The 43,381-nt window shown below is 52.9% G+C and carries 28 protein-coding genes and 2 pseudogenes; 18 read left to right on the top strand and 12 right to left on the bottom strand.

The window, feature by feature from the left end; translation table 11 throughout:
- A pseudogene (locus tag HK24_RS13525) lies at window positions 1-131 on the top strand (IS481 family transposase); the annotation flags it as partial.
- A gap of 140 nt (window positions 132-271) precedes the next feature.
- Here the strand turns inward: HK24_RS13525 and HK24_RS12885 are convergent.
- The 6 genes from HK24_RS12885 to HK24_RS12860 form a co-directional block, all read right to left on the bottom strand.
- Entirely contained in the window at window positions 272-1,285 is a 1,014-nt protein-coding gene (locus HK24_RS12885) for a LacI family DNA-binding transcriptional regulator (protein ID WP_086634799.1), read from the bottom strand.
- A 138-nt stretch (window positions 1,286-1,423) separates the two neighbouring features.
- Window positions 1,424-3,043, bottom strand: coding sequence for an ABC transporter ATP-binding protein (locus HK24_RS12880; protein WP_086634798.1), 1,620 nt, complete (start codon window positions 3,041-3,043; stop codon window positions 1,424-1,426).
- A 10-nt stretch (window positions 3,044-3,053) separates the two neighbouring features.
- Window positions 3,054-3,845, bottom strand: coding sequence for an ABC transporter permease (locus HK24_RS12875; protein ID WP_233126272.1), 792 nt, complete (start codon window positions 3,843-3,845; stop codon window positions 3,054-3,056).
- A gap of 44 nt (window positions 3,846-3,889) precedes the next feature.
- Window positions 3,890-4,840 (bottom strand): ABC transporter permease, encoded by a 951-nt coding sequence (locus HK24_RS12870; protein WP_233126271.1) that lies wholly within the window; start codon window positions 4,838-4,840, stop codon window positions 3,890-3,892.
- Between the two features lie 8 nt (window positions 4,841-4,848).
- Window positions 4,849-6,513: an ABC transporter substrate-binding protein gene (locus HK24_RS12865; protein WP_233126270.1), complete on the bottom strand. Its 1,665-nt coding sequence runs from the start codon at window positions 6,511-6,513 to the stop codon at window positions 4,849-4,851.
- Between the two features lie 43 nt (window positions 6,514-6,556).
- Window positions 6,557-8,815 carry a TonB-dependent receptor domain-containing protein gene (locus HK24_RS12860; protein ID WP_086634795.1) on the bottom strand — a complete coding sequence of 753 codons (2,259 nt, stop codon included), beginning with the start codon at window positions 8,813-8,815 and terminating at the stop codon, window positions 6,557-6,559.
- A 311-nt stretch (window positions 8,816-9,126) separates the two neighbouring features.
- On the opposite strand from HK24_RS12860, the gene HK24_RS12855 reads away from it, so the two are divergent.
- From HK24_RS12855 to HK24_RS12800, 12 genes are all read left to right on the top strand, one after another.
- Complete coding sequence (locus tag HK24_RS12855) at window positions 9,127-10,341, top strand: acyl-CoA dehydrogenase family protein (RefSeq protein WP_086634794.1); 1,215 nt, start codon at window positions 9,127-9,129, stop codon at window positions 10,339-10,341.
- Window positions 10,338-11,732, top strand: coding sequence for an NtaA/DmoA family FMN-dependent monooxygenase (locus HK24_RS12850; protein ID WP_233126269.1), 1,395 nt, complete (start codon window positions 10,338-10,340; stop codon window positions 11,730-11,732). Before HK24_RS12855 ends, HK24_RS12850 begins: the two co-directional genes overlap by 4 nt.
- Window positions 11,729-12,910: an FMNH2-dependent alkanesulfonate monooxygenase gene (gene ssuD / locus HK24_RS12845; RefSeq protein ID WP_086634793.1), complete on the top strand. Its 1,182-nt coding sequence runs from the start codon at window positions 11,729-11,731 to the stop codon at window positions 12,908-12,910. Before HK24_RS12850 ends, ssuD begins: the two co-directional genes overlap by 4 nt.
- Window positions 12,907-14,340, top strand: a complete 1,434-nt coding sequence (locus HK24_RS12840; RefSeq protein WP_086634792.1) for an FAD/NAD(P)-binding protein — start codon at window positions 12,907-12,909, stop codon at window positions 14,338-14,340. The genes ssuD and HK24_RS12840 overlap by 4 nt, the downstream gene beginning before the upstream one ends.
- Window positions 14,337-15,830: an MFS transporter gene (locus HK24_RS12835; RefSeq protein ID WP_086634791.1), complete on the top strand. Its 1,494-nt coding sequence runs from the start codon at window positions 14,337-14,339 to the stop codon at window positions 15,828-15,830. The genes HK24_RS12840 and HK24_RS12835 overlap by 4 nt, the downstream gene beginning before the upstream one ends.
- Before the next feature lie 86 nt (window positions 15,831-15,916).
- Window positions 15,917-17,227 (top strand): LLM class flavin-dependent oxidoreductase, encoded by a 1,311-nt coding sequence (locus HK24_RS12830; RefSeq protein ID WP_086634801.1) that lies wholly within the window; start codon window positions 15,917-15,919, stop codon window positions 17,225-17,227.
- On the top strand, window positions 17,224-18,165 hold the full coding sequence (locus HK24_RS12825; RefSeq protein ID WP_086634790.1) for an aliphatic sulfonate ABC transporter substrate-binding protein: 942 nt from the start codon (window positions 17,224-17,226) through the stop codon (window positions 18,163-18,165). The genes HK24_RS12830 and HK24_RS12825 overlap by 4 nt, the downstream gene beginning before the upstream one ends.
- Window positions 18,166-18,595: 430 nt before the next feature.
- Window positions 18,596-20,863 (top strand): TonB-dependent receptor domain-containing protein, encoded by a 2,268-nt coding sequence (locus tag HK24_RS12820; protein WP_233126267.1) that lies wholly within the window; start codon window positions 18,596-18,598, stop codon window positions 20,861-20,863.
- Between the two features lie 346 nt (window positions 20,864-21,209).
- The gene (locus tag HK24_RS12815; RefSeq protein WP_064275554.1) at window positions 21,210-21,476 is read left to right on the top strand and encodes a metal-sensing transcriptional repressor; all 267 of its coding nucleotides are present in this window, start codon (window positions 21,210-21,212) and stop codon (window positions 21,474-21,476) included.
- A gap of 12 nt (window positions 21,477-21,488) precedes the next feature.
- Window positions 21,489-22,760, top strand: a complete 1,272-nt coding sequence (locus HK24_RS12810) for a TolC family protein (RefSeq protein ID WP_233126266.1) — start codon at window positions 21,489-21,491, stop codon at window positions 22,758-22,760.
- The gene (locus HK24_RS12805) at window positions 22,757-23,914 is read left to right on the top strand and encodes an efflux RND transporter periplasmic adaptor subunit (RefSeq protein WP_233126265.1); all 1,158 of its coding nucleotides are present in this window, start codon (window positions 22,757-22,759) and stop codon (window positions 23,912-23,914) included. Before HK24_RS12810 ends, HK24_RS12805 begins: the two co-directional genes overlap by 4 nt.
- Window positions 23,915-23,917: 3 nt before the next feature.
- Window positions 23,918-27,010, top strand: coding sequence for an efflux RND transporter permease subunit (locus tag HK24_RS12800; protein WP_086634787.1), 3,093 nt, complete (start codon window positions 23,918-23,920; stop codon window positions 27,008-27,010).
- A gap of 177 nt (window positions 27,011-27,187) precedes the next feature.
- On the opposite strand, the gene HK24_RS12795 is transcribed toward HK24_RS12800, so the two are convergent.
- From HK24_RS12795 to HK24_RS12780, 4 genes are all read right to left on the bottom strand, one after another.
- Complete coding sequence (locus HK24_RS12795; protein ID WP_086634786.1) at window positions 27,188-28,528, bottom strand: MFS transporter; 1,341 nt, start codon at window positions 28,526-28,528, stop codon at window positions 27,188-27,190.
- 52 nt (window positions 28,529-28,580) lie between these two features.
- A complete protein-coding gene (locus tag HK24_RS14010) occupies window positions 28,581-30,248 on the bottom strand; it encodes an FAD-dependent oxidoreductase (protein WP_086634785.1) in 1,668 nt (555 codons plus the stop codon).
- Window positions 30,245-31,189: a sugar phosphate isomerase/epimerase gene (locus HK24_RS12785; RefSeq protein WP_086634784.1), complete on the bottom strand. Its 945-nt coding sequence runs from the start codon at window positions 31,187-31,189 to the stop codon at window positions 30,245-30,247. Before HK24_RS12785 ends, HK24_RS14010 begins: the two co-directional genes overlap by 4 nt.
- A gap of 312 nt (window positions 31,190-31,501) precedes the next feature.
- On the bottom strand, window positions 31,502-32,410 hold the full coding sequence (locus tag HK24_RS12780; RefSeq protein ID WP_086634783.1) for an ROK family protein: 909 nt from the start codon (window positions 32,408-32,410) through the stop codon (window positions 31,502-31,504).
- A gap of 216 nt (window positions 32,411-32,626) precedes the next feature.
- On the opposite strand from HK24_RS12780, the gene HK24_RS12775 reads away from it, so the two are divergent.
- The 4 genes from HK24_RS12775 to nagB all read left to right on the top strand — a co-directional run bounded on the left by HK24_RS12775 (window position 32,627) and on the right by nagB (window position 38,560).
- Window positions 32,627-33,766, top strand: a complete 1,140-nt coding sequence (locus HK24_RS12775; protein WP_086634782.1) for an ROK family transcriptional regulator — start codon at window positions 32,627-32,629, stop codon at window positions 33,764-33,766.
- A gap of 206 nt (window positions 33,767-33,972) precedes the next feature.
- Window positions 33,973-36,393 carry a TonB-dependent receptor gene (locus HK24_RS12770; protein ID WP_086634781.1) on the top strand — a complete coding sequence of 807 codons (2,421 nt, stop codon included), beginning with the start codon at window positions 33,973-33,975 and terminating at the stop codon, window positions 36,391-36,393.
- A 122-nt stretch (window positions 36,394-36,515) separates the two neighbouring features.
- Entirely contained in the window at window positions 36,516-37,766 is a 1,251-nt protein-coding gene (gene gluP, locus HK24_RS12765; RefSeq protein WP_086634780.1) for a glucose/galactose MFS transporter, read from the top strand.
- Entirely contained in the window at window positions 37,763-38,560 is a 798-nt protein-coding gene (gene nagB, locus HK24_RS12760; RefSeq protein WP_086634779.1) for a glucosamine-6-phosphate deaminase, read from the top strand. The genes gluP and nagB overlap by 4 nt, the downstream gene beginning before the upstream one ends.
- 125 nt (window positions 38,561-38,685) lie before the next feature.
- Here the strand turns inward: nagB and HK24_RS12755 are convergent, their stop codons facing one another.
- Complete coding sequence (locus tag HK24_RS12755; protein WP_086634778.1) at window positions 38,686-40,902, bottom strand: beta-N-acetylhexosaminidase; 2,217 nt, start codon at window positions 40,900-40,902, stop codon at window positions 38,686-38,688.
- 910 nt (window positions 40,903-41,812) lie between these two features.
- Between HK24_RS12755 and HK24_RS12750 the strand changes: the two genes are divergently transcribed.
- Complete coding sequence (locus HK24_RS12750; protein ID WP_046901819.1) at window positions 41,813-43,105, top strand: NAD(P)/FAD-dependent oxidoreductase; 1,293 nt, start codon at window positions 41,813-41,815, stop codon at window positions 43,103-43,105.
- Window positions 43,106-43,273: 168 nt separating this feature from the next.
- On the opposite strand, the pseudogene HK24_RS13520 reads toward HK24_RS12750, so the two are convergent.
- A pseudogene (locus HK24_RS13520) lies at window positions 43,274-43,381 on the bottom strand (IS481 family transposase); the annotation flags it as partial.

Here is a 43,381-nt window from a genome sequence, read left to right as displayed (position 1 = left end):
ATAACTTCGGGCGAAGACTCAAGACCCTGAACGGCCTCACGCCTTACGAATACATCTGCAAAATATGGACTTCAAAGCCAGAAAGATGCATCATCAATCCAACCCAGCAAACCACGGGACTAAACATCTAGGCGCTGTTAGTTGAAGAGTTCAAAAAGAGTGGGGCAACGGTTATTCCTACAGAAAAAAAATAAATAACCAGTGGCATCATCAGGACCAATCTTGATGATGCCAACTTTACATGATGCTACGGCTTAATACGGATATCTACTCAGGTAGACTGCCTCACCAGAAGAGATGGCGCTAACGCTGCAAGGGTGGGATTCAGTATTTTTTTGTTCCAAATGTCACTTAACATTCGAACAGCAACACACCCCATTTCATAAGATGGCTGTGATGATGTTGTGAGCGAAGGTGTTGTGAAGGCCGTATAATTAAGGCCGTCGTAGCCTGCAATTGCTACGTCTGCAGGCACCTTCAGCCCGGCATTCTGAACTTCATGCAGGAAGCCGAAAGCCAATGAGTCACTGCAGCAGATGACAGCCGTTGGCCGTGTCCTGAGTTTCAGAAATGCTTGTGCAGCGCGTTTCCCAGATTGTAGATCGAATGGACCGCCTTCCAGTCTGACGAGGTCCGCTAAAAGGCCTAATGTGTTCAGATGACTGGTAACCGCTTGAAATCGAATTTGCTCATGGGTTGTCTCACGTGGACCAGAGACAAAAGCAAAATGACGATGACCGCGAGCAGCCAAATGATCCACAATTTCTGAGAACGCCTGCTTTTCCTCTGCTACGACGCTAACAAGGCCATAGGATGTCAAATCGTTTAATACACTGATGACAGGGAGAAGATGTTCTGTCGGTCTGAAAGCATGAGGCGATGTCCATTTTTCTGCTGCGAGAAGTAATACCCCGTCTACCGTTCCAGCTCTTAAAAATTTTGTGGCATCGTCAGACGAGATCGCCTGACTTAGATTTTGTTGCAGCATTACGCTCAATCCATGAGCTTCCGCCTCTTCGCAAATCCCTCGAAGAACTTCGGTAAAAACTGGCGAAATCGGTTGTCCTGGAAAGGTCGGGATCAGCACCATGATGGTGTCCGTTTTTCCAAGGATTAGATTGCGAGCTGCGGCATTGCCGACGTACCCCAGTTGCGCGGCTACCTCTTGAACAAGGTGCCGTGTCTCCTCACTCACGCGCTCCGGATTTGAGAGCGCGCGACTGATTGTGGAAACGTTCAGGCCGGTTTTCTTTGAAATATCAGAAAGCTTAACGCGCCCGTTCAATGCCTTGCCTCATGCCTGCGTCTACCGCGGGGGTTCATACCTTGCATGAGCTCTTATAATAATCCCGTTTAGATTGAAATTATTATTGCTAGAATCACCTTAAGGGCCCTCCCAAAAAAAGCAGAGATCGCCTTTTTACTATACATAATCAGGCAGTTTTGAATTGAGTAAAAGCCGCGTGAAGTTATGCTGTGGCGCTTCAAAGACCTGTTGTGTCGGTCCGGCTTCAACTACGCGACCATTCTGCATTACAAGGACGTCGTCACTGATCTGACGAATGACGCCCAAATCATGAGAAATGAACAAATAAGAGATATTGAGGCGTTCTTGTAGCTCTGTGAGCAGTTCCAGCACCTGTGTCTGCACTGAGACGTCAAGCGCTGAAACAGGTTCATCACAGACGATCAACTTGGGATTTCCCGCGATGGCACGTGCAATTGCGATGCGCTGGCGCTGCCCGCCTGAGAGCTGAAGAGGAGACCGGCGGGATATATCTGGTGTTAACCGCACTAATGTCAAAAGAGCCACAATGCGATCATTATGCTCGGCGCGTGGGATGGCACTGGCTTTTAGAGCATCAGCAAGAATACGCTGAACAGTCCAGCGCGGATCGAAGGAACTGAGTGGATCCTGATAAACGATACCCATTTCATGTCGAAACGGTCGGCGCTCATGTTCTTCAACGCTTCGATTGGTCTTCGCTTGAACTCCGCTCCATAATCTCCCGTCAAACCATACATTCCCCCCATCAGGTTCCAGAAACCCGCCGATGATCCGTGCTGTTGTCGTCTTCCCTGAGCCAGATTCACCCAAAATGCCGAGTGTTTTGCCTCTTTGAAGGGTAAAACTGACATGATCTACTGCGAGCCTCGATGCTCCAGTCGTATTAGGATAACTTTTGACGAGATCATTCACGACGAGTAACGGGGTGTCGTCTTTCGCTTGCAGAGTTGAAGGGTCTAGGGACTTGCGGTTTTGCTTCGGAACCGAACTTAGTAGCAAGCGCGTATAATCCTGCGAAGGATGGCGCAAAATTTGCTCAGTCTTGCCCTGCTCTATCATTTCCCCGTTCTTGACGACGATGATCGAGTCAGCGACCTGAGACACCGCTTCGATGTCATGGCTGATCAACAATATTCCGTGACCTGCATTTTTCAGGTCACGAAACAGGCCGAGGACACGGGAGGCCGCACTGGCATCCAGCGCAGTCGTTGGCTCATCAGCAATTACTATCCCTGGGTTCAGAGCTATTGCAGAGGCGATGAGCGCTCTTTGCCGAAGTCCTCCAGAGAGTTCATCGGCCCGTTGCCGTGCACGCATTTCAGGTTCTGGCACGGATGTGCTTTTCAAAAGCTCCACCACCTGCTTTCGACGCGCTGCACGATTACGCAAGCCGCGCCACTTACCATCTGCCGTCAGGGATTCTTCTATTTCCTGCCCGACTGTTCGTAACGGATCGAGTGATGTCAGTGCATCCTGAAGGACAAACCCTATCTTCCGCCCACGAATCACGCCCCAGCTAGCCTCATCCAGTCTAAGGAGATCATCATCACCAAGGCGAAGGCTCCCTGCTGTAACCTGAGCCCGGTCGCCCGCTAATCCGACGAGACTGCGCGCGGTTACGCTTTTGCCCGATCCGGATTCACCCACCATGGCTAGAATTTTGCCAGGCGTTATTTGAAAAGAGAGGTCGTGTACGACCTGCTTTCCACCAAATGATATGGAAAGCTTTTCAACCGTCAGGTCCTGTCCGGTCATGGTGAGTACCTCATGAGGGTCTGCCTTCGAGGCGACGTTGTAAGAAGCGCCCGACTATTGTTGTGGACAGCACAGTCAGCACGATGAAAAGGCCGGGAAAGAGGGTGAGCCACCAGGCATCAGCGATGAAGTCGCGACCCATGGACATCATGGTTCCCCATTCCGGGGTGGGTGGCGGTGCTCCGAGCCCCAGAAAAGATAATCCTGACGCCCAGACAATTGTTTGGCCTACGCCCATGGTGGCGGTCACAATGAGCGGGCGAAGTGCGTTGGGAAGAATATGCCGCTGAACGATGGAGAACGGCGTGTGACCAAGGGCACGAGCGGCCTCAACGTATCCGGAGTATCGGACCGATAGAACCTGACTGAAAACCATCTTGCCATAGCCGGGCGTCGCAGCGATTCCGATGGCCAAGGCTAGCGGCCCTGCCCCTGTCCCAAGACTTGCAGAGAAGAGAAGCGCCAGTATCAGGGCGGGAAACGAAAACAGCACATCTATGATGGCACCAATACTTTTCTGGAGCCATCTAGGGCCAAGCCCACCTGCTAACCCTAGGATAATCCCACCGGAAAAACTGATTGCGACAGCCCCTGCCCCCACAAGCAGAGATTGGCGTGTACCGTGGATGACACGTGTCAGAATATCCCGGCCAGACTGGTCTGTTCCGAAAGGGTGGTTCCAGTCTGGGGATAAGAAAGCGTGTCGTGGTGCGATGGCATAGGGATCAGTTGCGCTGATCGCATTGGGAATGATGGCTGACACCAAAAGGAACACCAGAAAGCCTGATGCAGGAAGGATCACGATGGGAATCTCCTTCCATGCCATGAGCCTCTTTGCAGTTATGGTCATGGCGAGACTCTCCGCCCACGAGATGTTGCGAGGCGCGGATCAACCAGTTCATAGATGAGCTCGATACCCAGGCTGGCAAATATGTATGCGACCGTGACAAACAAAACGATGCCCGTTGTTAGAGGCATATCCTGCGCGGAAACGGCATAGACCAATGTGCGTCCAAGCCCCTTACGTGAAAATATGGCTTCGATGACCGCAGTCTCACCAAGAAGAGCGCCCAGAGCCCACGCTGAGAGCGCGATACCCGGAAGAAGCGCGTGACGCAGGGCATGACGACGCAAAACCTGCCCCAGACTAAGCCCTCGCATTCTTGCGCTGAGAATGAACGGCTGATCGAGGGCAATCTCCAAAGACTCACGCGTTACCTGTGCCAGAAATCCCCCCAAGGGAATGGCAAGAGAAAATGCCGGCATAATGAGAGAGGCGAACGATGAGCTTCCGGCAGGTGGTAGCAGGTGTAATCTGAATGCGAATATCCAGAGCAGCACAATTCCAAGCCAAAATGGCGGAAGCGCCGAAGCCGAGATGTCGAAAGAGGCTCCAATGGTCGAGAGTACTCTTCCGCGCCGCACTGTGCAGAACACTGACAGCAGTGCGAGCGTCCATGCGAGGAGCAGAGAAATGGATGCCAGTGCCAGCGTGGGTAGCATCTGCTGGCGTAAAACTTCCGCAACACGCAGATGCTGGCTAAAGGAGACGCCCAAATCCCCATGCAGAAGACGCCATATATAGAAACCATACTGCATGATGAGAGGGCGATCGAGGCCGTACTCCTTTGTTATCGCTGCGACTGCACCAGGTGTGGGGTTGGCCATGGCCCCACCGAGAATGATCGTTGCCGGATCACCTGGCATCATACGTACCGCGAGAAATGTCAGCGCGGCAGATGCGATCAGCATGCCGAGACTCAAACCAATCCGACCGATCAGCCGCTGAGAAGCCAAGTGTTTTATCATGGCGTCATCCAGGCATCATGGAAATTGATGACGCGTAATGACGGCTCGATGCGTACACCGTGGACATTGCTGAACACCCCTATGCGCGTGGTCTGCGAATACGTTGTGATCTGAAGCTGTGCCTTGGCGATGATCTCTTGCGCCTGTTGGTAAAACGCTTTTCGTTGCTGCTGGTCCTGCGTGGCCAATGCCTGTTCCACGACACTGTCGAAAAGCGGACTGCTATAGCCTGAAGCATTCTGATGAATACCGTGCCGGAAATGGTTGGTAAAAGCAGATCCGAAAACGATGCGAAGAACATCCGGAGTATTGGTGTTCCAATACCCGATCCGCACATCGTAATCCCAAGCGTCACTCCGCGCGATATTCGCAGTCTCACTTAAAGGCTCTAGGCGGACATCAAAGCCTGTCTGGCGTGCTGTGGCCTGTACCTGCTCCCAAAGAGTGCGATCTGCAGGTGCAAGAACCGTGGAGATCGGGATATGTACGATCAGTCTCTTGCCGTCCCGGATCCGGTATCCATCGGGATCGCGCTTTTTCCAGCCCGCGTCATCCAGAAGTGTATTGGCGCGTCTCGGATTGTAGTTCTTGGTATGCTCGAAATCCGGACTATAATCTGGCGTGGAAGGACTTAGAGGTCCACCAGCACGCTCATAATGATGGAAAAATATACTGCCTAACGCCCCATCAATATCTGCGGACCGAATGAACGCTTCACGGACACGGATGTCGTCAAATGGCGGCCGAAGGGTGTTCAAGGTTCCGTTAGTAGGATTTCCCGGTCGATCTGCCATCAGTAATGATATGTCCGGATTGGCTTTTGCCGGCGTTTCGCCCTCAGGAGGTACGCTATCAATCACACCAACCTCACCTGCCTGAAGCATGGCAAAACGGACTGACGGTTCGGAAACGAAGCGCCAGACAATACCTTCAAGCCACGCTGGTCCCTGATGGCGTGCGGTAGGAGGCGCCCATGCATAGGCTGGGTTTCTCTTGAGAACGACCTCGCTCTGATGATCCCAGTGGCTGATAATGAAGGGACCAGACCCCACAGGGCTTTGGCAGTTCACATCGCGAGGCCGTGCCAACGCTGTGGGGGACTCAATTCCAAGAAAACCCTGCGCCAGAACGTTCAGGAACGCTGAGTATGGCGAAGACAGGTGTACCGTTGCGGTATAAGGATCGAGAATATCGGTTCGGGTGTATTGGCGGATGTACCCCCCCGCAGTCCCCGATTGCGTCGTGGGGTCCACCATATGGTCCAGATTACGCTTTACGGCCGCCGCATCGAACCTGGTCCCATCAGTGAAGGTCACGTCATGACGGAGGTGAAAGATGTATGTAAGTCCGTCGTCCGTAATCTCCCATGATGTTGCCAGCCACGGATGAATAGCGCCCTGTTCGTCCATTGAAACGAGCCGGTCCAGATACTGTTCGGCAATATAAACCTGCGGCATGTCCCCATAGACATGGGGATCAAGGCACAAAGGCTCGCGTTCCGTCGCAAAGACAAGCGTCCCACCTTTTTGAGGCACTGAACTCTGCTGCCGGCTCATATGTCGCGGTCTACTGTCTGTATCATGCCGATACAACAGGACAGCTAAAGACACCACGATCGGAGCGAGTATCAGAGCCCGTGTGCGGTTATGACGTTTGCTCATGTGTCTGACCAATGCGTCGCGTCAGGAAAGGACCGGCGCATCATCAGAGGTGCTTCCCCAAGTCACTGAGGTGGACAGTCACGCCGCCAAACACACTGAACCCGTCACCCGGGTAAAACATTGCGGAATCCGTATGGTTCAGGTTGTAGGCGGTATAAGCGGCTGTGGCGTAATGCTTGTTTCCGAGATTACGGAAATCAAGAAAAGTGCTCCAGATTTTGCTTTTCGCCTCGTAACCGAGCTTCAGACCAAAGATCCCGTATCTCGGCGCCTTTAATGTGTTGGCGTAATCAACATAATAGCTTGAAGACGATCTGAAATCGAAGTTCGCATAGAACCCCAACGGATTATTATACTGAAGTTCAGCCTGATATTGCCATGTTGGGATAGACGGGAGTTTGTTCTGTCCGAGAAGTGGGTCATGTCTGTAATAGAAGTCATTGACCGTGAGAGCCTGCCGGAATGACAAAGCACCATATTGATGCAGATTAAAGAGCTTCGTTGACAGGCCCGCTTCAATGCCCTGATGAATAGTCGGACTGGCGTTAGACGTTGTAGTGATTTCTGCTGTTGTACTGGTTGCGCGCGTGACTACAACGGACAGCAGTTCATCTTTGACCCAGCTCCGATAAAGAGTCAGGTTTCCGTCGAAGATGCCGACATGGCCTCTGATGCCGATCTCAGCCGAATTAGCCCGTTGGGCTTTTAGTGGCCCTACAGTTCCTGTGTCATTGTAGGGACTGCCCCCTTTGACGTCATGGTAGTTCCACGTCACTGGCGGGTCGATCACACGACTGAAATTGGCGAACACATCAACGTCAGGATTAATTTCGTAACGCAAGCCTACGCGAGGCGTAATGAAGACATTATTATAGTGTTCACGACTCTGAAGAGCTGAGTTGGGTATTAGACGGTCAACAACGCGAATATTGCGGTCAATCCAGATGACTGAAAAACCGCTGGTCAGCCAAAGCCGGTTGAAAATGTTGAAATTATTCCCAGCAGCAAAAACTAGATCATGTGATCCGCCATATTTGACGCGCTGATGAAGGGTCCAGTCTTCACTATTAGACTGCGTAGAGCGGACGGACGATGTGTAATATCTGGAATCTCCAGAGACCATATGCACGTCGCTCAGAATGAAGTTGCTTTCGATCCTTCGTCCGAGAAGACGATCGCTCCGGTTATATTTAATCGAATTATTGATATCCGTGGAACGCCACAGATTAAACTGCTGCGTATTCGTCCCATTAAAGAGCGGATAATCATTCCAGGTAATGCCGTATTCCAGCCTGGAATCATCATCGAAAATATAATTGGTTTTAAATCCCAGCATTGTGCTTCTGGTCGGGCGCCCTCCCCAATCATTTGGGTTGATGCTCGGGCTTTTGCGAAGCTGAGCAAGCGTGAGCAAGCCACCGTAATGGCCGAACCCTTCATCCCACTTGAAAATAAGGCGAGCAGATAACTTGTCGGTAAAACGGTAGCCAAGATTTGCGACGACATCAGTGCGATGCATTGCCGTATAGCTCTGGAATCCTTGGCGATTGGTTCGCGCTGCGGTGACGTAGTAATCGCCTTTCTTGTTGCTGAATGTTCCGCCCTGACTGACTTGTTCTTTCAGAGTGCCGTAGCTGCCAGCTTCAAAGCGGGCCATAAACCCAGGGGCAGAGACGCCTGTATGCGTTACGAAATTGATGCCACCACCGAGAGCAGTAGCCGCGTAGTCAAATGCGTTGGCGCCATAAAGAACTTCAGTGCGCTGGTAGCCGGTATTATTGAGTCGATCTTCCTGAAATCCTCCCACACCGCTGACAGTCAATCCGTCAACGAGGTACTTCATTCCCAGACTGTAACCTCCGTAGAAAACGCCTGCGCCCGACCCTCTTATGGAAATCTTGTTTCCGGTGCTTCCACTGGTCGCCTGCGCAAAAATGCCTGGCTGGAATGCCAGAGTGTCCTCGAGTGTGGCTGATCGCCCCTTCTCGACCTCCTTGCTGCTGATAACAGTAAAGTTTCCCGGCACCTTTCTCAGGCGCTTTTCAGCGGTACGGACACCATTTGACCCGGTGACACTGATATCCTCGCTCTTTGACGGAGGCACAACGCTGTTTTTAGGGTGTGAAGATGCAACATGAGTATTTGTGGACCTGACATCAGGGCGGCCATGAGGGGCGCGCGGGCTCGGATTTTTGTTGCGTTCAATATCCTGAGCAAAAGCAGCCGGCATTAAGGTGCACGTTGAAAGAACGGTCATGCCAAGGAGGAGGATACGTGTGTGCTGCTCGTAAAAGGCTTTCATGACTCGTTTCTCAACATTTGGGTGACATCTCGGAACATAAAATCAGCCGTTGTGGGACACATTTTCCCCAAGCGATTCTTTTATTCACATATCCAAATGGATAAACGTTAATAACAACGTATTTTTAATGTTGTATTTTACAGGTGCAGTTTTCCCTTATTATACCTTGGAAAATAGCCATTCCAGGGGTTCACATTGAAATAATTAATGTGAGAGATGACGAATTAAAAATTACGCTCCTGACGGTTTGGTGCGCATCATGAACTACGAATTCTAGTTGATTTTGCCTTATATCCGTTAGGTGTCGTTGTATGTCCTCTTCCGACAATTTCGTCTCTGCCAGAGAACGCTTGCAGCCGATCATTGAAACGATAACGCGTGCATCGCAGGAATTCGAACGCGACCCCGCGCTTGTCCGAAATGTCGTTCAGGACTTGAAGACTGCCGGACTGGGTCGCGTACGTCTGCCCAATAGATTTGGCGGGTATGGAGCATCTCTCAAGCAGAGTTTCAGTCTGCTGCGAGATTTGGCAACAGCAGACTCAAACCTCCCGCAAATATTTCGTGCTCATTTTGCATTTATTGAAGGCAGGCTCCGCCACGCTCACAAATCTGCCGAATGGTTTGACCGTGTTCGTGAGGGTGCACTCTTTGGCGCTGCCATGGCGGAACGCTCGGACGAAACAGGCGTGTCTACACAGTTGAGTTCTGACGGAAATGAGTTTCGCCTGAATGGTACGAAATACTATTCGACCGGCACGCTCTATGCTGACTGGATCATTGTCTGGGCCGCAGAGGGAGAGCAACGGGCACACGTCCTGGTCCCTTCAGATGCCCCCGGTGTCACACGTATTGATGACTGGGATGGCTTTGGCCAGCGCCTCACGGGCAGCGGAACAACTGTTTTTGACAACGTCTTAATTGGCCCCACACAAGTTCTGGATCGCTCTCAGCCCGGGAATATTCCGGCTCATTCTTATCTCGCCGCTTACTATCAGCAATTTCATCTTGCAGCACTGGCAGGAATTTCAGCTGCCGTATTGCGCGATGCGGTTGAGTTTGTACGGCCTAGAACGCGAACTTTCGGGGTCCCCGGCAAAGTTGTTCAACGAGAAGATTCCGTTGTTCAGGGTGTTGTTGGGCGTTTGTCGGCCCTTGCATTCTCGACGTCTGCTTTGGTCGATCGCGTTTCGGATGCATTGACTGAGGCTGAGCCTGCCTGGCTGCGGGGTGATACCGAGAGCGTGACGTTTAGCGAAGCAGAAGAAGCTGCCTTTAAAGCGCAGCAAATCGTTATTGATCAAACGCTTGAAGCTGCAAATCTGCTTTTTGAAGTTGGCGGGGCGTCCGCTACCAGTCAGACCAGAAATTTGGATCGCCATTGGCGCAATGCTCGCGTTCTCTCCTCACACAACCCTGCGGCCCAGCGCCGTCGGGAACTCGGGGATCTGGCTTTGAACGATACCCCTCTTTGGACGCCATACCGTGAAGGTCTGAAAAAAAGTCTCTCCAAGGAGCCGGCATGAGTAAGGCATCGGCCCCCAAGCAATTAAAAGTCAATCTCTTCGAGATGGCCTGCGTGAGTCACATTGTTCACGGAATGTGGACGGCGCCTGACAACAATCGCCACCGTTTCGGAGAAATGGCATTCTGGCTGGAACAGGCGCGCCTCGCGGAAGACGCAGGTTTCGACGCAATTTTTCTTGCCGATGTCATCGGGGTTTATGACCGTTTTAATGGACTTGACCCCGCCCTTCGGCTTGGCGTGCAAATCCCGAACCTTGATCCGCTCTCCCTGATCCCGGCTATGGCCGCTGTGACAACGCGCTTGGGGTTCGCCGCGACATTCTCAACGACTTATGAGCCACCGTTTGCCTTTGCCCGACGTATGAGCACGCTGGATCTTCTGACCGAAGGGCGCGTTGGCTGGAACATTGTAACCTCCTACCTGCCAAACGCCGCCAGAAACTTCGGCCTCGCGGACGAAATCGAGCACGACGAGCGCTACGAGCGGGCGGAGGAATATCTTGAGGTTCTGTACAAGCTCTGGGAGCAGAGCTGGGACGAAGACGCCTTGGTCATTGATCGTGAGAGCGACGTTTTCACCCACCCGGATCGTGTTCATTACATCAACCACAAGGGTCGGCATCATCAGGTTGAGGGTCCACATCTTGTGCAGCCCACGCGTCAGCGCACGCCGGTCCTTTTTCAGGCAACTGGGTCCAAGCGTGGCCTGGAATTTGCAGCCCGTCATGCGGAGGCCGTTTTCATTGGTGGCCGTACGCGCGAGGAAATTCGCCATAACATCGCCCAGACACGCGAACAGGCGGCTCTAAACGGTCGAGACCCCAACGACCTGAAGTTTTATGTCATGGCCGGCCTTATCGCTGGGAATACGGAAGTCGAAGCTCACGAGAAGCTAAGCCGTTACCGGGCGCGCTATAGCGTCGAAGCTGCGCATGTCCATGCGCAAGCCGAGATTGATCTGCGGAATTTTGATCGCTCTCTGACTATTGGTGAGGCGCTTGAACAGTCGGGGCGTCCGTTTGGAAACATGGGACGTCGATTTGGCCCGGATCAAACAGTCGGTAGCGCGCTGGACCAGATTGCCAGTTTTGAACAGGGCCGCTTTTTCGTCGCTGGCACACCGTCCCAGATCGCGGATGCTGTTGAAGACTGGCTCGACGAAGATGGCATCGACGGGATTAACCTCCGCCAATACCACACGTTTGAGACGGCCAGAGATTTTGGAGAACTGATCGCTCCTGAGCTCCGCAAGCGTGGTCGCCTGCCAGAGCGCAATACCCCTCCAGAGACATTCCGTCATCGCCTGTTCGGTTTTGACCGCCTTCCAACAAGCCATCCCGCCCATCAAGCCTCCCCAACCGTTCACGCCCAGACAGCGAGTTTTTCATGAGCACAAATGCCGCCATCGGGGGTGTCCCCGAGAAAATCAACGTTCTTTGGTTCCTTCCAACTCATGGAGACAGCCGATATCTGGGAACGCAGGAAGGTGGCCGCAGCGTTGATCTGCCATACCTCCAACAGGTCGCACGTGCTGCGGACAGTTTGGGATATTATGGCGTCCTCCTCCCCACAGGTCGGAGTTGCGAAGACTCCTGGATCGTTGCGTCCTCCCTTATTACATCCACTGAACGGCTGAAATTTCTGGTGGCCGTGCGCCCTGGGTTACAATCTCCGACCTTTGCAGCACGCATGACGGCGACACTGGATCGTCTATCTGGCGGCCGTCTTCTGATTAATGTTGTAACGGGCGGAGATCCCAAGGAAAACGAAGGGGACGGTCTCTTTTTCGACCATGCCACCCGCTACGAAATTACTGACGAATTCCTGTCAATCTACTCTCGTCTTCTGAAGGGTGACACCGTCAATCACGAGGGTAAGCACTTTCATATTGCGGACGGCCAGATCCTTTATCCTCCTCATCAGGCTGGGGGGCCGCCTCTGTATTTCGGCGGATCTTCTGAGGCCGGAATTCAGGTCGCGGCCAGGCGGATCGACAAGTATCTGACGTGGGGAGAGCCACCGGAACTTGTTAAGGAGAAAATTTCCCGTGTTCGCGAGGCCGCTGCGCGTGAAGGACGCGAAGTCAGTTTCGGGATCAGGTTTCATGTCATCGCCCGTGAGACAACTGAAGAAGCCTGGGCCGCGGCAAACCGCCTGATTTCACGCCTTGATGACGCGACCGTCGCGCAGGCCCAGTCTGTATTCTCAAGGCTGGACTCAGTGGGACAGTCTCGCATGATCGCCCTCCACGGTGGACGACGGGACAAGCTGGAAGTCAGCCCTAACCTCTGGGCTGGCGTCGGGTTGGTCAGAGGCGGAGCTGGCACGGCTCTTGTCGGTGATCCAGCCACCATTGCCGAGCGGATTGATGAGTACAGACGCGCTGGATGCGACAGCTTTATTCTTTCCGGATACCCGCATCTGGAAGAAGCTTACAGCTTTGGCGAACTGGTCCTTCCGTTGCTTCCCACAGCTCATCCGACACGCGCAGCCGGCGGTCAGAACAATATGGGGCCGTTTGGTGAGACGATTGCCAACTCTTATCGCCCGGCCCAAGCCTCTTCATGAACGTGGAAGTCCAGATCAGCCGCCCTCCCGTTTCTGCCACCCTGGCAATTATTGGTGGCGGAGCGACAGGGACGATGATTGCGTATCATCTTCTTCGCAAGCGCCGAGATCTGGGTGTCGGTAGCGTTGTAATCTTCGAGCCTCGCACCCGGCTGGGTGCGGGCGTCGCGTATGGCAGCACAGATCCACAGCATCGCATCAATGTTCCAGCGTCAAGGATGAGCATTGATACGGATAAGCCTGATGACTTTGCGCAGTGGTTCAAATGGCACAGTCACGAAACCTGTGATCCGGAAGCCTTTTTGCCGTCTGGAGACGTTTACCCGACGAGGTCAGAGTTTGGCCGCTATCTCTTTGAGAGAATAACGCCATCTCTCGTCAACGAGACACTCAGGCATGTTCAGGATGCCGTAGTGGCCGTGCAGCATGATGGTCAGCACTGGCTGATCCATACCGCTCAAGGCACGGTATTTACCGTATCGGATGTCGTCATTGCGACATCTCATCCCGCTCCCGCCCTGCCGTATCCCCTCGAAGAAATCGCGCATGATCCACGTTTGATCTCCGACCCATGGGCGAAGAACGCCTTCAAAACCATAGATCCTCGGGCACGGATTGCCATTGTAGGCACCGGCCTCACAATGGCAGATGTTGTAGCAACGCTCACCGCACAGGGGCATTTGGGCCCTATCACTGCGGTTTCCCGACGTGGCCTGCGCTCCCGGGGGCATTCTCCTCAGCCTACCAGTCTCTTTGGGGATTTTTCCACCAACCCTGAACAGACGGCGTTAGGTCTGCTCACGCGCATTCGTAAGACACTTACTTTAGCCCCGGACCGCCCGTGGCAAGACGTTCTTGATGCTGTTCGGCGACAGGGCAAAGCTATCTGGACGGCACTTCCCCCGACGGAGCAGCGTCGGCTTGTCCGCCATCTTCGACCGTTCTGGGATGTCCATCGTTTTCGGATCGCGCCACAGGTCGAACGCGCTCTGAACCTGAGGTCAGAAACTGGCTCACTTACGGTTCTTGCAGCCCAGATCGAACGCGCGGAAGCCACTCCTTACGGCCTGACTCTGCATCTCCGGGAACGTGGGGGACGAACCCGCGCGATACGGACAGACATTCTGATCAATACCACTGGCCCGGACCATGCCGGAATTCTGACAAAGCCCGGTTTTCTCTCTCGTCTGTCTCAGGATGGTTTTGTGCAGAAAGATCCCGTTGGTCTCGGGCTCTGGACAGGTGAAGACCACGCGGCCCTTGTCGGCGGACGCCCGGTATTAGGCCTGTTTATTGCCGGACCACTCTCCCGTGGGACCTTTGGCGAGCTTATGGGCTTCCCGGAAGTGACAGCTAACGCTCAATCTGTCGCCGCCCGACTGGCCGATATTCTTCAGATCTCGACACATTCTGAACAGGTGCATTCATGACGTCTGCGCAAACTGCCACATCCGGCACGCCTCGCCCTGTCATCCGTCATGCTGATGATGTTTCCGCCATCGTCAATGCAGGGCCTCAAGGGGGCGGGCACGCAAACATCATCGTGGCTTTGGCTCTCGGTGGCGTCTTTCTTGACGCCTACGACCTCACAACGCTCTCCTACGGCATTGGTGACGTACAGAAGCACTTTGGTCTTTCCACATCCGCCACAGGGATGGTCGCAGCAGCGATGAGTGCAGGCACGATCGTCGGGAGTATCGCGGGGGGATGGTTGACCGACCGGATTGGTCGATACGCCGTTTTCATGGCGGACATGATCTGCTTCGTCATTGCAGCCCTCGTAGCAGGTATGGCGCCAACGGCCACCATCCTGATCCTTGCCCGTTTCGCAATGGGTTTTGGCGTCGGAATGGACCTGCCTGTGGCCATGGCATTCCTGTCAGAGTTTTCAAAGCTGAGTGGAAAAGGAAGCAAAGCGAGCCGGGCCGCGGCATGGTGCCCAACCTGGTATGCGGCTTCCTCGCTCTGCTTTTTCCTTGTCTTTGCCCTTGATGCGGTCGTTCCAGCCACTCATCCGGACTGGCTGTGGCGCGCGTCATTGGCATTCGGCGCGCTGCCGGCGCTTCTGATCATCCTTGTCCGTAACAGGTACATGAGTGAGTCCTCTATCTGGATCGCTCGGAACGGAGATCTGGAAAAAGCAGCGGAAATTTTAAGGGCGTCTCATGGCATTGACCCGGTTCTTCAGATCGAGGCGCCGCCTATCCGACCACAACCTCACGGGATTGCCCCCCTCTTCCGTCAGCCCCTGCTGAAGCGTGGAATTCTTGTCAGTATCATTTCCATCGTCAGTGCCTACTCTTACGCCGCAATCGCGTTCGGGGCGCCAAGTTTGCTTGCAGGAATGCTGCACCTCGACCGTAAGCAGGTTCTGATTACATCAATCATTCTGAACCTCGTCTTCGCATTTACGGGTGGTTTGATTGGGGTTCGTCTGGCGCGATACGTGTCGTCCCGTAAGGTCAATATCGCTGGATATATCCTGCAGGCGATCTCCATAGGAACGCTGGCGATTGTGGGCACGCCACATTCCACGGCAGGCGTCATAGCGGTACTCGCAGGTTTTGCAGGGTATCTTTTCGGTCAAGGTTTCGGACCCGGCTGCCAGCAGATGATCTACGCCACTCTGACCTACCCGACCGAAATCCGGGGCGTTGGTATTGGCATGAACCGGCTCATTTCTGGTCTGGGTGCCACCATGGCCATGTGGGCTCTGCCTAGTCTCTATGCGAATTTCGGGACGAACCTTTTCTGGTTCATTTTGAGCGCGCCTCTGATCGGTCTGACATTGCATCAGGTGATCCGCTGGGATGTCTTCAATTATGACCCAGATGGCGACGACACATTAAAGTCCGTGCTGAGACCAACACCCCGACAAGACGCATCTCCTCAACACTCAGCCCTCGTAAATCAGGGCTGAGTACAGCCGAGCCCACCCCCTCGCCGTTTTATCCTGATCCTTTTCAAGGAGCGCCTGTGTCTCTTATCCCCGTAAACGCGTTTGATATGAATTGCGTCTCCCATCAGGCAAGCGGTCTATGGCGTCATCCAGACGATCAATCATGGCATTACAACACCCTCGGATACTGGACCAACCTCGCAAAAACGCTTGAACGTGGCCTGTTCGACGGTCTTTTTATCGCAGATGTTCTTGGCATTTACGACGTCTATGGCGGCGGACCGGAAGCAGCATTGCGCAATGCATCTCAGGTGCCCGTTAATGACCCGGCCATGCTGATTTCTGCCATGGCCGCTGTGACCGAGAACCTGGGTTTCGGGCTAACAGCAACACTTTCCTTTGAACATCCCTACCCTTTTGCTCGCCGTATCAGCACATTGGATCACCTGACCAACGGACGGATGGGGTGGAACATTGTAACGGGCTATCTGAACAGCGCGGCAAAAGGCGTGGGTCAGCAGCAGACGTCTCATGATGAGCGCTATGACGTCGCGCGTGACTACATGCAGGTTTTGAGGGGCCTGTGGGAAAGAAGCTGGGAGGATGGTGCCGTTCTTCGAGACAGAGAACTCGGAATTTTTACAGACCCCTCAAAGGTTCATCGTCTTCAGCACAAAGGCAAGTATTTTGAGGTCGATGCAATTCATCTCTGTGAACCCTCACCACAACGAACGCCCGTTCTCTATCAAGCTGGCACGTCCAGTAAAGGTCGGGCTTTTGCCGGCGATTACGCTGAATGCGTCTTTATTGCCGGTCCATCCAAAGAGGTGGCACGACATGCTGTTTCTGGGCTGGAAGCAGAGCTTCAACGCACGGGACGTTCCCGAAAATCTCTCAAGATTTTCTCGCTTGTAACCATCGTCACTGCCGAAAACGATGAGGCTGCTTTGGAAAAATGGGCGGAATATAGAAAATATGTCAGCCATGAAGGGGCTCTGACGCTCATGTCAGGATGGACGGGGATCGATTTTTCGACCTTCGATCTCGATGATCCAGTTCGTCATATCCGCAACGATGCCATTCACTCCGCAATCGATGCCTTGACCGTTGTAGACCCCAAACGGGTCTGGACTGTCAGGGAACTGGCAGAACATGCGGCTATCGGGGGAATGGGCGTAACGTTTGTTGGCGGGCCTCAGAAAGTCGCGGATCAGATCGAAACCTGGATTGAAGACACAGGTATTGACGGCCTCAATCTCGCATATGCCATCACCCCCGGAAGCTTCGAGGATTTCGTGACATATATCGTGCCAGAGCTTCAAAAGCGTGGCCGTTACAAGACGGAATATCAGCCCGGAACTCTGCGGGAAAAGCTCTTCGGAACATCTGAACCACAATACAACACGGCGGCTCCATGACTGATCAACGTACCGTTATCACCCGTCGCAGTCTGTTGGCAGGAGGGTTTGCACTCACTCTTGCCTCCTCGGCACACGCGGCCACGCCTGTCATCCGCATCGGCTACCAGCGCTATAGCACTCTCGTTATTCTAAAGGCTTCGGGTGCCTTGGAAAAAGCATTGGCGGGCCATGCGAATGTCGTGTGGTCAGAATTTGTCGCTGGTCCACAACTCCTGCAAGCCCTCGTAGCGGGAGCACTCGATTTGGGGCAGACTGGTGATGCTCCTCCAGTGTTTGCATCGGCTGCAAGTCCTGATGCGCTTGTGTATGTAGGGCACGAGCCTCCTGCTCCACTGGCTGAAGCCATTCTCGTCCCTAAAGACAGTTCGATCCGAACCCTCGCGGATCTAAAGGGCAAACGGATTGCTCTCAATCGCGCGTCCAACGTCCACTGGTTTCTTCTTCAGGTTCTCCATAAAGCCGGTTTGTCTTTTCATGACATCAAACCAGCCTATCTGCCCCCTCCCTCTGCCCGTTCCGCTTTTGAAAGCGGCCAGATTGACGCATGGGCAATATGGGACCCCTACCTTTCCAGTGCGCTCTCCAACAGCCCGCGCATTCTGACGACGGCTCAGGATATTGTCGCCAATCGAGAATTTTTTTTGGCTCGTCGTGGATTTGCAGAAAGTCAGCCTGACCTTCTTCGGGAGGCACTTCACCAGATCGCTCAAACAGATGATTGGGCCCAGGTCCATAAGTCTGAAGTGTCCCGTCTTCTCGCAACACAAACAGGATTGCCATACGACACGGTTTATTCTGCAATCAAAACACGTGATTTCGGTTATGCGCCTATGAGTGCAGAAATTATTCAGGAACAACAACAGGTTGCTGACAGATTTCTAAAGGAAGGGCTTTTACCGTCACACGTTGATATTGGTTCAACGGTCTGGAAGTGATCAAAGCTCTTGATGAAGGAGCCTTTGGAGGCAGGTTCACGTTTCATTGCCGCCCTAACACTCAGGGATTTGTCATATAAGCCGTGAGTCAAACTCATATTTGCCTCTATATAAATCAAAAATGAAAAGTAATATAATATTACCAACCATCGTATTTGGTGATATATTTTCAGGCAAGGAATACTTGGATGCGATGTAAGTGTTGTGATGCCTGAGAGGCATTAAGCCTTGTTGTGAAGTCGCGTCAGGCGCATTACAGGTAAAGACGTTGTGTATCTGTATCTTGCGTTAAACAACGCGAGAATGGAGAGGCACATAAATCGTCAATACAGGTGCGATCGTAGTCTTCACACATAAAATACAGAGCTCCCAAGCGAGCTAAAGCATCAATAAACATGAGGCAAAACTTCGCCTCAGAATGAGCTTGAAAATGAAGAGCATGAAAAATCGGGTGTATTTTCACACAGGTTTTCGCCTCGGTGTGTCTCGCGCACGACTGTCTTCCGTCCTGTTAAGTGCGGTTGTTATGACACCGCTTGTAAGCGAGGCTGCGGAGCACAAAATCCACACGAACCATCATCGTACAGGCGCTTTAAGTAAAAAACCGGCGAAGTCCTCTACCGTAAATGGGGCGCAGTCTCCTGATACGCTCCCTCCTTCTAAACCCTTTGTTGCTCCGAGCAGTGAGACAATCAAGGTTTCTACTCGGCGGCGTTCTGTTGTGGACCAATCGAAGGCAGCGTTGAGCACTATTCCTGGCGGGGTTAGTGTGATTGACGCGCATGAGGTTCTGAAAGGTCGGAACTTCACAAATGCTGACGTTCTTGCGTTCCAGCCTGGCGTTTTTGCGCAGAGTTCGGGCGGCGGTGATGGATTGCGCCTCTCTATCCGTGGATCAGGGATTCAAACGGGTACGAACTATTTTCGCTCAGGCATCCTGATGATGTTCGATGGACTACCTGTCACGACCCCTGCCGGTACGCCATACGAACTCTTTGAGGCACTTGGGGTGCGTTATACCGAAGTACTCCGTGGAGCCAATGCATTCGATTATGGAGGCCTGCAATTAGGGGGCGCCATCAACTACGTTACCCCTACGGGTTACGATGCAGACGTATTCCAGGTTCGGGCAGAAGCCGGAAGCTTCAACTATAACAAGCAACAGATCAGCTCAGGAAAAGTGATCGGGAAGTCTGACTACTATGTCAGTATCACCAAATCCTATCGAGGCGGATACCAGCAGCAGACTGCGGCAAGCAGTTTTGGTGTTAACGCAAACTATGGATACCGCTTCAATGACAAGGTCTCCACACGGTTCTTCTTCCGGTATCGGCAGACGCAAAACGGCTATCCGGGCTTCCTGACACGCGATCAGATCATTGATAATCCAAAACAGGCACAATCAACTTACGTTGCGCTGCATTCCAAACGCATTCAGCCGGGCTCAAAATGGTATGGAAACATGACCACCATCCGGATTGACGATCATTCCAAGCTTGAGTTGGGAATTGATTATCAGGATGCTCCGATTGATATTGAAAACGGTACGACCGCTGGCGTTTGGGGATACAAGACGATCGCTGGCGTGATCCGCTACAGCCGCAAAGACAAGCTGTGGGGACATAGCAACGACGCATTGTTCGGGATTGACACCTATAGTGACCTGGATGCCTGGCAAACCACCCGTACACGAACATATACGGGCACGTATGCCGGGATTCCTCTTGGAACAAAGCTCCGACATGCCACCTACGGCGGAACGGACAACTATTTCCATATCAGAGATAACTTCGAACTCTTTCATAATTTCTGGCTAACAGCCGCTGGAGCACTGGATTTCGTACAGCGCTCTACGGCCGTGACGTATCCAACGCAAAGCTCTCTCAGCACCTCGGCCGTGGGCTTTACCCCGCGCGGAGGGTTTCGGTATGTCATCAGTCCGCATGTCTCTGTGTATGGAAACGTCAGCCGCAGTTTTCAGCCACCTAATGACTGGCAGCTTCTGTCTGGTGCCAACTACACGACCGGACCTGCCGCAGGTTTGACAGCAACGGGGGCCAGTCTCGAAAATCAGACGGCAACAACATACGAAATCGGCACGACAGGTGACTGGCTACACAATAAATGGAGCCTGACGTACTACTATTCCTCCGTCAGGAACGAACTTCTGTCAGTTATGACTCCGCTGTCACAGCTTTACGGAAATGCGACCTACTCAAACGCCTCTCCAACTGTGCATCAGGGGGTAGAAGCTTCATTGGAGACAGACCTGTATAAATGGTCCGGCGGAACATTAGGTCTGCGACAGTCCTATACCTACCAGGATTTTCATTTCAAAAATGATGCTGTGTTCGGGCGCAACAAACTTCCGGGAATTCCAGCGCATTTTTATCAGGGGGAAGTCCGCCTCGATCTGAAAAATGGTTTCTATGCGGGGTTCAATGCACAGGTTTCGTCAAAGGTTTCCGGCTCTTATGACGATACCTATTTCGCGCCGTCCTATCATATCTATAATGCCAATGTTGGCTATGAATGGCCTGGAAAGCATCGTCAGGTATTCCTGTCATTCAACAATCTGACCAACAAACATTATGCTTCCATCGTAGTGCCTGGATACATTGCGGGGGGTAAGCAGTTGTCGGTCATGCAGCCGGGAGATGGTTTCGGCCTCTTTGGCGGTGTCTCAGTCGGCTTCTGAATTGTGTTGGGGCAAGACGGAGACCGTCTACCCCACTCCAAGCCGAGCGTCGAATAAAAACCAATCTGACGCAAAGCTATAGCGGCCTTCACAAGAGCGAGATTTTGGGCACCTAAAGATGATCTGCCCTGATCATACTTGGCTCCATCCTTGTGTATGCTTACCTGCTGCGTGGCCCCTAACTCCCAACGGAAAGTCGATAAAACAACGGCTTACCTATGTTTTTGGATAGCTCTCTTCAAGCATAGAGGCGGCAAGAACATGGAGAGCCACGCTTAATAAATTTTGTGCCCACAAGCGAAAGTTGGACTTTACCACCCCCTCCCCCTCAGGGTAGGGAATAGACATGGCACACGAAACACACACTTTCATCAAACCTCGCCTCAAGCAGGCTCACGGCCATATCGCCAAAGTTATAGAGATGATGGAGGAAGGTCGCTCCTGCTCTGAGCTTGCTCAACAGCTTGCGGCTATCGAAAGCACCATCCGTGGTGCCAAGCGCCTGCTCGTGCAGGATCATCTTGAACGATGCATCGTTGATGCCGTCGCCGATGGCAAGATGAGCCGTGAGGACGCTATTCAGGAATTTTCTTTCCTTGTAAAATACTTTTAAGGAACGAGACAGGTGCGGTTTCCAGCACATCTCTGCTTCGTGGTGCCGCGCAGGATGGCACTCGCCTGCCTGCTTTCAGTCGGCTGGTTTCCAACGCTTGCCCTCAGTGCAGACGACACAGTTATTCCGCTTCATACGGCTCTGGGCGCTGCCTGGGACAACGATCCGGTCCGCCAGGAGCTGGCTATCAATGCTCAATCTGCCGATGCTCGCGCAGCAGCAGCCAAGTCCTGGTTTGCGGGAGGCCCCATCCTGACGGCAAGCTACAGCGATGATCGGGCGTCTGGGACAAATCTGGGATACATCACGTGGCAAGGGGGCGTGTCAGTGCCGCTTTGGCTTCCTGGCCAGGGAAGTGCAACCGAGCACCTTGCTCAGGCGGATGCCAAAGCCGCTCTTGCTCGCGTTGAAGTGGAGCGCATGGCAATTGCTGTACGCGTGCTGGAACAGAGTGGTGCGGCCATTTTAGCTGATCGTCGCGTCATAGCCGCGCATATGCTCGTGCGGTCGATGGAACATATTGCGTCGTTGACATCCCAGTCAAAGGCGCAAGGCGAAACGACCGGCGTTGAGATGCAAGCAGTTAATGCTCAGCTCGCGGATATTCGCTCTGAGCTCGCTGAAGCGGAAGAAAATCAAACCCGGACCCGCGCCGAGTTACTGTCTCTGCTGGGCATTCCAGGTCTTCCTGATATTCTGTCTGCACAGGCGCCGTGGCTTGCCCGGATCCCGACGGGCAATCTTCAGGCTCTGGAAAACCTTGATCCCCGTATACAGTCAGCTCACCGCGCTGTCGTGGCCGCTGAGGAAGACATGCATCTGGCCCGGTCCAGTTTCATGCCCAATCCTGAAATAGGGATCGATGCAATTGATGAGGGGCAATACGGCAGCCCGTGGGCGACACAGGTTGGCGTGAATGTGCGCGTCCCTCTTCCCAGCGATGTTACACATACGCCTCTTCTCTCTGCTGCTCGGGACCGTCTCGCCGCAGCAACGCGTGCTGAAGTTCAGGCACGCCGTGCCGTTCATACGGAACTTGTTCAGGTCATGGCGCGGGTGAAAGCGGCTCATGAAATGCTGCTGCAATCGCAGACAAGTGCATCCCAGACCATGAAGCGTGCAGATGCCATGGAACATTCATGGCGCCTTGGTGAGACACCACTCATTGAAGCACTACGCGCCAGAACGGATGCGTGGCGCGCTCTCCTAACCTTGAATCAGGCCGAGGTTGCCTGGCATAGCGCCATCGTGCGTATCTGTATTTCCACAGGGACACTGCCTTGAAAACCATACGCTTTTTGCCGCTTTGTATGTTCGGCATCATGTCCGTGCCTTGTCAGGCGGAAACTCCTTCGTGGCTCAAGCCTGTCCATATGAGCGCCTTAGCGCAGCAAGGTGAAAGCATCTCCGTCTCGCCCGTCAGATACGGCGAACTTCACGCCCTTCTACCCGCAATGGCCAGTGTCATGGCCAATTCAACGCATTCGGTGATGATCAGACCTGCAGGAAGTGGCAAGGTTACTGAAGTTCTGGTCACGCCAGGCGCACGCGTCCGGAAAGGGCAAGTGCTGATGACATACACTGATCATTCCCTGCATGAACTCTATCTCGAACAGGGGCAGACCAATGCGGCATTAAGTTCAGCCCGGGCGGCGGTCTCAGAGGCTGAAAAAGCTTATCAACGAGGGCGCTCCCTGAGCGGCACAACAGTCTCATCCGGGGAAGTCCTCCGCCGTCTGGCTATGCTCCAGCAGGCACAGGCCACATTGGCTGCAAAGCGCGCTGATAGTGAGACCATCAAGCATCGTCTTGAAGAAGAATTCACCTCTGCAACAGAGACGATCGGGCATGGTGAAGACTCCCGACTGATTTCCCCCGTAGATGGCGTCGTTCAGAACGTCGGTGTTGCCGTTGCTGATGATGTTACAAGCGGCGATGTTGTCGCAAATGTAACAGACCTCTCATCAGTCTGGATCGTTGCGAGCATTCGACCAGAGGATGCGCAGGATCTCGTTATTGGTGGACGCTTTTCCGTTCGACCGTCAGGTCATATGAAACAACCGCCCGTCTTTGCGAAGATCAGCACTATTAACGATGTGGCGGATGCTGACACAGGGTTGCTTCGAGTTATTGGTACGTTTGATAGACCTGCCGTTAATCTCAGACCCGGCACAATGCTTGATGCGACACTCGAGACTGCCCAAGCCGCAAAGGGAATTATTGTACCGGCCACCGCCATACAGCAGTTCAATGGCCACGACGTGGTCTACACCCCTTCTGGGGGCACCCTCTTCCAGCCTCATGACGTGCACATACTGCTCTCAACCGACGACGAAGCAGTCGTACAGAGCGATCTGCCTCCCGACAGTAAAGTCGTAAGTAGCGGTAGCTTTGCTCTCAAAAGCGCGGCCATTTTTTCAGCTTCGAGCGGCGACTGAAATATGCTGGCGTTCATTCAGAAAAATACCTTTCTCCTGTTCGGCCTTGTCGCCGCACTGCTGGTCGGTGGTCTTCTCACTATTCCCGGTTTGCCTGTGGAACCAGTGCCAGACATCTCTCCTCGTCAGGTCATGGTTTCTGTCACGGCACCGGGTCTCGCAACGGAAGAAGTTGAAAAACTTATCACCTTCCCGCTTGAGACAAACCTCACGGGGATACCTGGGGTCACTGACCTTCGGTCTGTGTCTCGTACGGGTGTGTCTGCTGTCTATCTGCAGTTCTCGGATGCAACAGACATTGATCTGGATCGAACACGGGTCAGTCAGCGTCTGCAACAGGCGCGGGATACGATCTCGGTTCCCGGAATATCCATCACGATGGGCCCTCTCGCCACCGGTATGGGCGAGATCATGCAAATTCAGATCATGGGAGCGGGCTATTCCCTCACTGATCTGAATCGGATCATGACGTGGACCGTTGTGCCCCAGCTAAAGCTCGTTCCGGGCGTTGTTGACGTCAATGTCAATGGTGGCGCGGAAGAAACCTTCGAGCTGACGCTCGACCCGTCCAGAATGGTTGCATACGGCGTATCCATCCGGGACATCGATCAGGCTATCGAAACCAATAATGCATCATCCGGCGGAGGCTGGATTGCTCATCATGATGAGCAGCAGGTGATCGTCGCTCGTGCTCGGGTGACGGGCCTCGACGCATTCGGCCTGATACCCGTTAAGATGGGCCCTCGCGGGCACGTCATTCGGATCCGCGATATGGGGAAAGTTGCTCTCGGCTCACGTACGCGGCTGGGTGCCGTGACGCGTGACGGTAAGGGCGAGATCGTCAATGGCGTCGTGCTGATGCAAAATGGGGCCAGCTCAAATGCCACTCTGGACGCCATCAATGCAGCCCTTCCAGAAATTCGGCAGTCCCTTCCCCCCGGCATCAAGCTTGACCCATTTTATACGCGCGCCAGCCTGACCTCTGAAACAATCGGAACGGTCAAGGAAAACCTGGTGATCGGCGCTATTCTGGTGATTGGCGTTCTGATTGTTGTCCTGGGCGACTGGCGAGCTGCCTTTGTCATTGCGTCTGTTATCCCGGCAGCCCTGATCTTCGCCATGGCGGGTATGCGGTGGTTTGGCGTCTCTGCCAATCTGTTGAGCCTCGGGGCCATAGATTTCGGGATGATCGTCGACAGTTCGCTCGTCGTCGTGGAGCATCTTCTGGCCACCCGAGACAAAGCTACCAACAAGAACGATTTCAAAACACTCGCTCATCATGCACTTCTGAGCGTTATCCGCCCTGTCAGCTTTGCAATTTTCATCATCATTATCGTCTATCTTCCCATCCTCACCCTTCAGGGAATTGAGGGGAAGATGTTCAGGCCAATGGCCCAGACGGTTATTATGGCGCTGGTTGCATCCCTGCTTTACTGCGTTATCTGCATCCCGACACTTGCGGCATTGGTCATGCGGTTTGGTCTGGTCGATCGGGAAACGCGCTTTGTGCGATTTGTACGCCGCTACTACGAACCCGCACTTGCCTGGAGCGAACACCACGCGAAACTCCTGACTGGCATTACACTCACTACGTTCGCCATAGCGGTACTTGTTGCATCACGCCTTGGCGGTGAATTTGTTCCCCAGCTTGATGAAGGGTCTCTTCTCGTCACATCGCTACGGCTTCCGAGCGCCTCGCTGGATACAGTTTTACGGGGCGTGACTGAGGAAGAGCGTATTTTGAAGAGCTTCCCTGACGTTGCGACTGTGGTCAGCAACACGGGAACCTCGGCCATTCCCACAGATCCTATGGGTACCGCTGAAACAGATACGTTCGTGTTTCTCAAGCCCAGATCGGAATGGACAACGGCCGGGACTGAAGCTGGGCTTGTCAAAAAGATGAGCGCCGCCCTGAATGAGCGCCTGCCAGACGCAGATTACTCCTGGACGCAGCCTATCCAGATGCGAATGGACGACCTCCTTTCCGGCGTTAGAACACAGCTCGCAATTTCAATCTACGGAGATGACCTGGAGACACTGTCACGGCTGGCCAATACAACGATCAAGGCAATCAACAGCGTCCCAGGTGCAGCAGATGTGAACTCCGCCAGTGAGGGCACGATGTCCTACATGCATGTGGACGTAGATCGGGATTCAGCGGCTCGCCTCGGTGTGAATGTCTCGGACATTCTTCAAACCATAGAGGCCATTGGCGGCCATACAGGCACGTTCATTACTCTGGAAAACGCCATTATTCCGGCTCAGGTCCAGTTTGCGAGTGACGCTGTAAAATCCATGGATCGCGTGGGCAGGCTCCAGGTACGACGCGCAGATGGAGCCGGCTGGGTTCTGCTCAACGAAGTTGCCCATATTTCCCTCGTTGATGGGACGTCCCGCATAGATCGTGACAGTCTGCGCAGACGTATCATTGTACAGGCTAACGTCCGCGGGCGCGATGTCGCGAGCTTTGTAAAGGCCGCACAGACAGCAGTTGAAAAGCAGGTTGTCCTGCCCCCGGGATACCGGATGTCTTGGGCGGGTCAGTTCCGGAACCTTGAATCTGCCAGCCGACGGCTCGCTATCGTCGTGCCAATCGCGCTTGCCCTTATTTTTATCCTTTTGGTGGCCGCACTTTCTTCTTTGGGTACGGCAGCTTTGGTCTTCGTAAACCTTCCTGTGGCCGCAACGGGCGGTATTCTGGCGCTCGCCATACGAGGTATGCCTTTCAGTATTGCAGCCGGTATTGGTTTCATTGCCCTGTTTGGCGTTGCCATCCTCAATGGTGTGGTCCTGGTGTCCCAGATCAGAACATATCGGGACGAAGGCATGGAGGCCGCTCAAGCAGCGTTCGAGGCCGCGCGGGTTCGGTTGCGCCCCGTTATCGCAACCGCGTCCGTGGCGAGCCTGGGCTTTTTTCCCATGGCATTTTCCGGAAGTGCCGGAGCCGAAGTAGAACGGCCGCTGGCAACTGTCGTGATTGGTGGACTGGTGTCGTCAACGCTGCTCACGCTTCTGGTCCTCCCGTCCCTCTATGCGTTCTTTTTCAGCCGTCGGTCAGATTTGAAAGGCCCAAAACCTACGTCTTCCGCTGGTTAAGTTGCGGCGGGGCTCAGTATCAGAAGGCCTATCCCAGTAGCAGTGAAGATGCAGAATTAAATTTTCGCATCTTCACTGCATTACTATCTGATTATTTCATACATATGCCATCAGTCACGACTGACGGAAAATTCGTAGCTTCTGACACAAACTTTGTTTTTTGCCGTGAAGACATGATCAAAGAGAAGTAACAAGAAGCTCCTTCTCCGTTCCTCGAACTGATTTCCAGAGCAATAAAAGGACATACTGTATGATGACGGACACCAGAGGTAGAATAACAAATCCCGCGGTGACCCAAGCAGCGGTGCTCTGGTTTAGCACCAGAGATGTAGCGTCATAATGACCATAGGACAGGCAGAGTGCCAGAACGAAGCCAGTGACGCCCATAGACACTTTTGAAATCAATGTATTGATCGAATACGCCAGACCTGCGGCACCGGTCCCGTCAACCGCACGGCCATTATCAATTGCGGCTGCAAGGAAAACATACGATATGGGGGACATCAGCCCCTGCCCTAAAGCCAACGCCACAAAAGCTATCAAAAATCCCGGCAACCATGCTCCGCAAACGAGCATAGTTGCATAAGCTATACCTTGGACTGCTGTTGCCGCAAAAGCTGTCTTCATGATCCCAAAACGGCGCGAGCTTATTGGACAGAATGATGCTCCTGTAAAGCTGCAGACACTTGCAAGCGTCAGGATCGCTCCGCCCAAGGCATCAGTTCCACCGAGCACACATTTCACATAGTAAATTGCAAACCCATAGAGTGCGGCAATGACAATAAACTGTTGAAATACGATAGTGTTGCAAATGAGCCAGAGTCTGTTTTTAAACAGTAATCTCAAGGTTTTACGGATGTCATGGCGCGCAGGAGTTGTCGGATAACGCGCGACACAATTTGTGGATACCATCCGCCATAGAACAATACCTACGCAGGAAAGTAGCAGGACGAATATCGTAATTCCCCGCTGCCGATGAGCTATGCTGCTCCCCCCGCCCAGCCACGTAATGGCGGGAATGGTTAACGCGGCAATACAGAACTGCCCTACCTGACAGCCCATCATTCTGAACGAATTCAGATCAACCCGTTCGCGCGCTGACTTGGTCATCATGGGAGCGAGTGCCCCATAAGGCGTGTTGATACAGGAATATACGGCGCCGAATATAATATACGTTCCCCCTGCCCATAGTATTTTTCCCGTGGGCGAAAGCGGTAACGGCAGGAAACAAAAAAAATCAGCAATACCGAGCGGAATTGCCAAATTCCGGATCAACGGCCGAATAAAGAGTCCACCTTTTCGATCCACCACCCAGCCGATTGCTGGATCGCAGAATGCATCGAACACGCGTGCAATGAGTAGGATCCAGGCAACAGAGGCTGCCGGAATACCGTAGATATCGGTGTAGTAAAACATCAGATATGCGGACGTCAGACCCCACATCAGATTGGAAGACAGGTCTCCACAACCATAGGCCACTTTTTCACGACGAGAGATCTCGTTTAGCTGGCCTGTCATTACGACTCTCCAATGGCAGAAAGAAACTCTGAATGTGTTGCAGAACTCTGTTTTAGAGGCGCCCCGCTTTTAATTCTGTAGCAAGATGCTCACACGCCCGAATACTGAGCGCCATAACTGTTAACGTGGTGCCGAGTGATCCGCCTGTCGGGAAGCTGGATGCATCCGTGACATACAGGTTGGGGACTTCCCAGCATTGCCCATACGGATTCAGATATGAAGTCGCTGGGTCGCTTCCCATTCTTGCGCCACCACTTTCATGTATGGCGGCCCCAACTACGAGACTTTTCGGAAACATTTTACGCATGAACCACCGGATTGGCCAAACCTGGGCGGGGTACATTCCAGCGCCTTTCTGCCCCAAACCTAAGGGAGAAGCCCAGAAATCAACCAATCCTCCGCCACTTTCGATCATATCAGCACTATCCTGGATTTGGCGCTTTAACATCGCCCGCTCGTTGGAATGGATGCCGCAACTGATGTGAGGGAGAGGAATACCCCATCGATCCTTTCTGGAATAATTCAGCGTAATCCGATTGTCTTCATAAGGAAGCATTTCACCGAAGCACATCATGGTGACAGGCAGATATCCCTGTGCATCTGGTCCAGCATAACGCCCAATCGACCCCTGATAGGTATAGCCACCGGTGAAAGAGGCATCGTGATGATTGGCGCTATTTTCATATCGAGGCACATACATTCCCCCGGTCGCGCCAAATAACGGATGTTCTGGAAGAGTTTCCGGCTGCCCTTCACGCGCGATCGCAGGCCAGCGCCCGAACATCAGGCTGGCGCATTGATCCATAAAATATCGACCCAGGACGCCTGAACTGTTTCCGAGCCCGGAAGGATGTCTTGCACTACGGGAATTCAGAAGCAGCCGGACACTTTCAATGGGGGATGCGCAAACAACGACGGCTTTTGCGGAGATCGTGTGCCGTTTGCGAGTGCGGCGATGGACAAATGTTACGCCTGTCGCTCTTCCGCTGTCTGAATCGCTTTCAATCCTTTCTACAATCGCTTCAGACTGAAGTGTCGTGCGGCCACTCGCTAGAGCTGCTTCTAAGCCAGCAGGCAAAGGAGAGCTTTTGTAACGGTTGAACCGCCAAGCCACTGTGTGTCGATCTGCCCACTGCGCCTTCAGAGCAGCTCGAAATCCTTTTTCTTCCGGCGTCAGGGTCGCAGGCTCTGCCATGATTCCGTCGGGCGCGGTCTCTACACCGTCATCATTCCCGCAAATTCCAAGGAAACGCTCGACTTTCTCGTAGAACGGCGCAATGTCAGCGTAGGACAATGGCCAGTCTTCAGGTCCTGTTCCAAGACTTCGCCCTTTGAAGTCTGTATCGGACCAACGAAATAGAACGCGCCCAAAGACATGTAATCGCCCCCCTGTCTGCCTGCCGCGGATCCAGAGAAACGGCCTGTCTTTCGGTGTCGTGTAGCCATGTGCCCAATCATTGACGAAAAGATGCCGGAGTTGCTCTTTGAAAAATGCGACGCGGGCCTGAATAGGCTGCCCCAAGAGCGTTGCCTTCACACGAGGAAAAAGGGCTGTATGAGACCAGTTTCGACCAGAACGTGGCTCCACATCAGATTGCCTAAGCCGCTGGCCAGCCTCCAAAACCAACACCGATAAACCCTGTTCGGCGAGCTCTTTTGCAGCGAAACTTCCGGCTGCACCGGATCCCACAACGATCACATCGTACGCGGTGCGGGTCATGCAGACGCCCCTTCAAGGCTGTCATAAATCGTGTTGATAAATTGAACGCCGCCTTTCAGAGCTTCTTCAGGATTAGCGCAGGAATCCATTTCCAGAATTGGGCCACATTTTAGGGGAGATTTTTTTAATCGAGTGGCCAACTCCGCAAAATTGACGCTTCCCTGTCCTATCGGACGGAAATACGGTCGATGCTGGGCATAAATGGTCTCATCGATTTCAACTAAGATCGGCATCAAACCTGACGCATCTTTCCAATGCATTGCCACCACACGCTCAAGATGTCGCTCCAGGAGTTTAACCGGATCTCCACCCTCGATGGTAATGTGCGCAGGATCCAGACAGAGAGAAACATAGCGTGGGTCAGTTAGAAGCATAAACAGATCCACGTCCCGTGGAGCGCAGAAGACGGAATTTGCTTCGGTGTGCAATGCGAGAGCTACGCCTGCACGAGCAGTCACAGCCCCCATACGATTCAACAGATCCGCCATAGGCAGGGCAAGCGCCATATCGACAAACTGAACCGGCTCAGAAAGCCATGTCGTACGGCAAGGAAGGCCGACAACCAGCACTTTTCCGCCAACGGAAGAGAGGAATGCTGCTGCTTCGGCAACCGATGTGAGAATTTGCTTTTCTGCAGCGCGGTGCTCGGACAGTGGAATACGGTCGAGGTCTGCGAAAAAGCTGGACCATATAGAAAGGTCTCTATTTTTCAGTTCCTGTACCAGATTCTCTTTGGAACCAAAGGCTTTCGTCGCACTTTTCCAGTCAAATGGAGGAAATGTCAGCTCTATCCCGCTTACACCCGTTCCTGCCTGAGTATCCAGAATTTTTGTCCAGAAGACGAAAGGGTCTTTTTCTGCGAGACGTGCGATGTCGTCTTCGGAATTTACCCCCCAGAACTCGGGATTATAAAACGTGATCAGATCAGTCCCGGTTTTCATACAGGCTCTTTCTGTTGCCGCTCTCTAAAGCTGAGGATCGGAATAGACTCACTTGAGATGAAGTTCATTATGAAGAAGGAACGGACTGTGTGCAATCGTTTGCCATAAGGCACGTCACTGCAATTTTGCGGACACAATGAGCTGAAAGTCAGGGCGGGTCTAACTGGGTTTAGTGGCTTGGGCGCGCAATCGTGTCTTTTGTCTTTACCAAAAACTCAACTGGTCTGCCGCCGCGCATAATCAGGCGAGAATGAACCATGATGAGATTCCTCCAATACGAGAGACAAGCCCTTATAAGTAATGCGCGTTTGCCTACACGTCAGTGAGGCAAGCTGCCCCCAGCAATCCGGCTTCCGTCCCGAGTGTTGCCTGAATAAGAAGTGGCGCTTCAGTCGGGTAAAGAATTTTCTCTCTCACAGCACGATCAATCGCCGCTATCAGGCTCTTGGAGTTGCCTAAGCCGCCTCCCACCGGAATGATCGTGCATCCCGTAATGTTAACGACATGCGCGAGAGCAGCAGAAACGTAAGACAGATAAACCGCCATCGTCTTTTCAGCTTGAAGGTCTCTTCCTTCCCACGCGGTCAGAATGCTGCGGCTATCGGAAACGTCTCCTCCAGCCCAGAGGTGCAGGCGCTCAAGCGCCCGCGCTCCTGCTATTGTGTCCAAGCACCCTACCTGCCCACATCCGCACTTAAAGAGTGGAACAATATTTGAATGATCAGGCTCACAATTCATGAATGGCGGAGGCAGCACAGTAGGAGAATGCCCCCATTCACCTGTGATTCCGCCCAGACCAGTTACGATTTTCCCGCTGAGTATATGGCCGCCACCGATACCCGTTCCCAAAATAATGCCGAATACGTTTTGATGCCCCTTCGCGACACCAAATCTTGCTTCCGCAAGGGCAAAACAATCTGCATCATTGGCAATCAAAACTCGCCTATTGGCCTTGGCTTGTAAAAACTCCCCTAGAGACGCGTGCTTAAGGCAGGGAATATTGGCAGCGTGAACAATGCCAGTTTCAGGATTTTCAACGCCTGCAATAGCGATATGCAGGGGAACTCCCGGCCATGGCCGACACAGTTCGACGAGAGCGTCTACAAACGCGGTCAGGTCATTAACTGGCGTCGGCACCGCGGTTCTACACTCTAGTTTACCCCCTGGCCTCACAGCGGCAAAATCGATGAATGAACCACCTATGTCTGCACAGAGAATCATATATGCGTCCGCTTAAGAATGAGGCAGCCCCGTCTGAAACGTGCAGTAGCAGTCTCGTCGGCGAAGCGATTTTAGTGAGGCAGATTCACCACGTTCGTTATCCGGTTAAAGAGCGAGACGTTCTTTGTAAATATGTTGATGTAATTCTACGGTTTATAATTTAGATAAAAAATTATCTCACACCTAGCGTCTCCTGCGAGACGAGCAGGAAAACCAATGCTTTCAGCTGGCCACTACCAGATCCTCAGCACTCTCAGTCGTGAAGGCTCAAAAAGTCGAACCGAGCTGGCTCAATTCCTGGGGCTCAGCAAAGCAACTATTTCCGGATTGGTCCGAGATCTCCTCGACAAAGACATCCTTTCCGAACGCGAACTCGTTTTCGGAGTAGGTCGGCCATCTGTCTCCTTGGCCGTCAGAGCGGATGCTGCCTGGTTCATAGGCATTTCCATGCAGGACGATCCGATGGTGCTCGTGCTGACCGACCTACACGGCACAGTACATGCACGTGTAGAGCTGCCTCGCCCTACAGATCCAGATGAGTGCATCAGTGCCCTTGCCAGAGCAACTGAGCAACTACGGCAGACCATGGGAGAAGCAGGAGACAAGCTTTCCGGGATTGGAATTGCGCTTCCCGGGTTCGTCTCTCGAGACAGACATACCTGCGTCGCTTGCACTGCCCTGGGCTGGCGGAACGTCAACATCGGCACGGCCATGGCAGAGAAGACCGGGCTACCGACATGGGTTGAAAACGATGCCAAGGCGCTGATCCTCGGTGAGGAACTCTTTGGGCCTCTCAGAGGGAGCCCTGATTTCAGCATGGTTTTCGTCAGTCACGGCATCGGCTGCGCGCATATCGTCAACGGAAAACTACTCTGGGGCAACTCGGGAGGAGCCGGAGAAATCTCACATGCCCCGGTAACGCTGGAAAACTCCGATGCTCTTCCCTGCCGCTGCGGTAACAAAGGATGCCTGGAGACAGTTGCTTCCCTGCTCGCCATCTCCAATTCGGCGCGAAAGATTGGGCTTCCAACCAGCGCCCAGGAGCTCACAACTTTGGCTACAAGCGGCAACCCTGAAGCACTGACAATTCTGCATCGCGCAGGATCGGCCATGGGTATCGCGACGGCGCAACTCATCCAGATGCTGGATCCAAGCCACGTTGTGGTCATGCTCGACACAGCATTGAGAAACGGGGTTTACGGGCATGCACTTCTCCACGAAGCAGAATCCCACATTCTGAACCGCGTTGGCGCTCGAACCATGATCCACTTCCGCGATTTTGAACCAGATAGCTTTGCGAGAGGGGCAGCGAGTTTGGCCGCGCGATATTTTATTTTTGGCCAAGACGACGTTTGACCCCACCCCAGATAAAAGAAACCACCAAAATTCGTGCTTTTTTAGCAACAGTTTTGAATGCAGATCGAAAATTGCTTTGTTCGCATTATGAATTAAGTTTCGCTTCTTTGAGACCTATTGCGCACTAAAACATGGCCCTGCATGATGATTGCCATAAAGAAACGAAATATCGGCGCTGAGACGGGCCGTAGAGTGGAGTTGTCACAATGCGCATAACATTCCGTCAGCTTTTGGTTTCCTGTGTCACGATGGCCAGCCTCGTGAGCGTGAGTGCTAACGCACAGGATAACAAAGCTGCCCCCGCCTCATCCAAAGGCTCCTCAACCACCAAGGCTTCTGCCACGTTGCGACATTCCAACTCTTCAAGCCCAGGCCCCTCTGTTCTGGGGCAATTCACCCCGTCGGTCGAAGAGATTTCCGTTACAACCCATTCTCTGTCAGCAACGGGCGTTACGAACCGTACCCCTGGCGGCGGTCTTATGCCGCATCAGACGGCTCCACGATCCCAGAGTGGTGTCACGCGTGATTTCATCGCCAAGCAGTCTCCGTCTTCCAATATTACGTCACTGGTTGCGGATCTTCCTGGCGTTACAGTCTCGAGTCAGGATCCTTATGGCATGACTGGCGATCATATCCAGATGCGCGGACTGAATGAGACGCAGATCGGTTATCTGTTCGAAGGCGCCCCTCTCGCCGATCCGATTAACTACGCGCCTTATACCAGTACGCTGATTGATACAGAGAACCTTGGGGCTGTTACGGTTTCTCAGGGCTCGCCTGACCTAAATGCTCCGTTTTACAATGCCGTTGGTGGCCAGATCACGGCGTCAGCCCTTAATCCTTCCAGGAAGGCTGGTGGCTTTATCGACGTTGCTGGTGGTACGCACAGCTTTAACAAAGAATTTCTTCGACTCGAAACAGGCAATATTGGAAACTCGGGCATCCGTGGGTTCGTGTCGTTCTCTCACACCAGTTATAATAACGGTGCTCGTGGACCAGGCGGCCTATTCCGTTATCACGTCGATTCAAAGTTCGTAAAAGAATGGGGCGACGGGAACAGCATCTCTGCAATGTTCTCCTATAACCGTCAGCAGGCAACATCATGGCGTTCGCCAACGATGGCGCAGTGGAAGCAATACGGCGTTGGCTTTGCCTATTCCCCGACGTTCTCTCCGGGCAATGCCTCTTATTACAAGCTGAACCAGCAGAACCTGAATCAGCAGCTCGTCGTCGTGCCGATGCACTTCACACTCTCAGATCACCTGCACCTCCAGGTAACACCGTACTATGTGCACCAGTTCGGCCCCTCTCTTGGTGGCGAGAATATTCCTGCGAGTGGCGGATATTACGGAACACAACAATACGGCAATCTAGACCGTGGAACGGTTGTTAATGGCAACATCCTGACGTCCAGCCGTGACCCGTGGAATCAAAAGACTGGCGGCCTCAATACTTCTGCAGACTGGAACATCAGCAGAAGCAACACGTTTTCGTTCGGTTGGTGGTACGCGTATACAACGCATGAAGAGCTTTCAGATTTCACGCCTGTTAACGCAAACGGTGTGGGACTCTCAGGTGGCGTAATCCGACTGAATGGCAAGATCTTGTCCGGTTACGACCTGAATTTCATGCAGCAGGTCAACACACTGTTTATTGCTGACACCCAGAAGCTCCTGAACGACAAACTGACGCTTAGCGCAGGCTTCCGGGTTGCCATGGTGTCACGTCAGGGTACCAACCTGATCCCAGGCGCTGACCCTTACAAGATGCAGGGCAACTATTTCGAGCCGCTGCCGCAGTTCTCTGCCAGCTATCAGATCACCAAGCAGGATCAGATCTATATCAACGGCACCACGTCTTTCCGTGCGCCAGAATCTGTTGAAGCCTATTCCCAGATTTTCGATCCGAATTCCGCCCATGCTGTGATGCAGCCGCAGAGCCTGAAACCTGAATACTCGATCAGCGAAGAAATTGGCTATCGTCATCAGGACAAACTCTACAACTTTGCGATGTCACTGTTTAACATCAACATCACGAACCATCAGGTTACATCAACGGGCTACATCCCGGGTACGAACATGATGGTTGCGTCCCCGATCAATATTGGTGGCCAGACGTCTCGTGGTGTTCAGGCCGAATTTGGACTGGCGCGCTGGCACCACTTCAGCCCCTATGTGTCTGGTCAGTTCCTGCACTCAACGTTTGATAATGACTTCAACACAGGCAGCGGTCTCCTGCCGACGGCCGGCAAGATTGCGGTCGGCGCCCCGAAGTTCACTGTTGCAGTCGGCCTGAATTATGATGACGGGCACTTCTTCGGCAACTTTGATCTCCGATATGTGGACTCCCAGTACACGACATTCATGAACGACCAGAAGATGCCGTCGTACATTACGTCAAACATCGCACTTGGTTACCGTATGAACTCTTATGGGCGTATCAAGCACCCACAGATTCAGTTGAACCTCACCAATCTTGGCGACAACCATTATCTATCCGGTTCGAGCTACACCTCCAACGCCAAGGCCCATCTGACATCCACAGGTGCGACCGCAAGTGCCAGCGCACCAGTTTATTATGTCGGTGGCGTGTTCGCGGCGATGGTCTCGCTTTCCACAGGCTTCTAATTCCCACGACAGGCTGCTGATCACATCAATACTGGTCAGCAGCCTATTGAGAGGGCGATCTTTTGTTTAAGTTTCCCATATCGAGCCCTGCCGGGGCTTATGGATGGCGGCCTGTCCTTATCATGGCCGCCCTTTTTTTCAGCATAGGGTTTGTTACCTGGCTGAATGGGCCTCTTATCACTTTTGTGCAGGTTGCCTTCAACCTTAGTGACGTGGCGTCCTTTCTTGTTCCCGTGTGTTTTTATCTTGCATATTTTGTCTTTTCCCTTCCCGCGACCTTGCTATCCAAGCGGATTGGCTTGCGACATGGCCTGGTTGTATCGCTGGCCATTATGGCTCTTGGCACCGGCCTGTTCGGGGAGTGTGTTAACGCACGTTGGTATGCAGGGGCGCTCAGCGGATTGACTGTGATTGGCGCAGGCCTCTCCCTCCTTCAGATCACGATCAATCCCTATGTCAGCTTCCTTGGCGATCACGACCGTGCGGCTCAGCGAATTGCCATTATGGGGGTGGCGAACAAGTTTGCAGGCATTGTAGCCCCTGCCCTGTTCGCAATTATCGTCATGCCGCACGTCGGAGACGTTGCAGCCAGCATCCATAACACACCTGCCGGACCGGAACGCGACGCTATACTTACCGGCTTTACCAATGCCGTACACACGCCGTACCGCGTGATGGCTGGCCTGCTCGGGCTGCTGGCGTTTCTTGTTGCGCTATCCTCTCTCCCTGAAATTACAATGGAGCAAGACATTCCGGCACAAAGTCTAGGGCGCCGCAGGAATTCTCTGAGACTAGCCACTGGGGTACTTGCCATGTTCCTCTACGTGGGTATCGAGGTTTTGGCAGGGGATGCGATTGGGCTTTTTGGGCGTTCTTATGGCCTTTCTCTCGATGTAACCAAGTACCTGACGGCCATGACGCTCGCATCAATGATGGCAGGATATGTTGTTGGCATGGTCGTGGTTCCCCGGTTTATTAACCAGGAACGCTACATGATTGTGTCTTGCATTGTTGGGGTCCTCATCTGCCTGATATCGCTAACAACACATGGGATCGCACCCGTGTTGTGTGTAGCATTACTGGGCTTCACCAATGCCATGATCCTTCCCGCCCTCTTCCCCATTGTACTCGCGGCAGCCGGTGCTGACGGCGCAAAGGCAACAGCCTTCCTTGTCATGGCCTTTTCCGGAGGCGCTGTGCTCCCTCAGATCTTTGTTCATCTGATCCCGGAGCTTGGAACAACTTCGGCCTTTATGGGACTAGTAATCCCATCCTACCTCTTCATCGGGCTTTGGATGACTGTTATCCTGATAAAAACTCAACCAACGCTCGCTAACCTTGTTAAAACGCCTGCAGGAGCTCCCGAGGCATGAAAATCTTGATTTGCCCGGATGCGGCATCCGCTCGAACTGTCTCCGCCCATGTTTTGAAGCGTCAGATAGTGAAGAAACCTGCATCCGTCCTTGGGCTCGCAACCGGGCGCACAATGGAAGCAATCTATAAGCTTCTTGTTACGGAACACCGTAAAAGCAATTTGAATTTTTCGTCCGTAACAACATTCAATCTGGATGAATATATTGGGCTAGATGCTGAGAACGAGCAGTCTTACCATTATTACATGCAGGAGCATTTGTTTTCGAAAGTTAATGTTTCGTCGAACAGCACGCACGTTCCTAATGGTGCGGCAAGTGACGTAGACGCAGAAGCCAAAAATTACGAAGCCGCTATTGCTCAGGCTGGAGGTATCGACCTTCAACTTCTCGGGTTGGGCCAAAATGGGCATATCGGGTTTAATGAACCACTTTCTTCACTGAACTGCCGAACACGCGCCATCACTCTTGCTCAGACCACACTTGAGCAGAACGCGGAGATGTTTGGGGGGGACCCAGACAGCGTTCCCTCTCGGGCCATCACGATGGGAACAGCAACCATCCTTGAGTCACATATGGCTCTCATGGTCGTCACTGGCCCAGCTAAAGCGCAAATTGCAGCACAGATGATTGAAGGGCCCGTTACTGCAGCTGTGCCGGGATCAGCATTGCAATACCATCCATCCTGCCTGGTCATTTTAGATGAAGACGCAGCATCCGCGTTAGTCGCGCGCGAAGCCATCGATTGGCAAATGAAGCACGATCCTGAACTGATGGCTTTGACGGATTGTCTATAAGGCGTAGCGGGGCAAAATTTTTATTCTCTACCCCGTCAATTTTCATCAGGTTCTCGACCATAATAGAAACAGAAGACTTAATCCGGCGCCGGGTAAGAACCCCGTTGCGCCGGAAATAGTAAACCTTACCTTGCGCTTTGAACCAGTGCGTGAATTCCTGGGACGATAGCAATCAGCAAACCGCTCGGCGGAATAACGCGTTCCTTTCCTGCAAAGCTTGTCGGGTCGATCAACGTCAAATCCTGTTCCGCCAGCAACTGCTGAGCCTTTTTGTGCCAGGCACGATTATGAGCTCCAGGTTCCATTGCCTCCAGCCCGATCTGTGCCAATTGAGAGAGCTGCTTGGAGACAGGCTCAGCCAACTGGAGCTGTGGCGTCGTCGCAACTTGTGTATAAGCTGCATCATTAGCTGCCCAGACACTCAAGGAAGCTCGAAGCTGAGCGGCGGCACTCTTGTCCCCTGCGGCATAGCGCTTCGCCAGAGCGTTGAATTCTATCGCGCTGAAGCTATCCGGTGAAGCAATAGAGGCTGGACTTTTGAGCATCGCATCCCCTGTGGGGCCTGCCAAATGGTTCAACGCGTAGTTCTGTACCGGCACGGTTACGGACGTTAGCACCGTAAGTGGAGTAATGTTGCTCGGCGTGAGCTCTGCAATCATCCGATCCGTATGCTCGCGCGCGAGAAGGCCCGTACTCTCGAGTTCATTCATGACAACAGGAAGCCTACGATACAGATCGTCAACATCCTGAACTGTTTCCGGCGACCAAAAGCGTTCAGCAATCGCTGCCGAACGCGGCCATAGCCGTGCATCCAGCATCTCATCAGATACAATTTCCGCCCACAACGGCGCTTCCCCGCCTAGAACCAGCTTGCGTTGGGCTTCGTCCAGAGGAGCCATATCCGGATCTGGAGCAAAAGCACGTTCTAGGCGATCCAGCGTTTGATGACGCAGCCGCTCGGCATCTTCAGCGCTTATATTAGCCGGGCGCGTCGCATCCGGATCAACGGCATAGTGGTTGGCTGAGGAGTACAGAAGATCCAGATAGTATCCGGCAGACACAACTACCGGATGGCCAGCCTTCGTGGCAGATCCAGTCCATTTCGCGTTTCGCCAGACTTCAACCACAACATCTTTCGGAATGGGCGCTTCGCTAACTTCGTCCCACCCCATCATGATCTTGCCTTGCGCGGCCAAAGCCTTTTCAATCTTGGCCGTGAAGGCTGCCTGAAGCGCCGGGACATCTTTATAGCCATTGGCTTTCATGTAAGAGACGATCGCCGGGTTATCCAGCCACTGCTGATCCTGAACCTCGTCCCCACCCGAATGGATATAGCGATCCGGAAAAAGCCTTCCGATCTCAGCATAGAGATTTGCTGCAAAATCAATCACCTGAGGACTGACCGGGTTCAGTGCCGCATTATTCAGATTGGGCCTGCGGCTACAGTTCGTCGTTGTCTGCCCATCCGCTGAACTCGTCGTACATGCTCTGCCCGCGGCATCAGTCACGAGCACGGGTTGTTGCGCGGCCAGCTCTGGATAGGCTTGCAAGAGAGAAAGCGTATGGCCTGGAATATCGATCTCTGGAACCACCCTGATCCCACGATCGGCAGCATATTGAACAATGCTCCGCACTTGGGATTGCGTATAATATTGGTGATGTGCGCCAACATCCTGAAGCTTCGGGTAACGAAGGCTCTGGATCCGGAAGCCGGTTCCATCACTCAGATGCCAGTGTAGAACGTTGAGCTTTGTGAGTTCCATCGCATCAAGCTGGCGCTCCATAGTTTCGACAGACATGAAATGTCGGGAGACATCAATCATGAGGCCACGCCAGGAAAACCGCGGGGCATCCTGAATATCGCCCTCAGCAATCTGGCGACCTGACGGACCTGGCTGCACAAGCTGCAGAAGAGTAGCTAGGCCGTGGATCACGCCGGCCGGTCCACCTGCCTCAAGTTGAATATTCTGCCCCTTTACGGACAGACTGTATCCTTCCCGTTCATTTACCGTCAGATAAGAAGGGTCTTTCCCGGCTCGAATATGCAGGACGGTTTTGGGTTCGTCGTTACCTGAACCGCCCTGTAATTTTTCCAGTCGGCCGAGAAACCGGGCGACGGCTCGCTGCTCAAGAGCTGTGGCTTTTCCGTCCCAAACGATCTTCACGCCTTGAAAGGGAACGGATCGACCGCTCAAACTCACGTGGGCGGGAACAGGCAGCAAAACCGGGCTGGAAGACAATGCCTCCTGGGATTGCGCATGCGCTTGAGACAAGGAAAATGCGCAGACACTACTGAGCAAGAACCCAGAAAGTGCGAGAGCGTGCTGGAGGCGTTTTTTCACAAACTGTTATCCTGATCGGTTAGGAGAGATTTTCGCGGTTCACATAAAACGTCATGAGACTGGGTCTCGGGGGTGATCCGAAGACGTCATAACTGCATCAATGCGTCAGGCTCATCGATACAGTCGGGGATGATTAAGAAGGAAGATTTCTCAGTCATAATTGGGGGCAAAGTCTCTCGTTCGACGTCATCTCTTCACTGCTCCCCGAAAGATTTTTTGTATTCTTATTACGATATAGGAATTAAATCTCTGTCAATAGATTTTCATCCTGCATTAACGACGCCGAGATTGTTTAGGCGAAAAACTTAATCGAGGGCGGATTAAAGCCCCTCTCAAAGCCCTATTTGGGTTCACACACACCACAATTTTGAAGCTCGTGAATGACTTAGAAAACGATGCGTCCATCGTTTTTCGTCAGTCGTTTGCTCGACTAAATATGGTGATCCTCCTCGCTTCATCATGAGAGCACTGCCTGTAGAAAAACGAAGATGCATGATTTTTGAATCCGGGAAATCATTCTCGCGACATGTTTCCTTTGGAAGGAAAGACAGGCAACCCTTTGCACAGTCAAAGACGGAAAAGAATGCTGTCTTTTATCGATAAAACAATCACCCACGATGAATTTGCACAAAAATAATCACAAATAATAGAAATATATATTCTAACTTCACATATATTTTATCAAAAAAATAGGTTTGTATTTCGATTTAATCAAAGTAAATAATTGTGTATCCGAAATAAGCCTCGCGCCATAAATATGAAATCACCAGAATATTACTTTCTAGAATTTCAAAAAATTCTAATGTCCACCACAACGTTCGTGGCCAGTTCATCCGGCTTCTACTCTCCCCGGAAATGTTCTGTATCACTTCCTTGTGCCTGACTCCTATAAAGGGGGGCGAGAAAATCAATGGCGTCTAAATCTGAAATTCTGATTGTTGGTGGTGGCGTTGCAGGCCTGGCTCTAGCGACGCGGCTTGGAAAAGCCATGGGAAAACCGGGAAAAGCACGCATCACGCTGATCGACAAAAGCTTTTCCCATGTTTGGAAGCCAATGCTCCACTGCTTTGCGTCAGGCACGGTGGGAAACGAAAACGATCGTATCAATTTCATCACTCAGGCCAGCGGTCATCATTTCGAGTTCTGGCCGGGAGAAGTTGTATCACTTGATCGAGAAAAGCATGAAGTTGTCCTCAGCCCTCTTCATGCTTCCGATGGGACGGTGGTATTGGAAAGCCGAACCATTAAGTATGACACCATAGTCATTGCTATTGGCAGTTGCGCCAATGATTTCGGCACACCAGGCGTCAAGGAACACTGTCTTTCCATTGATAACCTAGTCGAAGCAAATGCTTTCAATGAAAAATTTCGAATGGAGCTTCTGCGATCATTCGCGAACAATTCGGAACTAGATATTGCAATTGTTGGCGGCGGCGCAACGGGCACCCAACTCGCCGCAGAATTGCACAAAGCACTTGAAATAGTCGGGCCTTATAACCTCCATGCTTTTGGCAAACCGCCACCGAAACTGCGTGTGACTCTCCTCCAGTCAGGGCCACGTATTCTTCCAGCCTTTCCGGAATCAGTGTCCGCAGCCGCCCAACAGGAACTGGAACGGATTGGGGTGACGGTTCGAACATCAGCACGTGTCGCGGGGGCAAACTCAACAGGTTTCGTCCTGAAAGACGGGTCCCAAGTCTCGGCAAAACTTCGGGTCTGGGCTGCAGGTGTAAAAGCTCCCGAAGTTACGACAACTTACGGCGGTCTTGCTCTGAATAAAACTGGGCAGATCCTGGTCAATCCAAACCTGTCTTCAATCGCAGATGACAGGATCTTTGCCATGGGAGATTGCTCATTCATCGAGAACGATCCCCTTCCCGCAACCGCGCAGGTTGCCAGACAGCAGGCTCGGCATCTCGCACGTTACCTGCCCGCCTGGATCGAAAAGGGCCAGAAGGTTCCAGCCTGTATCTTTCATAACAAGGGCGCCATTGTCGCCTTGGGGAAATACAACGGCTGGGCAGCGCTACCCGGAGGCACCGTTTGGGGTGGCGGCGTGTCTCATGGTTTGTCCGCGAGGCTTGGACACCTGATGCTCTACAGAAAGCATCAAGTCGAAATTTTTGGCCTCTATCGCGGTCTGATTTCTTGTTATTCGGATTGGGTGGAGGGTTTCGTACGGCCTTCTGTACGACTGGACTAAACGCCGCCATTAGCGGTTCAAGAGACCTCGGATAACATTTGCGCCACGACGCGCTGCCCCCGGAGAACGATCGCCGAGCGACTTATCAGTCATCTCTTTCTGTCGGTCTCGGTACAAACTATGACGTTCGGGCGCGGCGCGGATGACACTCAGAAGATCCCTAGGTGTTTAGTCCCGTGGGTTGATGATGAATCTTTCTGGCTCTGAAGTCCATATTTTGCAGATGTATTCGTAAGGCGTGAGGCCGTTCAGGGTCTTGAGTCTTCGCCCGAAGTT

The sequence above is a fragment of the Gluconobacter sp. DsW_058 genome, assembly GCF_002153615.1.
Classification (GTDB): Bacteria; Pseudomonadota; Alphaproteobacteria; order Acetobacterales; family Acetobacteraceae; genus Gluconobacter; species Gluconobacter cerinus.
Note: the sequence above shows the minus strand (reverse complement) of the source record. Positions and strands in the feature narration are given on the sequence as shown.

Bases quoted from the DNA above. Each gene is read 5' to 3' on its own strand.
- HK24_RS12825 (WP_086634790.1), top strand. From the start codon at position 17,224: ATGACTGATCAACGTACCGTTATCACCCGTCGCAGTCTGTTGGCAGGA.
- HK24_RS12830 (WP_086634801.1), top strand. From the start codon at position 15,917: ATGAATTGCGTCTCCCATCAGGCAAGCGGTCTATGGCGTCATCCAGAC.
- ssuD (WP_086634793.1), top strand. From the start codon at position 11,729: ATGAGCACAAATGCCGCCATCGGGGGTGTCCCCGAGAAAATCAACGTT.
- HK24_RS12785 (WP_086634784.1), bottom strand. From the start codon at position 31,189: ATGAAAACCGGGACTGATCTGATCACGTTTTATAATCCCGAGTTCTGG.
- HK24_RS12770 (WP_086634781.1), top strand. From the start codon at position 33,973: ATGCGCATAACATTCCGTCAGCTTTTGGTTTCCTGTGTCACGATGGCC.
- HK24_RS12820 (WP_233126267.1), top strand. From the start codon at position 18,596: ATGAAGAGCATGAAAAATCGGGTGTATTTTCACACAGGTTTTCGCCTC.
- HK24_RS12750 (WP_046901819.1), top strand. From the start codon at position 41,813: ATGGCGTCTAAATCTGAAATTCTGATTGTTGGTGGTGGCGTTGCAGGC.
- HK24_RS12800 (WP_086634787.1), top strand. From the start codon at position 23,918: ATGCTGGCGTTCATTCAGAAAAATACCTTTCTCCTGTTCGGCCTTGTC.
- HK24_RS12815 (WP_064275554.1), top strand. From the start codon at position 21,210: ATGGCACACGAAACACACACTTTCATCAAACCTCGCCTCAAGCAGGCT.
- HK24_RS14010 (WP_086634785.1), bottom strand. From the start codon at position 30,248: ATGACCCGCACCGCGTACGATGTGATCGTTGTGGGATCCGGTGCAGCC.
- HK24_RS12860 (WP_086634795.1), bottom strand. From the start codon at position 8,815: ATGAAAGCCTTTTACGAGCAGCACACACGTATCCTCCTCCTTGGCATG.
- gluP (WP_086634780.1), top strand. From the start codon at position 36,516: ATGGCCGCCCTTTTTTTCAGCATAGGGTTTGTTACCTGGCTGAATGGG.
- HK24_RS12775 (WP_086634782.1), top strand. From the start codon at position 32,627: ATGCTTTCAGCTGGCCACTACCAGATCCTCAGCACTCTCAGTCGTGAA.
- HK24_RS12850 (WP_233126269.1), top strand. From the start codon at position 10,338: ATGAGTAAGGCATCGGCCCCCAAGCAATTAAAAGTCAATCTCTTCGAG.
- nagB (WP_086634779.1), top strand. From the start codon at position 37,763: ATGAAAATCTTGATTTGCCCGGATGCGGCATCCGCTCGAACTGTCTCC.
- HK24_RS12835 (WP_086634791.1), top strand. From the start codon at position 14,337: ATGACGTCTGCGCAAACTGCCACATCCGGCACGCCTCGCCCTGTCATC.
- HK24_RS12840 (WP_086634792.1), top strand. From the start codon at position 12,907: ATGAACGTGGAAGTCCAGATCAGCCGCCCTCCCGTTTCTGCCACCCTG.
- HK24_RS12855 (WP_086634794.1), top strand. From the start codon at position 9,127: ATGTCCTCTTCCGACAATTTCGTCTCTGCCAGAGAACGCTTGCAGCCG.
- HK24_RS12780 (WP_086634783.1), bottom strand. From the start codon at position 32,410: ATGATTCTCTGTGCAGACATAGGTGGTTCATTCATCGATTTTGCCGCT.
- HK24_RS12795 (WP_086634786.1), bottom strand. From the start codon at position 28,528: ATGACAGGCCAGCTAAACGAGATCTCTCGTCGTGAAAAAGTGGCCTAT.
- HK24_RS12865 (WP_233126270.1), bottom strand. From the start codon at position 6,513: ATGAGCAAACGTCATAACCGCACACGGGCTCTGATACTCGCTCCGATC.
- HK24_RS12880 (WP_086634798.1), bottom strand. From the start codon at position 3,043: ATGACCGGACAGGACCTGACGGTTGAAAAGCTTTCCATATCATTTGGT.